The sequence below is a fragment of the Allosphingosinicella sp. genome, from assembly GCF_046295735.1.
Lineage (GTDB): Bacteria > Pseudomonadota > Alphaproteobacteria > Sphingomonadales > Sphingomonadaceae > Allosphingosinicella.
On sequence record NZ_JBKBMQ010000015.1, the window covers coordinates 1 to 53,618 of the forward strand.

Genomic DNA, 53,618 nt, shown 5'->3' on the forward strand with positions numbered 1-53,618 from the left:
CTACTAAACAAAATAAAATCGGCTTCGTCTATCATCAAATGGGTTCTTTCGAGTTCGGTTCGGACGCAGAATTCCAACGGGAACTGAAAAAAGTCGCTTCGGGCGGAAACCCACCTAATCACGGCAAACCGCGAGGTGGCAGAGGTAATAGACGATCCCACCTCTCAGTAGATAATAAAGAAAATATATATATAGTGTTTAGACTGGATCCGAAATGGAACTGGAGATTTTCTCGTGACGTGCCGGCGTTTAGTCTATTCGAGGACAAGTGCAGGCCGAACGACGAGGAATACTACGGAAGCCCTGTCGCCCTAACGAAGTCCGGGGAGATATTCACACCCCCTTCCGGAGACAAGCCGCTTGGCGAAGATGAAGTTTCGAGGATCGCCTACTTCACCGCTCTCGGCAAGAAAGCTTACCACGACCCCGCGAGGAAGGGTCCGGACCGCTTCAACATCCACGTCAATCTCGTGGAGGATCCCGGCGACGACGGATTGGACAAGTACATCCCGCTCATCATTGATCCCGATGTGGGTCATCCGGGCGGTTCCGGGCCGCCGTGAGGCGCGCCGGCTTGGCGCGCCAGCTCAGCGCGCCCCACTTATCTCTCGATCGAAGACACAGCGTGACTGAACCGAAGGGGGCCCCGCTCGCCGCGATCGTCGCTTATGCGCGGGCGGGGGCGCTGGACCATGCCTGGCGGCAATTCCTCCTCGCCGGGCATGGCCAGCGCCTGGACGATCCGGCCGCGCTCGCGGTCAAGGGGCGGCTGCTGAAGGACAGGGCCGTGCGCGCCGGGGGCGCGGAGCGACGGCGCCTCTATCTGGAGGCGGCGCGCGCCTATCGCGCCTCGGCGGCGGTGCGGCCGGCGAGCTACCCGCTGATCAACGCCGCCACCCTCTCCTTCCTGGCCGAAGACCGGCAGGCCGCGGCGGACATCGCGCGGGAAGTGCTGGCGCAGATCGAACGCAGCCCCGACGAGCCGGAGACGCCTTATTGGCGCGGCGCCACCCGCGCCGAGGCCCTGCTCCTCCTTGGGCGCGACGGCGAGGCGAAGGCCGCCCTCGGCGATGCGATCGCGGCCGCGCCCCGGGCCTGGGAGGATCATGCGGCGACCCTGAGGCAGTTCGCGCTGCTGCTGGCCGCGCGCGGCGAGGCGGCGGACTGGCTCGACCCGCTGCGCTCGCCGCGCTCCATCCACTTCGCCGGACATATGTCTTTTCACGGCGACCGCGACCGCCCGGAGCTGGAGCGCGCCGTCGCCGAGGCGCTGGAGGAGGAGCGCGCCGGCTTCGCGTTCGGCGCGCTCGCCGCCGGCGCCGATCTGCTGGTGGCGGAGCCCGTGCTCGCCCGCGGCGCCGAGCTTCACGTCGTCCTTCCCTGCGGCGCCGAGGCGTTCGCCGCCTGGTCGGTGGATCCATGGGGACCCGAATGGCGCCGCCGGTTCGACGCCGCCATGGCCGCGGCCGAGACGGTGCGCATCGTGCGCCCCGTCGGCGGCCGCCCGGGTCCGCGCATGATCGCCCTCGCCGATGAGATCGCGATGGGAGCGGCGGCGATGAACGCCCGGCGGCTGGCGAGCGAAGCGGTGCAACTGCTCGTGCGACCACCGGACGAAACTGCTCGTGGCGACGGCGACGCCTGGCGCGGATCGGGCCGCCGCCGCCGGCTGATCGCCGCCGCGCGCGAGGAGGTGACGCCGGGAACGCCGTCCGAAGCGCCCACGGAAAGCACGGGCGGCGACCCGATGGCCATCCGCGCCTTCGGCCTCGACCCGATCGACGACGGCTTCGCTGCGCGGCTGGACGGGCTCGCCCGACGCCTCGATGCCGTGCCCGGACTGCGGTTCGCGCCGCATCTCGACGGCGACCGCGTGCTTGCGGGCTTCGCCGATCCCGCCGCTGCGGCCGAGGCGGCCGCGCGTCTTCAGGCTGCTTGCGACGACGGAACGGCGTTGCGGATCGGAGGACATTACGGTCTGGCGGAGACGGTCCACGACCCTTTTTCGGATCGGCGCCGGCTGGTCGGCGCCGCGCCGCAGATCGCCGCCGCCGCCGCCGCCTCGACCCCGCCCGGTTCCACCTGCGTCACCGACGATTTCGCCGCCGCGCTCGCCTGCGCCGGCAGCGAGGGCATGGAGACCGGCTTCGTCGGCGAACTCGAGGCGGCGGACGGTGGACCGCCGATCGCGCTCCATGCGCTGTCTGCGCGCCTATAGGATCAATTCCTCCAGCCGGTGCGGCGCCACCAGCTTCAACACGCCCGGCTCGCGGATCACGATCCCCCGCCGCTCCAGCATGCTGATCGCGCGCGACGCGGTCTCCCGGGTGGTGGAGGCGCGCACCGCCAGTTCCGACACGACCGGCGGCGGCTTCATCGCGCCGCCCGGCGCGTCGCAGGCAAGACGCAGCAGCTCCGCGAACACGCGGCCGTTCGCGCTTAACGCGGCGCGCTCGTAGATGCGGGTGGTGGTGCGCCGCAGCCGCTTCAGCAATAGGCGGGTGAGCGCGATGCCGATCGCACTGTGCCGTTCGGCGAAGCGCACCAGCTCCGCGCCGCGCAGGGTGAACATCTCCACCCGATCGACCGCCACCACCTCCGCTTCGTCGGGTGCGGGGTCGAGCGGCCCCAGATGGCCGAACAGGTCGCCCGGCCCGAATTCGTAGAGCAGGACGAGCTGGCCGTCGGCGCCGTAGAGAAGCGCCTGCGCCCGCCCGAGGATCAGGACGAAGGCCGCGCCTGTCGCATCGCGCTGGGAGAGGATCACCGCGCGCGGCGCGACGGCGATCAGGCGGCCGGCGGCGGCGATCTCCGCGGCCACGTCGTCGGCACAGCCGAAGACTCCGGACAGGAACGCCCTGACCTCCGCCGCCTCCATGCCCGCCTCACGCGACACATCCCCTCTCCTTCACCCGACGAAGCCAGACCGTGGCCGCTTTGGCAAGGCCTCTCGCCCTTCACACTTTTCGGTTCATTCCGGCCACGCCATCGCGCATGTTGAGAGCGAAGCGTCGGGGGAGACCGGGGTTGGAGGAAGCGGGACGCAACATCCGCCGCGTGCTGGTGGTGGGCGGCGGATCGGCGGGCTGGATGACGGCGGCGGCGCTCGGCAATGCGCTGCGCGGCCGCTGCGAGATCGCGGTCGTGGAGTCGGACGAGATCGGCATCGTCGGCGTCGGCGAGGCGACCATCCCGCCGATCAAGCTCTTCAACCAGCAGCTCGGCATCGACGAGAACGAGTTTCTCCGCGCGACCCAGGGGAGCTTCAAGCTCGGCATCCAGTTCGTCGACTGGGCGCGGCGCGGCCATGTCTATTTCCACCCGTTCGGCGCCTTCGGGGCCGAGTTCGATTCCGTGCCGCTGCACCAATATTGGCTGCGCGAGCGGAGCCGCGGCGACACCTCGTCGCTGGACGAATTGTCCATGGCCTGGGCGGCGGCGGCGCGCGGACGCTTCGACCGCCCGCTGCCCGACCGGCGGATGATCCAGTCGACTTACGACTATGCCTATCATTTCGACGCCGGCCTCTACGGTCAGTATCTGCGCCGCTATGCCGAAGCCAAAGGCGTTGTCCGGCACGAAGGCCGGATCGTCGATCATGCGCTCGACGGGGAGACGGGCCGGGTGGAGTCCGTGCTCCTCGCCGACGGACGCAGGCTGGAGGCGGACCTGTTCGTCGATTGCTCGGGCTTTCGCGGCCTGCTGATCGGCGGCGCGGTGGGGAGCGCCTACGAGGAATGGACGCGCTGGCTGCCCTGCGACCGGGCGATGGCGGTGCCCTGCGCGCATGGCGGGGACTTCACGCCCTACACGCGCTCGACCGCCCGGTCGGCCGGATGGCAGTGGCGCATCCCCCTCCAGCACCGGATCGGCAATGGCTACGTCTACTCGTCCGCCCACATCTCCGACGACGACGCCGCCGACGCCCTGCTGAGGGCGCTGGACGGACCCGCGCTCGCCGATCCGCGTCCGCTGCGCTTCACCACAGGACGACGCCGCGAATTCTGGAAGAAGAACGTGGTCGCGATCGGCCTCGCCTCCGGCTTCATGGAACCGCTGGAATCGACCAGCCTGCATCTCGTCCAGTCCGGGATCAGCCGCCTGCTCGCGCTGTGGCCGGACCGGGACTTCGACCCGCTCGGCCCCGCCGAATATAACCGGCTGACCGGCGAGGAATATGAGCGGATCCGCGATTTCCTGATCCTCCATTACCATCTCACCGAGCGCGACGATTCCCCGCTCTGGCGCGCGTGCGCCGCCATGTCGGTGCCCGACAGCCTGCGCTACAAGATCGATCATTTCCGCAGCCGCGGCCGGCTCGTCTCGTCGGGCTTCGAGCTGTTCCAGAATCCGAGCTGGCTCGCGGTCCATATCGGCCAGCTCAACTTCCCCGAACGCTACGACCCGCTGATCGACGAGCGCACCCATGTCGATGCGCCGCGCATGCTGGCCGGCATCCGCCGCATCGCCGCCGAGGCGGCCGAGGCGATGCCCACGCACCGCGACTATATCGATCGCCACTGCAAGGCGCCGCCGCCGTGACGGGAGCCCCGATCCGCGACATCGTCATCGTCGGCGGCGGAACCGCCGGCTGGATGACGGCCGCTGCCTTCGCCCGTTTCCTGGAGAGCGGCTACCGCATCCGCCTTGTCGAATCGGACGAGATCGGCATCGTCGGCGTCGGCGAGGCGACCATCCCCGCCATCCGCCTGTTCAACCAGGCGCTCGGCCTCGACGAGGACGCCTTCGTCCGCGCGACCCAAGGCAGCTTCAAGCTGGGCATCGAATTTGTCGACTGGTTGCGCCCCGGCCACCGCTACATCCATGCTTTCGGTCCGGTCGGCCGCGACCTCGGGCTGCTGCCCTTCCACCAATATTGGCTGCGCGCCCGGGCGCTCGGCATCGCCCGGCCATTCGGCGACTATTCCTTCAACCATGTCGCGGCGGCGGCGAACCGCTTCGCCCGCACCGCCCGCGCGCCGCTCCAGCCGCCGCCTTACGCCTTCCATTTCGACGCCGCGCTCTACGCCCGGCACCTGCGCGGCTATGCCGAAGCGCGGGGCGTGGAGCGGATCGAAGGGCGGATCCGCGACGTCCGCCTCGACGGGGAGAGCGGCCATGTCGCCGCCGTCCTCCTCGAAAGCGGCGCCGAGGTCGGGGGCGAACTGTTCATCGACTGCTCGGGCTTTCGCGGGCTTCTCATCGAACAGGCGCTCGGCACCGGCTATCAGGACTGGACCCGCTGGCTTCCCTGCGACCGCGCGCTCGCCGTCCCTTGCGAAGCCGCCGGCCCGCTCACCCCCTACACCCGCTCGACCGCGCGCACGGCGGGATGGCAGTGGCGCATCCCGCTCCAGCACCGCACAGGCAACGGCTATGTCTATTGCAGCCGCCATGTGAGCGACGACGAGGCGGCCGCCACCCTCCTTGCCCATCTCGATGGCAAGCCGCTCGCCGACCCTCGGCCGCTGCGCTTCGTCACCGGGCGTCGCAACGCCTTCTGGAACCGCAACGTGGTCGCGGTCGGCCTCGCCTCCGGCTTCATGGAGCCGCTGGAATCGACCAGCATCCACCTCATCCAGTCGGCGGTGATGCGGCTGCTCGCCTTCCTGCCGGGGGACGGCTACGGCCCGCGCCAGATCGCCGAATATAACCGTCAGACGATCGTCGAATATGAGCGGATCCGCGACTTCATCATCCTCCACTACCACGCCAATGCGCGCGACCTACCCTTCTGGCGCGAATGCCGGGAGATGGAGATACCCGACACGCTCCGCCACAAGATGGACCTGTTCCGCGAGCGCGGCCAGGTCTTCCGCCAGGACGACGAGCTGTTCACCGAGACCGGCTGGCAGCAGGTGCTGATCGGTCAGGACGTGACGCCGGAAAGCTGGCATCCTCTCGCCGGGCAGCTGAGCGAGGCGGAGCTTGCCGGCTTCATGCGCATGGTCGAGGATCTGATGGCGCGCGCCGCCGCCGAGCTGCCTCGCCACGAGGAGTTCATCGCCCGCCACTGCCGCGCCGGCTGAGCCGCGCGCCGGGCCTCAGCGGGTCAGCACCCGGTAGCTCCAAGGCCCCATCCTGAAACGGGTGGCGCCGTCGACCCGGACCTCCTCCCCGCTGTCGAAATCGCGATAGTCGCCGTGGTGCAGCCCCTCTTCGAAGCCCACCTCCACTACATCGGCCGACATGTTGAAGACGGCGAACAGGCGGCTCCCTTCCTGCTGCCGGACGAAGGAGAAGACCTTGCCGCCGCCGTCATTGTCGATGCCGATCATCCGGGCGCCCCATGGCGCGTTGTGCAGGGCCGGGGTCGCCTTGCGGAGCGCGATCAGCCGCCGGTAGAATTCGCCGTTGGGATGGTCGCGCCACGCGATCGGGTCGCGCTCGAAGAATTCCAGCCTTTTCTCGTTGCCCGCTTCCTGGCCGTTGTAGATGAGCGGGATCCCCTCTCCCACGAAGGACAGGACCATCGCGTTGCGCAGCGCGTCGCCGAACACCTCGAACTCGGTGCCGTGCCAGGCATTCTGGTCGTGGTTCGACACGTACATCATCCGCATCGCGCCGGCCGGCCAGGCGCTTTCATGCTCCGAATAGAAGCCGAACAGCGCCCCCACGTCCGCCTCCCCCTTGGCGATCCGCGCCATCGCATTGTACCAGTCCCAGCCGTAGCTCGCGTCGAACGCGGCATAATGGACGTCGCGCTGCCCGAATTCGGCCAGCATGAAGACCGGCTTGATGGCGTCGAGATCCCGCCGCAGCTGCTCCCAGAAATCGAGCGGCACATAGCCGGCCACGTCGGCGCGGAAGCCGTCGACGCCGACCTCGCGCACCCACCACATCATCGCATCGGCCATGTAGCGACGTAGGCCGGTCTGCGAGAAATCGAAGTCGATGATGTCGGTCCAGTCCCACCAGGGCGTCGAGCGGAAATTGCCGCGCCAGTCCCGCTCGTACCAATGCGGATGCGTGGTCGCGAGCGGATTGTCCCAGGCGCTGTGATTGGCGACCCAGTCGAGGATCACGCGCATGCCCAGCGCATGAGCGGCATCGACGAAGGACTTGAGATCGGCGAGCGTCCCGAACTCCGGATTGACGCCATAATAGTCGCGCACCGAATAGGGGCTGCCGAGCGTCCCCTTCCGGTTGAGCTCGCCGATCGGATGGACCGGCATCAGCCACAATATGTCGACGCCCAAGGCCTTCAGCCGCGGCAGCTGCGCCTCGGCGGCGCGGAAGGTGCCTTCCGGCGTGAACTGGCGCGTGTTGATCTGGTAGAGGACCGCGTCGCGCGCCCAGTCCGGATGGCGCACGCCGCTCATGTCGCGGGGCGCGTAGGGATCGGTCTCGGCCGCCGCCGGCGCGGCCACGCCGAGCAGCAGCGCCAGCACCGCCGCGATCAGCGCGCGCAGCATCACGTCACCGGCTGGGCGATCGGCACCCGCGCCGGGTCCGCGCCGGGGCCGGCATGGGGTTCGCGCACCCGCAGCATGGCGAGCGCGGCGAGCGCCATCACGCCGGCGGCGAAGGCCATCGTCCAGATCGGCTCGTCTGGGAAGAAGCGTTTCATGATCGATCCCATGACGGTGGCGACCAGAAGCTGCGGGACGACGATGAAGACGTTGAACAGGCCCATATAGATGCCGAGCTTGCGCTGCGGCAGGTTGGACGCGAGGATTGCATAGGGCATGGCGAGGATCGACGCCCAGGCGATGCCGATCCCGACTTCGCTCAGCAGCAGATGCCTGGGATCGGTCATCAGGAAGAAGCTCGCATAGCCCGCCGCGCCGCACAGCAGGCAGAAGATGTGGGTGTGGACCCGCCCGATCCTGCCGGCGAGGAACGGCAGCAGCGTCAGCGCCGCGATCGCCGCGACGCCGTTATAGGTGGTGAAGAGCACCCCCACCCAGTTCGCGCCTTCCTGATAGCCCGGGCTCGCCGCGTCCGGCGCGCCGTAGAAGTATTGGGTGACCACGGGCGTGGTGTTGATCCACATGATGAACAGCGCCGACCAGCTGAAGAATTGCGCGACAGCGAGCCGCTTCATCAGCTCCGGCATTCCGGAGAAATCGCCGACGATGTTCGACAGCATGTTGGACGAATTGCCGCGTCGCGCGAGGCGGATGGCGACGATGCTGGCAAGGCCGTAGGCGACCAGCAGCGCGCCGAGCAGGTAGACCTCCTGCTCCAGCGCGAGCGGACCTACCGACAGCAGGACGAGGAGGCCGAGCGCGATCCAGGTGAAGCTCGATCCGAAGCTGCGCGCGGCGAGCAGACGGATGACATGGTCCTGCTCCTCCGCCCGGACGCCTTCGAATTCGGCCATCTGCTCGGGGCTGAACTCGCGGGTGGTGAGCACCGTCCACATCACCGCCAGGAACAGCGCCGCGCCGCCGAACCAGAAGGCCCACAGCACCGTGTCCGGAATCGCGCCCGGCGGCGCCTCGTTCGACACGCCCCACTGCTCGAGCGCCCAAGGGAAGATCGAGCCCACCACCGCCCCCGCGCCGATGAAGGCGGTCTGCACCGCATAGCCGGCATTGTGCTGGTCCTTGTCCAGCATGTCGCCGACGAAGGCGCGGAACGGCTCCATCGAGATGTTGAGCGAGGCGTCGAGCACCCACAGCATCAGCGCCGCGACTAGCAACACCGGCGCGAGCGGCATCACGAACAAAGACAGGGCCGCAAGGATGGCGCCGGCGAGGAAATAGGGCCGCCTGCGGCCGAGCCGCCCCAGCCAGGTGCGGTCCGACATATGGCCGATGATCGGCTGGACGAGGAGGCCGGTGAGCGGCGCCGCCACCCACAGGGCCGGGAGCCGATCGATCTCCGCCCCGAGCGACTGGAAGATGCGGCTCATGTTGGCATTCTGGAGCGCGAAGCCGATCTGGATGCCGAAGAATCCGAACGAGAGGTTCCAGAGCCCCCAGAAGCTCATCCTCGGTTTCCTGGACGCCATTCTCAATCTCCGCGCGCGCCCCGCCCGATCGCGGCGAGACCCGGAAAGCGAGGAGGGGCGGCTCCGCCCGGGAGCCGCCCCTGCCCCTTCATTCGCCGCCCCGCCTCACCGGAACCGGTAGCTGACGCCCAGCAGGTAGCGGCGACCGTAACTTTGGTGATCGATCACCCGCCGCCTGTCGTCGTCTGCGAAGGTCACGAACGGCTCGTCGGTGATGTTGTTGACCTGGCCGAGGATGGTGAGGCCCTGCAGCATCGAACCCTGCTGGAATTCGTAGCTGACCTGCGCGTCGATCACCGTCTCCGCAGCGGCCCGGCGACGTTCGTTGCCGCCGCCGAACCCGCGCAGCTCTCCGATGAAGGACGAGCGGTGACGCGCGCTGCCGCGGATCGAGAAGCCCGCCCGCTCGAAATAAGCGGTGAGGTTGCCGACCCATTTGGAATAGCCCGGCAGATCCTCGGGGGGCGCGTCGGGCTGCGGGCTCACATTGGTGTCGGTGTAGGACACGCTGCCGGTGAGGCCGAAGCCGTCGAGCCAAGTGGTGAACACGCGAAACGGTAGGGTGCCGGACAGTTCGGCGCCCTTCATCGTGCCGCCATCGCCGTTGGCCGGCACGGTGAGGAAGCCTTGGAACTGGAAGGGCTGCAACGTCACCCCCGACGGAACCGGGAAACCGGTAAAATCATAGGGTTGGACCTGCTCGTAAATGTAGCTCTTCAAGTCCTTGTAGAAGAGCGAGAGCGCCAGATAGCCCTCGCCGCCGAAATATTTTTCAAGCGACACGTCGACCGCATCCGCCACCCACGGCCGCAGCCGGGGATTGCCGCCGCTGCCGCTGAAAGGCAGGCCGCCGGTCACAGCCAGCTGCTGGTTGAAGCCGAAATTGGACGAAGCGCGCATCTCGTCGAGGCGCGGCCGCGCCATCTGCCGCGCGGCGCCGAGGCGCGCCACCCAGCCGCCCGGAATGCGCAGCGACAGGTTCAGGCTCGGCAGAACCTTCGTATATTCGTCGCCGCCGCGCACGTCCGCCGCCAGCACCGCCGGCGCGCCGCTGGACGCGGTGCCGGCCGAGCTTTGATCGGTGAAGACGACCTGCGCGCCGACATTGCCGGTGAGCTGGGTCGCGCCGATGTCGGCGGAGATGTTCAGCATGGTCCAGAAGGTCATCACGTCTTCCGACACGCTCCAGCCCTTGGTGGACACGTCGGAGTTGGGGTTGCGCACCAGATTGTAGATGCCGCTGTTGAGCAAGGTGAGCGGATCGTAGCTCACCATCGGGCCGAGGCCGAGGAAGGCGAGATTGGTCGGCTGCAGCAGCGCGTTTTGCGGAATGGGAACGCTGGTCGTGCCGTCCGTATTGCCGCGCAGGCCCAGGAAGAATTCGTTGGGCGTCAGCTGCTTGTCGCGGGTCGTGTAGTTGAAGCCGAGCTCGACGCTGCGGAACGGCCCGCCGAGTTCGCGCTCGATGCTGGCGCGCAGGGCGACCAGTTCGTCGCGCACCGAGCGCTCGTTATAATAGCCGTCCTGACCGCCCAGGATGCGGCCACCCGGCCCGTCGATGTCGCCGCCCCAGCCTTGCGGGCTGGTGAGGCGGATGAGGTTCGGATCGGCATAGTTGAGGCTGGGGCGGAAGACGGCGCCGCGCGGCGTCATCGTGAAGCCCATATTGTCGGTCGCACCGAGATTGCCGCGGCCGGTGCCCGCATAGGTTTCGAGGATCAGATCCTCGCGGTCGACGCGCGAGAAGCTGATGTCGCCGGTGGCGGTCCAGCCCTCCGCGCTGTAGCGGCCGTTCCAGCCGACCGAGTAGATGTCCGCGTCGCGGCGGTTGGCGTCGTTGCGCACCACGCCCTTGACGCCGTTAAAGGTGCCCGCGGTGACGAGACCGTCCTGGGCGGTGAAGCCGGGCTGGAGCTGCGCCGCGCTCCAGAACAGCGGAAGCTCGATGCCGCGCAGGATCTGCTCGTCCTCGAACTTCGAATAATAGCCGTCGATCACCATCGTGAAGGCGGGCGCGGCTTGCCATTCGAGCGTGCCGACGACGCCGGTGCGCACCAGCCGGTTCGACACGACATAGGGTTTGGAGCCGCCGATCACGGCCGGACCGTTGGCGGCGACATCGGGATAGCCCCAGGCGTTGAAGCGCTCGATCTGGGTCGGCGAGTCGAGCCGGGCGACGCCGATCGACACGCCGATCGTGTCGTTGGCGAACTGGTCCACCCAGGTCGCGCTGACGCGATAGCCGCGGTCTTTCGACCCGGCGTTGAGTTTGCCGAGATCGACATATTCGCCGCGCGCGTTCACCGACAGCACCTGGCGTCCGTAAGCGAGCGGCCGGATGGTGCGCAGGTCCACCGTGCCCGACAGGCCCTGGCCGATCAGGCTGGCATTGGGCGTCTTGTAGACCAGCACCTGGTTCAGCACTTCGGACGGATATTGGTCGAACTCGACGCCGCGATTGTCGCCGGTCGTCACCTGCTCGCGGCCGTTCAGCAAAGTGGTGGAGAAATCGGGCGCGAAGCCGCGGATCGAGATCACCTGGGCGCGGCCGTCGAGGCGCTGCGCGGTGAGGCCGGGAAGCCGGGCGATCGACTCGGCGATGCTGTTGTCGGGAAGCTTGCCGATATCCTCGGCCGACACCGACTCGACGATGAGGTCGGAGGTCTGCTTCTGCCGGGCGGCGCTCGCCAGCGCGGCGCGGAAGCCGGTGACGACGATCGAGCCTTCGGCTTCGGTCTCGGCTCCAGGTTGTCCCTCCTGGCCGGCGGGAACCTGGGTTTCGGCATAAGCCGGCGCGGCGGCGCCGAGCGCGAGCGCCGCGACGGCGGCGCCGCCGAGCAGCGAAGCGCGGCGCGACTCGAAGAAATGGATCATGTTCGTCCTCCCCATCAGCAGCCGCAAGAACCCAGGTTCCGCGGGGCCCTTCAGCCTTTTCCCGGGTTTCCCGGCGGTCGCCGAGCGGCGGCAACCCCTTTAAAACCCGCTTCAATTTTCGAAAGGATGGCCGGCGCGAACAGCCCCGCCCTGTCCTCCCCTCCTCCGCCGCGGTTCTCCCGCGGTCTGCGTGTTTCGCAAAATAATGCAAACGTGCTGCAAAATTGCAAGAGGAAAGTGACAGAAGCCACGCGCTGCGCCTTCCAGCCAGCGAGACCCAGCCTTTAGACTGTAGCGGAAATCGCGGAAATCCGCGGCTTCCGCGGCAGGACTTGACGCCGAGAGCCGCTGCTGCAAACTATTGCAAAAAAGAAGAAGGCATGTCCGGCGACTCGCCGGCGCCCGGCGAAGGGGAGTTGAAGCCATGAAACGCACGCGCTTGCCCGGCGTCCTGCTTGCGCTGGCCCTCGCCGGCTGCGCCCCGGCCGCGGCCATCGCCGCCGACCGCCCCGCCTTCCGCGACCGCCCGCCCGAAGACGAGTTCATCTATTTCGTGCTTCCCGACCGGTTCGAGAACGGCGATCCGGCGAACGACAGGGGGGGATTGCGGGGCGGCCGGCTCGACCATGGGTTCGATCCCACCCACAAGGGCTTCTATCATGGCGGCGATCTCAAGGGGCTGACCGCGCGGCTGGACTATATCCAGGGCCTGGGCGCCACCGCCATCTGGCTCGGCCCCATCTACCAGAACAAGCCGGTCCAGGGGCCGCCGGGTGGAGAATCCGCCGGTTATCACGGCTATTGGATCACCGATTTCCTGAACGTCGATCCGCATTTCGGCACCCGCGCCGAGCTCAAGGCTTTCGTCGACGCGGCCCATGCGCGCGGCATGAAGGTCTATCTCGACATCATCACCAACCACACGGCGGACGTGATCCGCTATCGCGAATGTCCACCCTTCCAGTGCCCCTATCGGAGCCACGCCGATTTTCCCTATTCGACTCAGGGCGGCCCCGATGGCCCGCGCATCAACGAGGGCTTTCGCGGCATCGCGCCGCCCCACCAGACGGAGGAGAATTTCGCGCGCCTCACCCGGCCCGATTTCGCCTACACGCCATTCGTGCCGGAGGCGGAGCGGAACGTGAAGAATCCGGCCTGGCTGAACGATCCCATCTACTATCACAATCGCGGCGAGACGACCTTCCAGGGCGAGAACAGCCTGTTCGGCGACTTTGCGGGCCTCGACGATCTGTTCACCGAGCACCCCCGCGTCGTTCAGGGCATGATCGAGATTTTCGGGTCCTGGATCGACGATTTCGGGATCGACGGCTTCCGCATCGACACCGCCCGGCACGTCAATCCCGAATTCTGGCAGGCCTTCGTTCCTGCCATGCTGGAGCGCGCCCGCGCCCGCGGCATTCCGAACTTCCACATCTTCGGCGAAGTGTTCGATCCCGATCCCGGCGCGCTCGCCACCTTCACCCGCGTGGACGGTTTTCCCACGGTGCTCGATTTCGCCTTCCAGTCGGCCGTCACAGACGTGGTGGCGCGGGGCGCGCCCACATCGCGCCTCGCTCGGCTGTTCCAGATGGACGTCCTCTACGAAGGCGGCGCGGATACCGCGCTCCGGTCGCCCACCTTCCTCGGCAATCACGACATGGGGAGGTTCGCTTTCTTCATCCGCGAACGCCATCCCGGGGCCAGCGACGAGGAGGTGCTGAAGCGGGTGCTGCTCGGCCACGCGATGATGATGTTCGGCCGCGGCGTCCCGACGATCTATTATGGCGACGAGCAGGGGTTCGTCGGCGACGGCGGCGACCAGGACGCGCGCGAGAACATGTTCCCGAGCCGGGTCGCGAGCTACAACGACAACCGGCTGGTCGGCACCGGCGCCACCACCGCCGTCGCGAACTTCGACACCGCGCATCCGATCTACCGGGCGCTGGCGGGAATGGCCCGCATCCGCGCCGCCGATCCGGCGCTTCGCCGCGGCCGCCAGCAGGTGCTGAACTATGGCGAGGAGCCGGGCCTGTTCGCCATCGCCCGCCACGCGCCGGACGGGCGCGGCCAGACGCTGATCGTCTTCAACACCGCCGATGCGCCGCTCGATGCCAATGTCTGGATCGATCCGGCGCTCGCCCGGTTCAAAAGCGTCCACGGCAGCTGCGCCCCCGCGCCGGCGGCGCCCGGCAGCTACCGAGTCCGGCTGGCGCCGCTCGAATACATCGTCTGCCGTTCCCTTCCCGCGGAGTAGGTCTTTGACCCAGTATCAGCCCATCGCCGCCGCCGCGGCCGCCACCGAATGGTGGCGCGGCGCCGTCATCTACCAGATCTATCCGCGCAGCTTCGCGGATTCCAACGGCGACGGGATCGGCGACCTGCCGGGCATCACCGCGCGGCTCGACCATGTCGCCTCGCTGGGAGTCGACGCGATCTGGCTGTCGCCCTTCTTCACCTCGCCGATGAAGGATTTCGGCTACGACATCGCCGATTATTGCGACGTCGATCCGATCTTCGGCACGCTTACCGACTTCGACCGGCTGCTGGACCGCGCCCATGCGCTGGGGCTGAAGGTCATCATCGACCAGGTCTATTCGCACACGTCGGACCGCCATGCCTGGTTCCAGGAAAGCCGCTCGAGCCGCGGCAATGCGAAGGCCGACTGGTACGTCTGGGCCGATCCGAAGCCGGACGGCTCACCGCCCAGCAACTGGCAGTCGGTCTTTCACGGGCCGAGCTGGACCTGGGACGGCCGGCGCGGCCAATATTACCTCCACAACTTCCTGCCCTCGCAGCCCGATCTCAACATCCACAATCCGGACGTTCAGGAGGCGATCCTAGACACGGCGCGCTTCTGGCTGGACCGCGGCGTCGACGGCTTTCGTCTCGATGCGATCAATTTCTCGATGCACGACCCGTCGCTGCGCGACAATCCGCCGGTCGCGCCCGGCGCCGGCCCGCGCCGCCGGCCCTTCGATTACCAGCACCATTATTACAACCAGTCGCACCCCGACATTCCGACTTTCCTCGCCCGCATCCGCCGCCTGCTCGACAGCCATGGCGGCCGCTTCACCGTCGCCGAAGTGGGCGGCGAACAGGCGGACCGCGAGATGAAGCTGTTCACCGAGGGGTTCGACCGGCTGAACAGCGCCTACGGCTTCAACTTCCTCTATGCCGACGCGCTGTCGCCGGAACTGGTACGCCACACCATCGATCTGTGGCCGGGCGCGCCCGGCGAAGGCTGGCCGAGCTGGGCCTTTTCCAACCATGACGCGCCGCGCCACGTGTCGCGCTGGGCCGCGCCGGCCGAGCGCAAGGCCTGCGCCGCGCTGTCGATGCTGCTGCTGATGGCGCTGCGCGGCAACGTCTTCCTCTACCAGGGCGAAGAGCTCGGCCTCCCTCAGGCGGACGTGCCGTTCGAGCTGCTCCAGGATCCCGAGGCGATCGCCAACTGGCCGAACACCCATGGTCGCGACGGCGCGCGCACGCCGATCCCCTGGGCGGCGGACGCGCCCCATGCGGGCTTCTCGCCGGCGCGGCCCTGGCTTCCGGTCGACCCCGAACATGTGCCGCTCGCCGTCGACCGCCAGGAGGAGGACCCGGACTCGACGCTCAACCTCACCCGCCGGCTGGTGGCGCTTCGGCGGCGGGAAGAAGCGCTGCGCTGCGGCATCATCCGCCCGCTCGACCTGGCCGCTCCGCTCCTCGCCTTCGAACGCGGCGACGGGCCAGACCGGCTGCTGTGCCTCTTCAACCTCGGCCGCGCGCCCGCGGACTGGCGCCTGCCGGAGGGCTGGACCGTGATCGAGGCGGTGGGCGGCGAGGCGACCGGCGGGTCGGTGCCGCCGCTCGCGGGCCTCATCGCCCGGCGATCGGCATGACGGGGTCAGCCCCCGCAGGATTCCCGCACGATCAGGTCGGTCGGCAGCCGCTCCGACATCATCTCACCCTCGCCGCCCGTGTCGAGCAGCTTGGACACCAGCAGCCGACCCGCCCGGTCGGTATCCTGGCTGACGGTGGTGAGCGCCGGGCGGCTGTAGCGGGCGAAGGGCACATCATCGTAGCCGATCACCGAGACGTCGTCCGGGATCTTGCGTCCCGCCCGGATCAGCGAGCGCATGGCGCCGAGCGCGATGAGATCGCTCGCCGCCACCACGCCGTCGAAATCGAGGCCCCGGGCGATCAGCGCGTCCACCGCGGCTTCCGCCGACTCCACCGTGAAATGGGCGGGCACCATCAGCTCGCCGTCCTGCGGCAGGCCGGCCTGTTCCAGCCCCTCCAGATAGCCGCGCACCCGCTGCGCCACCTCCGGCGCCTCGGTGTCGCCGAGATAGACGATCCGGCGGCGGCCGAGCCGGGCCAGGTGCAGCGTCGCGCGGCGGCCGCCGGACAGATTGTCCGATCCGACCGAGCAATAAGCCTGGTCCGGCAACTGCGCGCCCCAGACGGCGAACCGCGCCTCGCTTTCGGCGAGCCGGTTGAACGCCTGATGAAGCGAGCTCTGCCCGAGGAAGATCGTGCCGTCGGCGCGGCTGGTGGTCATCGCCGCCGCCAGGTCCTCGTAACTGGTCGGCGCGAAATGGCTGACCAGAAGATCGCAGCCGCGATCGCGGGCGGCGTCGTTCACGCCGGAGAACAGCTCCAGGAAGAAGGGATCGTCCAGCTGCCCTTCCCGCCCCTGCGGCCGCGGGACGACCAAAGCAATCGTCGCCGCGGCGCCGATCGGCCCGGCCGGCATGTAGCGGCGAAAGGGATAGTCATGCTCGCGCGCGAGCTTCCAGATGAGCTGCTTGGTGCGGGCGTTGACCGACGGGCTGTCGTTCAATGCGCGCGAGGCGGTCGAGATCGAAACGCCCGCCAGCGCGGCGATGTCTTCCAGCCTTGTGTTGCGTCGCGCCATCTACTGCAAACTTTGCTGCAAAATTTTCTCGGGCGCTCTCATGCTACGCCGGCGCGCGGCTTGGCAAGCGCTGTTTCATAGGGAGTCGCTCATGCTGCCCCGTCTCATTATCCTCGCCGCCGCGATGCTCTTTTCCTTCGCTCCCGCCGCCGCCGCCGAGCCCGTGGCGCAGATCTCCTCGCCCGGCGGCGTGATCAGCCTCGCCGTCGAAATCGACAATGACGGGCGGCCGAGCTATTCGGTGCGACGCTTCGGCACCCTGCTCATCGCGCCGTCACGGCTCGGCTTCATGCTGCTCGACGCGCCCAAGCTGGAGCGCGGCTTCGTCCTCGCCTCGCAATCGAGCGCGAGCTTTGACGAGACGTGGGAGCAGCCCTGGGGCGAGCGGCGCTTCGTCCGCAACCGCCACAACGAGCTGCGCGTCCGCCTCAGCGAGCGGGCCGGTCTTCAGCGCAGCATGGACGTCGTGTTCCGCGTCTTCGACAACGGCGTCGGCTTCCGCTACGAATTTCCAGACCAGCCCAATCTTGCCGACGTCCAGATTCAGGACGAGCTGACCGAGTTCGCCATCGCCCAGCCCGGCACCGCCTGGTGGATCCCCGCCTTCGAGTGGAACCGGGAGGAATATCTCTACAACACCACCGCAATCACGGAGGTGGGCATCGCGCAGACGCCGATGACCGTCCGCACGGCGAACGGCGTCCACATCGCCTTCCACGAGGCGGCGCTGGTCGATTATTCCGGCATGAACCTCGCCTCGATGGGCCATGGCCGCTTTCGCGCGGCGCTGACGCCGGGCACCGACGGCGCCAAGGTGCGCCGCCGCGCGCCCTTCCCGACGCCTTGGCGAACGATGCAGATCGCCGACAGCGCCGGCGGGCTGGTGATGAACGACCTCATCCTCAACCTCAACGAGCCCAACCGGCTCGGCGACGTCTCCTGGGTGCAGCCGTTCAAATATGTGGGCGTGTGGTGGGAGATGCATCTCGACCTCAAGAGCTGGGCTTCGGGTCCGCGCCACGGCGCCACCAACGACAATATCCGGCGCCACATCGATTTCGCCGCCCGCCACGGCTTTCGCGGCGTGCTGGTGGAAGGATGGAACGTCGGCTGGGACGGCGACTGGTTCGGCACCGGCTTCGACTTCAACTTCACCCAGCCCTATCCCGGCGTCGATCTCGAGGGCCTGGCCGCTTATGCCCGATCAAAGGGCGTGCGGCTGGTCGGTCATCACGAAACCGGCGGCAACGCGGCCCATTACGAAGCGCAGATGGAGGACGCGTTCGATTATTACCGCCGGCTCGGCATCGATGCGGTGAAGACCGGCTATGTGGCCGACGCCGGCCAGGCGCGCATCCGCGACGAAGGCGGGACGGTTCGATTCGCCTGGCACGAGGGCCAGGAGATGGCGCGGCACCACCAGCGGGTGATCGACGCCGCCGCCCGCCGCCGCATCTCGATCAACGCGCACGAGCCGATCAAGGACACCGGCCTTCGCCGTACCTATCCCAACATCATCAGCCGCGAAGGCGCGCGGGGGATGGAGTTTTCCGCCTGGGGCGATCCGTCCAACCCGCCCGAGCACGAGTCGGTGCTGGTCTTCACCCGCATGCTGGCGGGGCCTATGGATTACACGCCCGGCATCTTCGGCATGCGCACGCGATCGCCGCAGGGCGTGCAGACGACTTGGGCGAAGCAGCTTGCCCTCTACGTCGTCATCTATTCGCCGATTCAGATGGTCGCCGACCTGCTCGACAATTATGAGGCCAATCCCGGCCCGTTCCAGTTCATCAAGGACGTGCCGGTCGATTGGGAGGAGTCGGTGGTGGTGAACGGCGAGATCGGCGACTTCGTCACCATCGCCCGCAAGGAGCGCGGCGGGGAAAACTGGTATCTGGGCGCGGTCACCGACGAGGAAGGGCGGGTCCTGTCCGCGCCATTGTCGTTCCTGACGCCGGGCCGCCGCTACCGGGCGCAAATCTACCGCGACGGCGATACTGCCCATTATCGCGACAATCCCGGCGATGTCGCGATCGAGGAGCGGATCGTGACCAGCGCCGACACGCTGACCCTCCGGCTCGCGCCGGGCGGCGGGCAGGCCATTCGCCTCGTCGCGATGGCGCCGGGGGAACGGGGCCGGCGGGCCCGGCATTGATCCTCTCATGACGGAAATCGTGGCCATCGACGTCGGCGGCACCAACGCCCGCTTCGCCATTGCCGAAGTGGCGGACGGCCGGGTCATGTCGCTCGGGCCGGAGACGACGCTCAAGACCGGGGAGCATGCGAGCTTCCAGACCGCCTGGGAAGTGTTCTGCGCCGGGCTCGGCCGCCCCGTGCCGGACGCGGTGGCGATCGCCTTTGCTGGACCGGTCGAAGGCGAGGTTCTGAAGCTCACCAACAACCCCTGGGTGATCCGTCCGACCCTGCTGCCCGAGAAACTGGGCATCGGCCGCTATCTCGTCATCAACGATTTCGGCGCGGTCGCCCATGCGGTGGGACAGCTTCCCTCCGGCCAGTTCAGCCATCTGTGCGGACCCGACCGGCCGCTGCCGGACGAGGGGGTGATCAGCGTGGTGGGGCCGGGCACCGGCCTCGGCGTCGCGCAGCTGCTGCTGGAGAACGGCCGCTATCACGTCCTCGCCACCGAAGGCGGCCATATGGATTTTGCGCCGCTCGACGCGCTCGAGGACCGAATCCTCGTCTACCTTCGCGAGCGCTACCGGCGCGTCTCGGCGGAGCGGGTGTGCGCGGGCATGGGCCTGGGCAACATCCTGGCGGCGCTTTCGGCGCTGGAAGGCAGGCCGGTCGCGGCGCGCGGCGACAAGGAATTGTGGACGGCGGCGCTCGCGGGGGAAGACAGCATGGCCGCGGCGGCCCTCGACCGTTATTTCCTGTCGCTCGGCGCGGTGGTCGGAGACCTGGCGCTGGCACATGGCGCTTCGGCGGTGGTGATCGCGGGCGGACTGGGGCAGCGCATCGCGCCCCATCTGCCCGGCTCCGGGTTCCACGGCCGCTTCGTCGCCAAGGGGCGATTCGAGCGGCGGATGAACGCGATGCCGGTCAAGCTGATCGCCCATCCGCAGCCCGGCCTCTACGGCGCGGCCGCCGCGTTTGCTCTGGCCTATCCCGACTGACGCCGGTCACGCCGCCATCGCCGGGCAGAGCGGCTCGCGGCACGCGAGGCCGTCCGATAGATCGCGGACGAACATCCGGCACGGCGCCGCGGCCTTACGGCCGACGCTGTAGCGGCGCACCACTTCGCCGGTCGCGCGGAAACCGAGCTTTTCGAGGACGCGCCCAGAGGCGGGGTTGTCGAGGAAGTGACCGGCGGTCAGCCGCTCCAGCCGCAATCCGTCCCGCGCCATGGCGATCACCGCCGAACCCGCCTCGGTGGCATAGCCGCGGCCCCAATGCGCGCGCGCGATCCAATAGCCGAGGTCGACCTCGCCATTGGCCATGCGCGCCAGGCCGATCACGCCCACCAGTTCCGGGGCGCGCGCGGTCCGGCGCAAGATCAGCAGGCTGGAATTGACGGGATCGACCGGCCGCTCCGCCACGAACGCCTCGGCGTCGGCCAGGCGATAGGGCCATGGCGCGGAGGCGAGGTTGCGGACGATCGTCTCGTCGGCGATGGCGCGGGCGAGCGCCGGGGCGTCTTCCGCCCAGCCCGGTCTCAACAGCAATCGATCTGTACGTGCGAACATGGCCGTCTTCCTCTTCGCTCCGGCCCCGGAGGAGCCGGCAGTGGGTCGAGGGAGACGTCAGGAGAGAGAGGAGGCGGTCCCTCTCCCTCGAATTTCCGGTTCTGTGTCGCTGAACCTGGGACCGCCCCTGCGGGACGATCCTTCCTCGATCGTCCCTATGCCTGTGCCGCTTGCTTAAACATGCAAATGGCACGCGCGCCGGTAAGCGCGATTACCGGCGTGCAGGTGCGGGTATAGGAACGGCGGGCGACCGGGCCGCGGCTGATCTCGGCAATGGCGGTGGCGAAAGCCATGACGGTCACCTTCCTTCGCCGCCGATGCTAACAGCAGCAGCGCCCATCATGCCAGCCCTTTTTTCAAGATGGGGTTAATGGGCCGTCATTCGGCCCGGTCGAGCCGCCACATGATGCTCTGTTCCAGCGGCGTCCAGAGGCCGGTGCGCACGCCGGCGGCGCGGAGGGCGCGGCCGGTCCATTCGTTGCAGGTTAGCAGCAGGCTGTAATGGCCGTTGGCTTCGTAGAACATGTCCCAGTCATTGTAGCCGCGGCCGAGCACGGGCATCGACGCCCCCGCCGCATCGCGCCGGAACGAGGCCTCGACGAACGCGACGAGCCGTCCGAACTCCTCCGGGCGGAGCCGCAGCGGTCGCTGGTGCGCGGCCGGTGCGGGCCGGTGGTCGTGCTCGACATGGAGCAGGGTCGGCCCCGCGCCGAAGCCGGCGGCGAGCGCGTTGTGAAGGGTGAGATCGCCCCAGGTCGGCGTGTTCAGATAGAACTCGCGGTTGCCGTAGCCGAACGCCGCATGATCGCCATAGCCGTAATGCGGATCGGCCAGATGCTCCGGCGGGATGGTCGCGCTCCAGTCCATCTGCTCGCTGACCTTGGGCATCAGGATCCAGGTGTGGACGCCGTTGGTGCGGATGAAGATCGTCACCCCCTCCTCCGGTTCGCGCCAGCCGGCATTGGCGGGGATCGCGCCGAGGATCGCGGCGGCGAGCAGATATACGAGCGGCAGCGACAGGAAGGTCGCGACCGCGAGCAGCAGCCCGCGCAGCCAACGCCTCGGCCGTCGCTTCGGCTTTTCGGGTTCCACGGCGTCCATCGCCTTGTGCTAGCGCGCGGGGCGGCCGACAACCAGAGCATGAGGACGCATCTCGAAGCGATCTTCCGCGCGGGCGTCGACGCCTGCCGGCCCGAGCCGCTGGTCGCCGCGGCGCTCCCGCCGCGCGCGCGCGGGCGGACGATCTGCCTCGCCATCGGCAAGGCCGCGCCGGCCATGGCGCGCGCGGTCGAGCGGGCGTGGGACGGGCCGCTCGAAGGGCTGGTGGTCGCGCCGCACGGAACGGCGGCGGGTTTGGACCGGCTGCCGCTCGTCGCGGCGGGCCATCCGGTTCCGGACGAGGCCAGCCTTGACGCGGCGACGCGGCTGCTCGCCCTCGCGCGCGGGGCGGGGCGGGACGACCTCCTCCTCTGCCTCCTGTCCGGCGGCGCCTCGGCGCTGGCCTGCCTGCCGGGCGAGGGATTGACGCTCGCGCAGAAGCAGCGGGTCACCCGCGACCTCCTCCGCTCCGGCGGGCCGGTGGCGGACATCAATTGCGTGCGCCGCCATCTGTCGCGGATCAAGGGCGGGCGCCTCGCCGCCGCCACCGCGCCGGCGAAGGTTCTGACCCTGGCGATCAGCGACGTGATCGGCGACCCGCCGGCCGACATCGGCTCCGGTCCGACGGTGGCCGATCCGACGACGCTGGCCGATGCGATGGACGTGCTTCGCCGCCATGGCGTCGATGCTCCCGATCGCGGCTGGTCGGAGACGATGAAGCGGGTCGGCGGCGACTATCGGGTCCTTGCCGGCAACCGCGACGCACTGCGGGCCGCGGCCGCGCAGGCCCGCCGCCTCGGCTACCGCCCGCAGATTCTCGGCGAGGTCGCCGGCGAGGCGCGGGAGGCGGGGCGCGCCCATGCTGCGCTCGCGCTCGCGGCGGCGCCCGGCACCGCGCTCATCTCCGGCGGCGAGCTGACGGTGACGGTGACCGGCCGCGGCGTGGGCGGTCCGAACCAGGAATATGCGCTCGCCGCCGCGATCGCGCTGGCCGGCCGCGAACATGTCGCCGGCCTTGCCGCCGACACGGACGGGATCGACGGGACGGGCGCCGCGGCCGGCGCCTTTTTCGGCAGCGGCGTGGCTGCGGAGGGGGCCGAGGCGGCGCTGGCCGACAATGACAGCGGCGCCTGGTTCGCCGCGCGCGGCGCGCTGTTCGTCACCGGCCCGACCGGGACCAACGTCAACGACTTGCGGATCCTCCTCACCGCCCGGTAGGAGCCGGTGCATGAGCGAATGGACGATCGGCATCATCGGCGGCTCCGGCCTCTACGCACTCGACGCGCTGGAGGAGGCGCAGTGGATCGCCGTCGACACACCGTGGGGACCGCCTTCTGACGAGCTGCTTGTGGGTCGGATCGAAGGCGTGAAGTTCGTCTTCCTGCCGCGCCACGGCCGCGGCCACCGCATTCCGCCGAGCCGGGTCAATGCCCGCGCCAACATCGACGCGCTGAAGCGCGCGGGATGCACCGATCTTCTCGCCATTTCGGCGATCGGATCGCTGCGCGAGGAACTGGCGCCCGGCCGGTTCGTCGCCATCGACCAGTTCGTCGACCGCACCTTCGCGCGCGAGAAAAGCTTTTTCGGCGAGGGGCTGGTCGCCCATGTTTCGATGGCCGATCCCGTCTGCCCGCGCCTCGCCGCGCTCGCCGCCGATGCGGCCGACAGGGCGGGTGCGGAGGTGACGCGCGGCGGCACCTATCTCGCCATGGAAGGTCCGCAATTCTCGACCCGCGCGGAGAGCGCGCTCTACCGGAGCTGGGGCTGCGACGTGATCGGCATGACCGCCATGCCGGAGGCAAAACTCGCCCGCGAGGCGGAGCTTCCCTACGCCCTGCTCGGCATGGTCACCGATTATGATTGCTGGCGGGAAGGCGAGGCGGTGGAGGTCGGCCAGATCCTCGCCCAGCTCCAGGCCAATGCCGACACCGCCCGGCGGACGGTGGTCGAGCTTGCCCGCCGCCTGCCGGCCGAGCGCCCGCCCTCCCCCATCGACACCAATCTCGACGTCGCGCTGATCACTCCGCCGGACGCGCGGGACCCGGCGCTGACCGCGCGGCTCGATGCCGTCTGCCGCCGGGTGTTCGGCCAAAGCTGAGGTTCAGGAAAAGCCGCGGGGCTGACCCGCTTCGGCACAGGCCGAAACGGCCGCTTGATGCGCGGGAACGCTCCGAGTCAAAGAACGCTTGCCCCGTCGACACAGCGGACAAAGGAGGCGTCATGATCCGGCAGCAGCGACAGGACTGGAAAGGAAGGCCGCTGTTCTACGCCGCGCTGGCGGCGATGCTGCTGCCCGCCGCGCCGGCGCCGCTGCCCGCGCAGGACCGGCCGTCCGCGTCGCCGGCGCGTGCCGCCCCCTCCTCCACCGCTTCCCGCATCGACGCGCGGACGGGCCACCCCGCCCGCCCGGCGGAGGTGATGCGGGTTCAGGTGCGCAGCGAACTGGCGATCGACCGCTGGCTGCGTCCGGGCGAATATGCCTGGAACGACGACGGCGTCCCGCCCGGCAAGACGGTGATCGTGGTGAACATCCGCGCGCGGGTGATGTCGGTTTATCGCGGCGGCATCGAGATCGGCCGGTCGAGCATTCTCTACGGCGCGGACGACAAGCCGACGCCGACCGGCACCTTCCCGATCCTGGAGAAGAAGCGGGACCATGTGTCCAACCTCTACAATGCGCCGATGCCGCACATGCTGCGCCTGACCTGGGACGGCATCGCGATCCACGGATCGCCCGAAGTGGCGGACGATGCCGCCACCCGCGGCTGCGTCGGCCTTCCCCGCGAGTTCGCGGCGCTCCTGTTCGGAGTGACGAAGGTCGGCGACGAGGTCGTGATCTGGAGCGGCCTGCCGAACGCCTGAGCCGCTCCCTTCGGCCGCGTCAGAGATCGACGCAGCTGGCGATGTTTTCGAGCTTGCGAATTCGCTCCTTGAGGTCGGCCATCTCGATCATGTCCATGGCGGGGCCGCGGCCCTCGGACTGACGGCGTCCGGCCAGTTCCATCTTCTTGAGGTCGAGCCAGCCCTGCCAGCCCTTGAGACCGGCGAAGACGGCGATCGACAGCGCGATCACTCCGAAGCTCGCCAGCGTCATCATCGTCAAAGGTTCGCTCATCTTCTCCTCCTTCCCCGGCGGCCCCGCTCAGCGCAGCCGCTCGATCTCCGCCGCGGTGCGGGCCGCAGGATCGGTCGCGATCCGCTCCAGCACCGCCAGCCTCTCGTGCAACTCGTCGATCTCACGGAGCCGGCGTGTCTCGTCGAGGCCGCGCGCGGCCGCCTCCTCCCGCGCCGCCAGCCGCTTTTCGCGCCGCGACCTCAGCAGGCTTTGCGCGAACCAGAGCAGCAGCGCTCCGAACATCATCCCCATTATGAATGCGGGTTCCGGCTCCATCATCTTGATCCCTGATCCTTTGGTCCCGGGGCCGCTCAGCGCAGCCGCTCGATCTCGTCGGCGAGCCGGCTGTTCTGGCTCAGCGTATAGGATTCGATCGTCTGCATCCGCTGGTCGAGCCGCCGGATGCGCTCCTTCGCCTCCCACGATGTCGAGCTGAGGTCGGACAGGTCATGCCGCCTCGCCGAACGGCCGGGCCGCGCGCCGCCGATGAAGGCGAGCACGAAATAAGCGATCACCGTCCAGGGCCAGCCGCCCGCCAGCGTTCCCACCACCAGCGCCACGCGCACGATCGTCGCGTCGATGCCGGTCGCTTCGGAGATCCCCGAGCAGACGCCGAGGAACTTTCCATTCTCCCGGTCCAGCGCGAATTTCCTGCCACGAAGCCTCATCATTTCCTCCTCGGCCTTATCTTTCTTTCTCGGTTCCGGTCAGGCGTCGCCGGTGCGGCGCCGCGCCTTCAGCGCCTCGAGCTCCGCTTCCACCTTTTCGGCGTTGCGCAGCTCGGCGATTTCCTCCTCCAGCGACTTGGGCGGGGCGCCGAGCGCCAGCGCGTCCGCTTCGCCTTCCGCGAAGTCCGCCCGGCGCTCCAGCACGTCGAAGCGGGAAAAGGCGTCCTCCACCTTCGGCCCGGCCAGCATCTCGCGCAGCCGGTAGCGGTTGTGGGCGCTTTCCATGCGGGTCATGATCGCGTTCTGCCGCGACCGCGCCTCGCGCAGCTTGTGCTGGAGCTTGGCAATGTCGGCCTCCGACGCGCGCAGCGATTCGTCGAGAACCTCGATCTCGACCTTCAGCTGATCGGCCATGTCCCCGGCCTTGCGCTTCTCGACCAAAGCCGCCTTGGCGAGGTCCTCGCGGTCCTTCGACAAAGCGAGTTCGGCCTTCTCTACCCAGCTGTCCTGCAGCCGCTCCAGCTTCGCGATCTGGCGCCGCATCTCCTTCTGATCGGCGATCACCCGGGCGGCCGAGGCGCGGACCTCGACCAGGGTCTCCTCCATCTCCATGATGATCATCCGGATCATCTTCGCCGGGTCTTCCGACTTGTCGAGCAGGTCGGTGACGTTGGCGGCGATGATGTCGCGGGTGCGAGAGAAGATACCCATCAGTACGGCTCCTTGAGGAATGACGCGGTAAGGCAGCGGCCGGGGATCAAGGGGGTGCGTCCCCCGGCCGCTGCCGGCGGATCAGGCGGTGGCCCGGTCCGTTGCCGCGGCTTCGGCGGCGGCCGCCGGTCCGCGGATGCCGTCGAAGGCATTGGCGGGGGCGACGGCGGCGCCGACGAAGGTGGTGGTGAGGATGAGGGCGCCCACCGCGGCGGCGGCGAGACGCTGGAATTCGATGCGATCGATGTTGAACATTGCCCTTGCTCCCTGAAATCCGTTGAACCTTCCGCCGCTGTCCGGCGGTATGCCCAAAGTTTTACAAGAGCCGTGCCAAACGCCGCCAAGCGCGGATTTCCGCCGAAAATTCGCTGATCGGGGCTTCAGAAGCAACAGCGGGCTTAGGGAACATGCGCCGCTTGTTGGCCAATTTCGCTATTCTTTGGGAGTAGCGGAATCGCCGTCCTTGGTCGGCGCATTGAAGTTGCCGCCGGTCTTCTTCTCGCCGAGCTGGCCGGTGCCGTGATATTCCATCCCGGTTTGCCCGCCATGTCCCATGAAGCCGCCGCCCGTTGCAGAGTCTTCCTTGCCGGCGTGGGGATTGGGATAGGCGCCGCCGCCGGACTGGCCGCCGCCGGAACGGCCGGCCTGATGCTCCGCTTCGGCTTCTTCGCGGGCGCTGGGCTTGGGATCGATGGTCATCGCGCTGTCCTCGGGCTTGTGCTCGGCACGTGAACCCGCCGGGATTGGACCCGGTTCCTTCGGCTCAGGCGAGGTCGCCCCTGCGTCGGCGGCGGCCGCTGTCGGGCCGCGTCACCTCGAGGATGCGCGCCCCGGCCATGAACACGGCGGCGGTGCAGGCGGCGAAGAGCAGCCAGCCCATCCAACCCGGGTAACTATCAAGATAGTGGCTGCCGCGATCGACGGCACCCAAGGCCAGAGCGTAGATGACGGCGAGAGCTTCCCACCTGGTCTTGATGACGAACAAACGTGCGATACGCCGGAACATGGTTTTCAAACAGGCAAGAAACGCGCCAGCGACGCGCTTTCAGGGCCTGCGAAGGTTAACGCGCAACCATTTGTAAACCATACCGACAGTTGCGCCCGCAATGCGACGGGTCGCGGCCTCGGGGGCTTGCCAGCGGCTGCGGGCACGTCTAGCTGCGGCCGCTGTCTTAATCTCGATCAAGGTTTTGCGGATGAGCGACCCTCAGGATCTTCGGGATCGGGCGGCAGGCTATCGCCGGCTCGCCGCGGAGGCGCGCGATCCGGACACCCGCGATTCACTGCTCGCGCTTGCTGCGGACTTCGAGACGGAGGCGGCCCGGCTGGAGGGACCTACCCCGCAGCCACCTGCCGTGGCCTGAGGCTCAGGCGACCAGCCTCACCTGGGTCCCGTCGAACGCCTGCGACTTGCTGTCCTTGTCGCAGATGTTGCGCACCTTGCTGTTGCCGCTGAAGGTGAGGCGGCGCGCGACGAGCTGCATGCATTCGGTCGTCATGCTGGTATTGCCGTTGAAGGTGAGGTGGGCGCGCGGGAAGTACATCCCGCCCTCCAGCTTCGATCCCGACGTGCCGTTGATCGTCATCGTGTTGAGCGCGGGCGCGCGCGGATCCTGGTAGAAGAGGACGCCGCCCCACGTGCCGCTGGCAGGCGCGGCGAGATCCATCACCGCCTGGCCGTGGATGCTGAGCCCCGCGGGCGAGCGGTTGGTGTTGGTGTTGGTGAAGATGATCGTGACGCCCTTGCCGATCACATTCGCCTGCGCGCCTAGGTTCAGGCTGTTCGGATTGTTGCCGTTTCCGCCGTTGATATAATAGACGCCCGGCTTCAGCGTGACCGGTCCGTTGATGTCGAGGCCGTTGAAGCAGACCGCCCCGTCGGCGGTGGCGGGTCCGATCTCCTCGCGCGTGCTGCTGGGGTTGATCTTGCGCTCCGCCTGGCAGTTGCTCGGCGACGGCAGCGGCAGGTCGGCGAAGGGGTTCGGCTGCTTCGGCGAATAAGGAAGCAAAGTCGTCGGCTGGACGTAGGAATTGCTCGCCGGCACGCCGCCGACCGCCATCAGCGGAGTCGCCGCGACGCTCGAACTGCCCGCCGCCGAAATGGCCGCGGTCGACCGGCTGTTGGTGGCGACGCCGCAGCCGAGATCGACGGTGGTGTTGCCGGTGAAGGTCACGCCGGTCTCGGTCGAATCCTCCAGCGCGATCATGCAGAACTTGCCGGTGACGGTCACCGCCGCCGTCGCTTCCACCCGAACGACCGGCGTCGTCGGCAGGAAATAGGCCATGAAACCGGTCGGCCGCTCGGAGGCGAGGACCACGCGAACGGCCTGCGGGTTGTTGGCGAACGGCCCTTCCTCCGGCGCGTTCTGGATCGACTGTTCGGACAGGGCGAGAGCGTTGTTGTAGGCAAGGTCGCGCTCGGCGGCGGCTTTGGCCGGCGCGCCCTGCACCCGGGCATGGGCGCCGGCCAGCGCGGCGCTGTCGGCCGCCCGCTGCAGCTGCCGCTTCCACAGGCTGAGCTGGACCGTATCGACGGCGAGGCCGGCCGAACCGATCAGCAGCGGCATCGAAAAGGCGCCGATCATCAGCGCGTTGCCGGTCTCGTTCCGCCAGATCGTGCGGAGGCGCCTCATCAGCGTCATCTTCCTCTCCTTGCGCGGGACAACAGGTCTCGGGTCCTGCCGGATAGGCGAAGCGGGGTTAGCGGTCCGTGGAGGGGAATGGTTAAGGAGCCGCCGGAAAAGGATTTTTCCAGCGCGGACGCGTGCGACTGCCGACCGGAAGCGGAACCGCCGACGCGGGCGGCGCTTTATGGGTGCGGGGGCGGCGACAGGGAGACGACATGGCCGACGACACCCCGCCCGCGCGCCAGAGCGGCGCCGACGGACCCACCGACATTCCCGCCCGAAGCTGGAAGGAGATCGCGCTCGCGACCTGGAAGGAGGCCGGCGAGGACAATCTCGAGCTGGTCGCCGCCGGCGTCGCCTTCTACGCCTTCCTCGCCTTCGTGCCGCTGCTCGCCGCCTTCGTGCTGAGCTATGGGCTGGTCGCCGATCCCGCGTCGGTCGTCGGCCATATGTCGACCCTCACCAACGTCATGCCGGAAAGCGCGGCCGAGATCATCGGCGAGCAGATGATGAACATGACGGAGACCGCCGGCGCCACCACCGGCTTCGCGCTGCTGCTCGCGATCGGCATCGCCCTATACGGCGCGATGCGCGGCGCGACGGCGATCATGACCGCGCTCAACATCGTCTACGATGCCGAGGAATCGCGTGGCATCGTGCAGCGTTACGCCATGGCGATCGCGATGACGCTGGGCGCCGTCATCTCGCTGCTGCTGGCGGTGCTCGCCATTTCGGCGCTGAACTTCGTGGAGGCGCTGCTTCCCGATCTCGGCGGCGTGGTTCACCTCCTGCTGCAGGTCGGCTTCGTCATCCTTGCCGCGGCGGCGGTGATCGCCCTGCTCGCCATGATCTACCGCTACGGACCGAACCGGCCGAACGCCAAATGGCGCTGGATCACGCCGGGATCGGTGATCGCCACCGTCGTCTGGCTGGCGGCCACTTTGGGCTTCGGCTTCTACGTGTCCAATTTCGGCAATTACAACGCCACCTACGGATCGCTCGGCGCGGTCGTCGTCTTCCTCACCTGGCTCTATCTCACCGCCTATATCATCCTGCTCGGCGGCGAGCTCAATTCCGAGCTGGAGGAGAAGGTCGGCGAAGAGGAAGTGCTCGAAGGCGGCGCGGCCCAGGCCGGTCCGCGGCCCAAGCAGCGCCTCGGCGGCACGGCACCGGCGGACGATGCCGCGCCGCGTCCACGGCGCGCGCTCGCCAATGATCAAGAGCAGGATCGCAGCTCCGGCATGGGCGCCGTGGTGGCGAAGATCGGCTTGTTCGCCCTCGTCGGCAAGCTGCTCGGCAGCGGCCGGGATCAGCGGAGCCGCCTCGCATGATCGGTGCCGTCATCTTCGACATGGACGGGACCCTCATCGACACCAACGATCTTCACGCCAAGGCCTGGCAGGAAGCGTTTCGCAAATTCGGCGTCGAGCTGGAATTCGAAGAGGTGCGGGCGCAGATCGGCAAGGGCGGCGACAATCTGATCCCGACCCTGCTGCCCGCCGAACTGGTGGAACGGTGCCGGCAGGAGATCGAAGACCATCGTTCCGAGCTGTTCCAGCGCGATTATCTGCCGCTCGCCGTGCCCTTCCCCGGCGTGCGTGCCCTGTTCGAACGGATCGTCGCCGATGGCCGCAAGGTGGTGCTCGCCTCCTCCGCCAAGGCGGCCGAGCTCGCTTATTACCGCAACCTGATCGGGGCGAGCGACCTCATCCACGCGGCGACGTCCAAGGATGATGTCGAAAGCTCAAAACCCTGCCCCGACATCTTCGAAGCCGCGCTCGGCAAGGTGGCTCCGCTCAAGGCCGACGAGGTGGTGGTGATCGGGGACAGCACCTGGGACGTGAAGGCGGCGGTGAAGATCGGCATACCGGTAATCGGCGTCCGCTGCGGCGGATTTCCCGAGGACGAGCTGCTGGAGGCCGGCGCTGCGGCGATCTATGACGGTCCGCAAGACCTTCTCGATCGCTACGAAAGCTGGATGGAATGACCGAGCCGCCCTTCACCTCCGCCGATTTCCACACCGTCATCCAGAAGCATATCGCGAACGCCGTCGCCTCGGCGATGGCGGACGCCAAACTCGGCTGGGACGAGATCGAGCCCTTCCTCGAGGCGGGTCGGCGGATCAGCCGCGCCGATTATGCGCGCGGCCCGAAGGTCCAGCTGCACGCCACCGCCGAGCGGGACGGCCTGCCGGTGGATGCCGACGAAGCCTATGTGGGCGTCACCATCGCCGACCAGCATGACGGCACGGCGTGGCTGTCGGAAACCTACTGGCTGTCGGACGTGGTGCTCGCGCGTCAGGACGCCGATCATGTCCGCGCATCGGTCCGCGCGCTGGAACGCACGATCGAAAAGCTCAACGCCTGGCTGGACGCCCGCCAGGGGGACGCCGTCTAGGCCTCCCGGCCCGCCGGGCGTTTCCGCCCCGCCTGTTCCTCGATCGATCCCGGCACGACCCATTGCGGTCCCCCGTCCGACGGCTGCGCCTGGCGCGCGCGCACCGCATCCTCCATCGCCTGCTCCGGCGTGTCGCGCCACGGCCCGATCAGAACCCGGGTCCGATATCTGAACTTGCGCACCTCGCCTCCTCCTCCCCCTGAAGTGACAGTCCGCCCGGCCGGTCAAGCATGTCGCGCCACGCCAAGAAATTTCCCGCTTCACGCGGGTTCGCCGCCTCGCTTAGGGTCGGCCGATGGGAGCGGCCGCGCGGGGGACGGGAGTGCGTATCGGGGACTATGTCGCGCGGGATTTCGGAACCTGGCCCGATCTCATCCGGTTGCAGGCCGAGGCGCGGCCGAACGCCACCGCGCTGGTCTGCGGCGACGGGCGACTCGATTATGCCGGCCTCGACGCGCGCGCCGACCGGATCGCGGCGGCGCTGCAGCGGGACGGGGTCGCTGCGGGAGCAGTCGCGGCAATCTGCGCGGCGAGTTCGATCGACTATGTCGCCGCCTTCGTCGGCATCCTGCGCACCGGTGCCGCGGCCTCGCCGCTGTCGCCTTCCGCCACGCCCGACCAGTTGCGCGCGATGCTCGCGGACAGCGGCGCGACTCACCTGTTCCTGGACGCGGAAACGGCGCCCTCGTTCGCGGGCACCGACGTTCGCCGCATCAGCCTCGGCGACCGCGCGGGAGGAGAAGCGATCGACGCCTGGATCGCGCCCGAAGGCGCGCGGCCGAGCCCGGTCGAGATCGCGCCGGACCAGCCGTTCAACATCATCTATTCGTCGGGCACGACCGGCACGCCCAAGGGCATCGTCCAGTCGCACCGGATGCGCTGGCCGCACGTCATTCCGGCCGATCCGCCGGGCTTCGGCCCGGATGCGGTGACGATCGTCTCGACACCGCTTTATTCGAACACCACCCTCGTCAGCCTGATTCCGACCCTGGCAGGCGGGGGCACGGCGGTGCTGATGCCGAAATTCGACGCACGCGGCTTCCTGGCGCTGTCGGAGCGGCACCGGGCGACCCACGCCATGCTGGTCCCGGTCCAGTACCGGCGCATCCTCGACCTTCCGGACTTCGACCGCTTCGACCTCGCGAGCTACCAGCTCAAATTCGCCACTTCCGCCCCCTTGCCGGCCGAGCTCAAGGCCGAGGTGCTGCGGCGATGGCCGGGTGGGCTGGTCGAATATTACGGCCTGACCGAAGGCGGCGGCACCTGCATGCTGGTGGCGCACCGCCATCCCGACAAGCTCCATACGGTCGGCCAGCCACTGCCCGGCCACGACATCCGCGTGATCGGCGAGGACGGGCGCACGCTGCCGCCCGGCGAGGTCGGGGAGGTGGTCGGCCGGTCGCGCTCGATCATGAACGGCTATCACAACCGCCCGGAGCAGACGGCCGAGGCCGAATATCGCGGCCCGGGAGGCGAGCGCTTCATCCGCACCGGCGATCTCGGCTTCTTCGACGCGGACGGCTTCCTGACGCTGATCGGCCGGCGCAAGGACATGATCATCTCGGGCGGGATCAACATCTATCCGGCCGACCTCGAAGCAGCGCTCGCGGCAAGTCCCGCGGTGCGGGAAGCGGCGGTGGTCGGGGTTCCGTCGCGCGACTGGGGCGAGACGCCGGTCGCCTTCGTGACGCTCGCGCCGGGCGCCGACGCCGATCCGGAAAGCTTGCGTGCCGCCGCCAACGGGCGGCTCGGCAAGATGCAGCGCATCGCGGCGGTGCGGATCATGGACGAGCTTCCGCGCAGCGCGATCGGCAAGGTCCTGAAGCGCGAGCTGCAGCAAATCTGGAAGGACGAGGCGCGGATATGAAGATTCTCGCCGATGTCCTTTCGCTGGAGCCGCTCGCCGACGGCCGCTTCCGGGCCGGAACGCCTCATGGCGAGGAACGGCGGATCTTCGGCGGCCAGCTGATCGCCCAGGCAGTGGTCGCCGCCGCCCGCACCACCGACAAAGCCCACTGCAACTCGCTCCACGCTTATTTCGTCGCCGCGGGCGACCTGAAGCGCCCGCTCATCCTAGACGTCGCGCGGGTTCGCGACGGCCGCAGCTTCGCCGCCCGGCAGGTCGAGGTGACGCAGGAGGACCGGCTGGTCTTTTCCGCCGCCCTTTCCTTCCATGGCGGCGATCCGGGACCCGCGCACCAGGTCGACATGCCGGACGTGCCCGCGCCCGAGACGCTGGAGGACCAGCGCGAGGTGCGCCGCCGCAACGCCGCGGCAAAGGGCGGGACCGGCAAGGCCTTTTCGGCAGAGCAGATGATCGACGCGCGCCCGGTCGAGCAGCCGGTCGGACGCGAGCGGGGCATCGAAGGCCGCCGCTGCCTCTGGTTCCGGTCCCGCGCGCCGCTCGGCGAGGACGCCGTCCTCCACCAGGCGGCGATCGCCTACGCCTCCGACATGGGGCTCGTCCATGTGGGCCTGCGCCCGCACATGGAGCTCGGCGACGGCGCCCCGCTCGACACGGCGAGCCTCGACCATGCCATCTGGTTCCACCGCCCCGCCCGGGCGGACCAATGGCTGCTCCATGTCGAGCGCAGCCCGATCGCGGCCGACGGGCGCGGCCTCTCCTTCGGCACCATCTACACGCGCGACGGCGAACTCGTCGCTTCGGTCGCGCAGGAGATATTGGTGCGCTGGAAGGCGGGCGGCTGAACAGCACGCCGTCGCCGCGCCTTACTCGAACAGCGTCCTCAGCTCCTTCTTCAGGATCTTGCCGTTGGCGTTGCGCGGCAGCATTTCGCTCGAGAAGAGGATCCGTACCGGCGTCTTGAAGATAGCGAGCCGCGCGCGCACCCAGGCCTTCAGTTCCTCCTCGCTAGACTCCGCGCCGGGCGCGAGGTGGACGACCGCCGCCGGCTCCTCGCCGAGCGTGCGGTGGGGGATGCCGACCAGAGCCGCGTCCGTGACCGCCGGATGGGCGTAGAGGACATTCTCGACCTCGGTCGAATAGATGTTCTCGCCGCCGCGGATGATCACGTCCTTGGCGCGGTCGGCGATGAAGCAGAAGCCTTCCTCGTCGATCCAGGCTAGGTCGCCGGTGCGCACCCAGCCGTCGATGAACGTTTCGGCGGTCGCGTCCGGCTTGTTCCAATAGCCCTTCCCGATCTGAGGCCCCCGCGCCCACAGCTCGCCCACCTCGCCGCGCGGCAGCTCGCGCCCGTCCTCGCCCGTCACCTTGAGGTCCGACACCGGCACCGGCGGGCCGCAACTTTCGGGGCGGTTGAGATAATCCTCGCCGACATGGCTGGTGACGGTGGCGGTGGTCTCCGTCATGCCCCAGCCATTGCCCGGCAGCGCGCCGAATTCCTGATAAATCCGCCGCACCAGCTCCGGCGCCGACGGCGCGCCGCCATAAGCGATGCTCTCGAGCGAGCAGAGATCGAAGCGGTGCCGCTCGGGATGCTCCAATATCTGCCAGGCGACGGTCGGCACGCCGCCGGTGACGTTGACCCGCTCCCGCTCGATGATCTCCATCGCCTTCACCGGGTCCCATTTCTTCATGTAGATGCTGGTGTGGCCGGCGGCCATCTGCACCATCATGCCGGCGCTGCAGGCGGTGGCGTGGAACAAAGGAATGACGGTAAGGCTCACCTTCGGCGCGGGAGCGGGCACCGGCTCGCCCCGGCGCAGGAAGGCGCGCGCGGTGCCGTATCCGACGGAGAGGATGTTGGTGAGGAAATTGCGGTGGGTGCCGAGCGCGCCCTTGGGATGGCCGGTGGTGCCGCTGGTGTAGAGGATGGTCGCCTCGTCGTCGGGATGGAGGTCCGCCGCCGGCAGGTCCGCGTCGGGCAATTGCGCCCAATCCTCGGCGCGTCCGATCAGCTCCTCCAGCCGCTCCGCGCCCTCCAATGCCTCTCCAGCGCGGCTTACGATCGCGCTTTCGAGAGCCGGCAGCGCCGGGCGGTGCGGGGCGATCCGCTCCCATCGTGACGCATCGGCGATCAGCAGCTTCGCGCCCGAATCCGAGAGGCCATATTCCAGCTCCGCGCCCGTCCACCAGGCGTTGAGCGGCACCAGGATGGCGCCGAGCGCGGTAACGGCGAAAAAGGTGACCGGCCATTCGGGAAGGTTCGCCATGGCGAGCGCCACCCGGTCGCCCTTGCCGATCCCCCGCCGCCGAAGCTCGACCGCGAGCGCCGCCATGGCGCGGAAGGCGGCGTCGTAGCTGATCCGCTCGCCTTCGTAGATCGTCATCAGCCGTGGCCCGTGGCCGCGGGCATGACGGGCAAGCGCGGCGAGCGTCGGCGGCGCGTTCTTCCACACGCGGGTCGGAATGCCGCGGATCACCGCCTCGTCCATCTCGAACCGTTGGCCCGGCGCGGTCAGCAGCGCCTCGGCTTCGGCCAGGCTCATCTTCGGCCAGCCCGGCGGGATCACGATCACGGCCTCGCCTTCATCTCGCGGGCGAGATGGACCCGCGCCCGCCAGAAGAACCAGGCCGGGATGAGGCCGAGCCAGGCGGCACCGAACAGCACCCAGCGCACGCTCTCCTCCCCCGCCATCGGCCGGACGCCGTCCGACAACATGCCGAAGAAGAGCGGCCCCAGGCCGAGGCCGATCAGATTCTGCGCGAACAGCATTACCGCCGTCGCCATCGCCCGCGCCTGCGGCGCCACCAGCCCCTGCACGCAGGCGAAGGTCGGGCCGTAATAGAAGTTGTTGAGCACCGCCGCGACGACGATCAGGACGAGGCCGAGCAGCCAGTCCTGCGACCAATAGCCGACGAACAGGATCGGCGCCGCCACCAGCATGCCGATCGCGGGCGCGGTCACGATGTGGCGCGGATCGCGCCCGCCGAAGCGGTCGGCGAGCTGGCCGCCGGCCCAGGTGCCGAGCATGGTCGCGACGCCGACGCCGATGCCGAGCCAGAGGCCGGTCTGGCCGGGCGAAAGGCCGTGGGTGCGAATGAAGAAGATGGTCGTCCACACCGTCTTGCCATAAGCGAGGAAGGCGACCAGCGACGCGGCGATGATGAGGTTCACCAGCGCCTTGGAGCGTCCGATCTCCGCGAGCGCGGCCTTGAGCCCCATCCGGTCGGGCGCGGCCGGGCTGGCGCCGGTGATCGGACCCGCGATCCGCCGCGGCTCCTTCAGGATGAACGGCAGCGCCAGCGCCAGCAGCACGCCGGGCGCCCCCGCCACGAAGAAGGCGACCCGCCAGCCATAGGCATCGGCGAGCAGCCCGCCCATCACCATGCCGACGAGGCCGCCGATCGGAATGCCGAGGCCATAGAAGGCGATGGCGGAGGAGCGCTTGGCGGGCGGCACGGTGTCGGAGATCAGCGAATGGGCGGCGGGCGTGCACCCCGCTTCGCCGACGCCGACGCCGACCCGGGCCAGCAGCAGCTGGACGAAATTCTGGGCCAGGCCGCAGACCGCCGTCATCGCCGACCAGAAAGCGAGCGAGACGGAAATGAGGCCGACCCGGCTCGTCTTCGGATTGTCGGCGTAGCGGGCGATCGGGATGCCGAGGAAGGTGTAGAACAAGGCGAAGGCGAGGCCGGTCATCAGCCCGATCTGCGTGTCGGACAGGCCGAGCTCCTGCTTGATCGGCTCGGCGAGGATGTTGACGATCTGCCGGTCGAGGAAATTCAGGATGTAGACCAGAAGCAGGATCCACAGGACGACGCGGGGCGGCGTGCCGACGATGGGTGCGCTGCGCGCGTCCGTGGCAGTGGCCATACGCTTACTCCTGGATGATGCTTCTTTGTCGAAGCTTCCAGATCGCGGGGTGGCGGTCAATCGTGCATCTGCTAAGCGGCGGCAGATGCGACAGGCCAGCGGCACGATCGAACTGAGGACGCACGGATGGGGCCTCCACGACTTCACCGGACAGGCGCGGAGCTGGACGGACGAACAGGGGATGACCGAAGGCCTCCTGACCCTGTTCTGCCGCCACACCTCCGCCTCGCTGCTGATCCAGGAGAATGCGGCGCCGGCGGCGCGACGCGACCTCGAACGCTGGTTCGACCGCATCGCGCCCGAGGGTGATTCCTACGAACATGACGAGGAAGGTCCCGACGACATGCCCGCGCACATCCGCGCCGCGATCACCCAGGTGCAGCTGTCGATCCCGCTGATCGGCGGGCGGCTCGCGCTCGGCACCTGGCAGGGCATCTTTCTGTTCGAGCATCGCCGCGCGCCGCACCGCCGCACGATCGCCCTTCATCTGCTGGGCGATTGACGATGGGCGTGGAGGAGGTGCGGTCCTGGCTGGCGCGGCACGCGCCGGACCTCCCGGTGATCGAGGTCGAGGCGAGCACCGCCACCGTGGTCGAGGCGGCGGCGGCGCTCGGGGTCGCGCCGGCGCGGATCGCGAAGACGCTGGCGCTGCGGGTGGACGGCGAGGTGCTGCTGATCGTCGCGCGCGGCGACGCGCGGCTCGACAACGCCAAGTGCAAGGCGGCGTTCGGCGGCCGGCCGCGCATGCTCGGACCCGAGGAGACGCTGGCGCTGACCGGTCATCCGGTGGGCGGCGTCTGCCCGTTCGCGCTGGCGCACCCCCTGCCCGTCTGGTGCGACCTGTCGCTGCGCGATTTCGACCTCGTCTATCCGGCGGCGGGATCGCTCAACAGCTCGGTGGAAGTCGCGCCGGAGCGGCTGGCCCAGCTCGTCGCCCGCGGCTGGGTGGACGCCTGCCGGCTGCCGGAACAAAATTGATGCCGGATCGATCCTAGCGCGCATGCCGATGGAGATGCCCCGCCGATGATCGCGACCGCCCTCCTCCTGCTCCAGGCCGCCGCACCGCCGGCCGACATCGAACTTCGCGCCCACGTTTTCGTCCGCGAGGGGCAGGTCGCCTCCCGCGGCGAAGCGCGGCTTCAGGTGCGCGCCGAACCCGACGGCGGCGGCACGGTCGAGACGCGCCGGCAGCCCGAAGCGCGCGGCCAGACGCGGCTGCGGCAGGCGACCATCGACGTCCATGCCGAAGCGCGCATCGCCGATCCGCGACAAAGCGGGGAGCAGCAGGAAACCGGCACCTCCGATCCACGTTGAGCGGGCATTCGTAACAGGGAGACAATGATGCGTTCGATCCACCTCGTCGCGGCCGCCGCCGCGCTCGCCGCGCTTACCGCCACACCGGCCGACGCCCAGCAGCGACGCAGCCAGCCGCAGCAGGGACCAACGATCGCGCAGCAGGTGCTGGCTTCGGGCGACCAGCCGGACGTGCTGCTCGACGTGCCCAACCTTTCGGTGGAGCAGCTGACCATCGGGGTCGAGAATCTGAACGTGAACCTCGCGCTCGACGCGCGGCTCGGCAACCTCCTGAAGCTCACCGCCGGCGCGGAAGCGAGCGTGCAGAGCGTCCAGATCGAACTGCGCGGCGTGCAGGCGCAGGCGACGCTGATCGTGCGGCTCGACAATGTCCGCGCCATCATCGAACGCACGCTGCAGACGGTCGACAACAATCCCCAGATCCTCCAAGGCCTGCTGTCCACCGTCGACAATACGGTGAGCACGGTGGGCGGCGTCGCCAACAACGCGGTCGGCACCGTCGGCAACGTCGCGGGCGGGCTGCTGCAGAACGGACAGGTGCTCGATCTCGCCCGCGCCGGCCTCACCGAAGTATCCCGCACCGCCGGCCAGGCGGGTCAGCTCACCCGCCGCGTCCGCGACCAGAGCGGCAACCTGCTCGAGGTCGTGACCGACAGCGCCAACCGCATCGTGTCGTCGCGCCGGATCGCGCAATGATCCGACCTCGGCCGCGCCCTCTCTCCCGCGGGGGAGAGGGCGCGGGCTAGAGCGGCCGGCCCTCGCGGCAGCGTTCGAGCTCGACCGGGTCGTGCGCGCACACGATCGTCACCTCCGCTGCATGGGTGAGGGAGAGACGGCGGAGCCGGTCCTGATTGGCGAAACGACGGCGGCGGTCGACCTCCATCATCGTCTGATAGGCGCGCAAGCCCGGCGTGCAGCGCCGCGCGCGGCTGCGCACCTCGCCGCGGTAGAAATAGGCGTCGCCGGCATGGAGGAACCAGCTGTCGCCCGAGCGGACGGCGATGCCGGCATGGCCCCACGTATGGCCGGGCATCGGCACCATGAGGATTTCGGGCGGCAGCCCGTCGAGGTCGCGCACCGAATCGAAGCCGAACCAGCGCTCGCCCGATCCCGCATAGCGGCGCCATTCGCGCACCTCGTCGAACTGGCGGGGGCGGTAGCGGTTGCGGGGCACGAAGCCGCGGCGCGGACCGGTCGCGGCGCTAAATTCGGCGTCCATCACATGGACGGTCGCCTGCGGGAAATCTTCCAGGCCGCCGGCATGGTCGAAATCGAGATGCGTCAGCAGGATGTGGCGCACGTCGGACGGCCGATGGCCCAGCGCCTCGATCTGGCGGACCGCCGTGTCCTCCTCGCGCAGCTTGATGTTGAGGAGATTGCGCATCGTGCGGGTGATCCGGGGATCGCCGCCATGCGGATCGCGCACGTCCTTCAGACCATAGCCGGTGTCGACGAGAACCAGCCCATGGGCGTCGGTTTCGATAAGGAGACAGTGGCAGACGAGATGGCCCGTCAGCCCGGGGCTCTTCCCGTCGAACAGGGCGCCGCCGAGCGGGCAGTCGGTGCCGCAATTGAGATGATGGATGCGCATGCCGGACGATCTCCTCGGGCCCACAAAGCGCCGGCCTTCGGGGAAGTTGCCTCGCACTTCGCTGGCGCGGGCGGGATGTGCTAAGCTGCCGCCGAACGGAGCGGGAGGCGGCGATGGCACGGGTGACGGGTGTCGGCGGGATCTTCTACAAGGTGGCCGATCCGAAGCGGACGAGCGCCTGGTACAAGGAGGTGCTGGGCCTCGGCGGAGAATGGGGCATTCACTTCCGCTGGACGAACGAGCCCGGCGAGGATCCGTACAGCCTCGTCTCCGCCTTCGGCGCCGAGACCGACTATTTCGCGCCGTCCGAGCTGCCGTTCATGATCAACCTGCGCGTCGACGATCTCGACGCTCTGGTCGCCGAGCTCGAAGCCAAGGGCATCGAGATCCTCGGCCGGCAGGAGGAGGAATATGGCAAGTTCGCCTGGATCATGGACTGCGACGGGGTGAAGCTGGAGCTGTGGCAGCAAGCCGGCCCCGCGCCCGCCTGACCGGGGCCTTGCCCGCCGGTCAGCGCCGCCAGAAGGCCATTTCCTGGAAGAAGCCGAGCCGGCTGCCGGACTTGAGCACCGTGCGGCGGAACAGCCGCGAGAAGAGCCGGATGATGATCACCACCCACAAGGCCTGCCAGAGCAGGGCCGCCGCGTGCATCCACAGCCCCTCCTGCTGGGCGGCGAGCGCGATCATCGCGAGCGGAGAGCTCAAGGGGAAGAGCGCCGCCGACCAGCCGAGCCAGCCGCCGCCGTCCGCGACGGCGAGGCTCGCGAGCAGGAACACGGCGACCTGCGCGAAGGTGATCGGCATGTTCAGCGTCTGGACCTCGCGCACGCTCGACGCCTGCCCGCCGATGCCCAGGAAGACGGCGCCCAGCAGCATGTAGTTGCTCGAGAAATACAGGAGGAGCAGCACGGCATAAGCCGGCCATCCGACCGCCGGCGCGACTTCCGCCTCGATCGCCTGGCGCAGCAGCTGCAGCCCCGCGAAAGCGGTCGCGCCCCAGACGAGCAGGCCGAGCAACGAGACCGCTAGCATCGCCATCAGCTTGCCGAGGAAGATGGAGTCGAGCGGGACCGCGGCGGCGAGCACCTCGATCACCTTGCTCGATTTTTCCTCGACCAGGTTCGACAGCAGCATGGTGCCGAGCATCAGCGTGATGAAGAAGATGACGAATTGTCCGCCGCGGGCGAGCGCCCGCCGGTTCCACTGGGCGGCGCCGGCCGCGCTTTCGGTCACCACCCGCTCGATCGCCGCCGGCTCGGGCGTGCCGCCGGCCCGTTCCAGCGCCGCCGTTCGCCGCGCCTCCTCGACGATCAGGCCGATCCTGGCGTTGAGCTCGGCGCCGAGCGGACCGCCGGGCGCGGTCAGCACCGGCCGCTCCAGCGTGCCGCCCAGCACGGCCGAATAGCCGCCTTCGGCATCGTCCAGCAGCCGCCGCGCCTGAAGCCCCCCTTCCCCTTCCGGAGCCACGACGCGCAGCCGCGGCACCCCATGCTCGCCCACCGCTGTGGCCAGCCGTTTGCGCGCGGCGAGGATCGCCGCCGCCGACGCTTCGTCGGCAATCACCGCGACCGGCGGGTTGCGCGCTTCCATGTCGGAGCCGCGGGTCACCTGCCCCATCAACAGCCCGAAGCCGATGGCGAGCACCGGGGCGAGCAGGAACAGGATGAAGCTTTTCGTCCAGACCGTCGCCACGAAATCGCGCCGGGCGATGACGCGCGCCGCTTCCACCACCCGGCTCATGCCGCCACCTCCGTTTCGGCCGCGCCAGGCGCGCCCATTTCCCGTGCCGCGGCCTCGCCGGCGATGGCGACGAAGGCGTCGTGCAGGCCGGGCCGCTCGATCGACAGTTCTTCGATTCCCGCGCCGCCGTCGATCAGCGCCTTGAGCAGCGGCTCGACGCCCGAGCGCGGCAGCTCGAACTCCCACACGCCCGAGGGCAGCCGCCGCGCCTCCTGCGGCAGAGCGGCGCGCCATGGCCCCTCTTCCGCGCGGGTGCGCAGCCGCACCTGCGGCCGCAGCCGGTCCCGTGCTTCGGCGACCAAGCCCTCGAAGCGCAGCCGCCCGCCCGCGATGATCGCGATGCGCTCGCACAGCCGCTCGGCATGGGCGATGATGTGAGTGGAAAAGATGATGGTGGCGCCGTCCGCCGCCTGCTCGCGGATCAACTGCTCGAGCCGGCCCTGGTTGATCGCGTCGAGACCTGAGAAAGGTTCGTCAAGCACGATCAGCCGGGGCCGATGCACGATGGTGCCGAACAGCTGGATGGTCTGTGCCATGCCTTTCGACAAGTTGCGGATCGGCTTGTCGACCCAGTCGCCGAGGCCGTGCGCCTCCAGCATCTCGCCGGCCCGGCTTCGCCCTTCCTTCAGCGGCAGCCCGCGCAGGGCGCCCATGAAGGCGATCGCCTCGCGCGCCGTCATCGTCGGATAGAGGCCGCGCTCCTCGGGCAGATAGCCGACGATCTTGGCCGCATCGAGCGGGTCGTCGCAGCCGAGCAGGCGGCGGCTGCCGCCGTCGGGATCGATGATGCCGAGCAGCATCCTGAGCGTGGTCGTCTTGCCGGCGCCGTTCGGGCCGAGAATGCCGTAGATGCTGCCTTCCGGCACCGCCAGGTCGATCCCCCGCACCGCATCCTTGTCCCCGAAGGTCTTGAAAAGCCCGTGGGCCTCAATAGCTAATCCGGCCTGCACGCGGCGAAGTCCCCCTGTCGATCCGCATGTGGTAACGGGACGAAATGCGCGAAGGCAAGCCTAAGCTGCGAGAGATGCTGGAGAAGAAGGCGGCGGAGCTGGGCTTCGCGGCCATCGGCATCGCGCGCGCGGACGCGGCGCCGCTCACTGCCGAACGCCTGCGCCGGTGGATCGCGGACGGCTGCCACGGCGACATGATCTGGATGGAGGACACGGCAGAGCGGCGCGGCAGCCCGCGGGCGCTGTGGCCGGAGGTCCGCTCGGTCATTTCGCTGGGCATGAGCTACGCGCCCGCCGCCGATCCGCTGGCGCTGGCGGCGCGCCCGGACGTGGGGCGGATCTCGGTCTATGCGCAGGGCGCCGATTATCACGACGTCGTGAAGAAGGCGCTGAAGGCGCTGGCACGCTGGCTGGTCGAGGAAGCGGGCTGCGAGCTCAAGGTGTTCGTCGACACGGCGCCGGTGATGGAAAAGCCGCTGGCCGAGGCGGCGGGACTCGGCTGGCAGGGCAAGCACACCAATCTGGTGAGCCGCCGCGACGGAAGCTGGCTGTTCCTGGGCGCCGTCTACACGACGCTCGACCTCGGCGAGGAGTTGACGGCGGACGGGCCGCACCGCGTCCATTGCGGAAGCTGCACCGCCTGTCTCGACGCCTGCCCGACCGGCGCCTTCCCGGCCCCGTTCCGGCTCGATGCGCGACGCTGCATCTCCTACCTCACCATCGAACATAAAGGTCCGATCCCGCACGAATTCCGCGAGGCGATCGGCAACCGCATCTACGGCTGCGACGATTGCCTCGCCGTCTGCCCCTGGAACCGGTTCGCCGATACGGCGCGAGCCCACCGCGCCTTCCTCCCCCGCGCGGAGCTGACGGTGCCGAGCCTCAAGGGTCTTCTGGAACTGGACGATGCGACGTTCCGGCAGGTGTTCGCCGGCTCCCCCATCAAGCGGATCGGACGGGGCCGCATGGTGCGCAACGCGGCGATTGCGGCGGGGAACAGCGGCAGGCCGGACCTGCTGCCCGCCGTGGAGCGGCTGCGGGACGACGAGGATCCGGTGGTCGCGGAAGCCGCCGCCTGGGCGGCGGACCGGCTCCGGACCGCCTCAGCGTCGGCCTAAAGCGGCGACGCAGCTCGCGCGGTCGACGTCCCGTCCGTCGGGCAGGCGCGCGTCGACATAGGTGACGATCGCCTCGCCTCCACCGGCGGGCGGGTAGAGATAGGCGTCGAGCACGCACACGGCGCTTCCGAACTGGAGCTTGCGCGCATTGCCTTCGCGCACGTCGAGGTCCGGGTCGCCGAACTGACGCGTGAGGGCGGCGGCGTTGCGCCCCATCACCGCCTCCAGACCGGCCATGCTGTAGGTCGGCCGCGCCGGAGTCACCGCTCCGCCCGGCCCGGGCGTGGTGGCGACCTGCGGGACGCAGCCCGCGAGCAGCAGCGCTCCGCCCCCCGCCACCGCCAGCTTCAAATCCCCCTTCATGGCTTTCCCCGATGATACAGATGGGTGGCGACGGCCGCGCTCAGCACCGGCGCCAGCAGGTTCAGGAACGGAATCATGAAAAGCCAGGTGGCGGCCAGCCCGAGCAGCGCCCGCCTCAGCCGAGACGCCCCAAGCCAGCGACGAAGCGCATCCCCCTCGAGATGCCGGACCGCCACCATCTCGCCGAGGTCGCGGCCGAGCGCCAGCGCGTTGATCGCGAAGAACAGCAGCACCGGGCCGATGCCGGTCACCAGCAACAGCAGGTAGAATGGCACCGCCAGGAGATTCCAGAGCAGCAGCCGCCCGGCCGAGCGCGCGCCGATCGCGATCCCGGCGAGGGTCGACGGGCTGCGGCCCCGGGCGGCGGCGTCCGGATAATGACGGCGCTCCACCGCCTCCACCACTTCGTCGGCGAAGATGCCGAGCACGCCGATCGCCACCGCCGGGAAGAGCAGCCACAAAGCGATTGCCGCGAACAGCAAAGCGGCCAGCGTTCCCGCCCCGGCGCCGATCACGCACTCTCCGGAGAGAGGTCCCCAGCCGCAGGGGTTGGTACCCGTCAGCAGCCAGCCGACGAGACTCGCCGCGGCGATGAACAGGACGATGGTGAGCAGCAGCGACTTCACCAGCACGCGGCGCACCGCGGGATCGCCGAGCTGGGCGAAAGCGAGGGAGAAGGCGGCGAACATCGCCCGCTGCTTCGCCCGACGTGCCGGTCGGGTCAAGCCGGCGCCGTTGACCCCCGCCGCGCGCGAAGGCAAAGGCGGCGCATCCTTACCTTCTCACGAAAGCCAAGCCACGTGTCCCAGCCCCGTCTCGACGTCCTCGCCATCGGCAACGCCATTGTCGACGTGATCGCCCAAGCCGACGATGCCTTCCTCGCCGAACAGGGCCTCGACAAGGGGTCGATGACCCTGATCGACGCCGGCCAGGCGCAGCGCCTCTATCAGGCGATGGCGGCGGGCCGCGAGGTGAGCGGCGGATCGGCGGCCAACACCGCCGCCGGCGTCGCCGCGCTGGGCGGCCGCGCCGGCTTCATCGGCCAGGTCGCGGACGACCAGCTCGGCGAAGTGTTCAGCCACGATATCCGCGCGACGGGTGTCGAATTCGATACGCCGGTCATCGACAATGGCGTGCCGACCGCCCGTTGTCTGGTGCTGGTGACGTCCGATGCCCAGCGCACGATGGGCACCTTCCTCGGCGCCGCCCAGCACCTCCCGGCCGGGGCGCTGGACCCGAAGCAAATCGAGGATGCGGCGATCCTCTACCTCGAAGGCTATCTGTGGGATCCCGAAACCCCGCGCGCGGCCATGGAGCAGGCGATCGGCATCGCCCGCGCGGCGGGACGCAAGGTCGCCTTCACCTTGTCGGACAGCTTCTGCATTTCGCGCCACCGCGAAGGTTTCCTGGCGCTGATCGACGGCGGCTATATCGACATCCTGTTCGCCAACGAAGCCGAGATCCGCGAGCTGGCGGGTGAGGAGGACCTCGATGCCGCCATCGCCGCGGTCGAGGGCAAGGTCCCCGTGCTGGTGGTGACGCGCAGCGAGAAGGGCGCGATCGGCCTGGCCGGCGGCACGCGGGCGGAAGTCGCAGCCGAGCCGGTCGAGAAAGTGGTCGACACGACCGGCGCCGGCGACCTGTTCGCGGCCGGCTTCCTCACCGGCCACGCCCAGGGCCGCGGCCTCGAGGAATCGCTCCGCATGGGCGCGATCGCCGCCGCGGAAGTCATCTCCCATTACGGCGCGCGCCCCGAGGCAGACCTCAAGGCGCTCGTAGCCAGCCGGCTCGGCTGAGAGCCAAGAGCGTTCGGCGCCTGCAGGGCGCCGAACGCCTCTTGATCAGGCCCGCTCGTCGAGGCCGGGGATGCTCGGCTCGATGTCGTGCAGCTCCGGCTCGTGAACCTCGACCAGGCCGCGGCCGAGATGGCTCATCCGGTAGCCGTAGAGGAAGTAGATGAGCAGGCCGATCGCGGTCCAGATCGGCAGCACCATCATCGCCTCGCCGGGCAGGTTCAGGAACAGGAACAAGGTGCCCCCGACGGTGAGCGGCCCGACCAGCCACAGCGCCGGCACCCGGAACTTGCGCGGCCGCTGCGGATCCCGGCGACGCAGCAGCATCACCGCGATCGCGACCATGAAGAAGGCGTAGAGCGTGCCGGCATTGGCGATGTCGGCCAGCTGGCCGACCGGCAGGAAGGCCGCCGCGAAGGCCACGACCACGCCGGTGATGGCGGTCACCACATAAGGCGTCTTCCACTTGGGGTGGACCTTGGACAGGCCTTCGGGAAGCAGGCCGTCGCGCGACATCACGAAGAAGATGCGGGTCTGGCCGAACAGCAGGATCAGGATCACCGACGGCAGCGCCAGGAAGGCGGCGATGCCGAGCGCGTTGCCGATGCCGGAGAAGCCGATGTTCCGGAGGACATGGGCGAGCGCCTCGTTCGAGCAGACCAGCATCTCGCGATATTCGGGCAGCGCGCACTGCCGCGCCAGTTCCTCAGAACCGGCCGGGAAGGGAACGCCGTTCGGACCCATGATCGGCTGACCGCCGATCGTCCCGATCGCGCCGGCCGCCACCAGCACGTAGAAGATCGTGCAGATGGCGAGCGAGCCGATGAGGCCGATGGGCACGTTGCGTTGCGGATTCTTCGTCTCCTCGGCCGCGGTCGAGACCGCGTCGAAGCCGACATAAGCGAAGAAGATGGTCGCCGCCGCGCCGACCGCGCCGATGCCCGAACCGAAGCCGCCGAACATGCCCGCGGGCAGGAATGGATTGAAGTTCGCCGCCTCGATGGCGGGAAGGGTGAGCGCGATGAAGGTGGTGAGCGCGGCGATCTTGATCGCCACCAGCACCGCGTTGACGCGCGCGCTTTCCGACGTGCCGATCATCAGCAGCCAGGTGATGAGCAGGGCGATGACCATTGCCGGGAGGTTGATGAAACCGCCCGGCGCGCCGCCGAGCGCCACCGGCCCGGCGCTGAGGAAAGGCGGCAGGGTGATGCCGAAAAATTCCCTCAGGATCGTGCCGTTGAAATAGCCGGACCAGCCCACCGACACCGCCGACGCCGCGATCGCATATTCGAGCACCAGCGCCCAGCCGACCGTCCAGGCGAGCAGCTCGCCCATCACCGAATAGGTGTAGGTGTAGGCCGAACCGGCGACCGGCACCATCGCCGCGATCTCGGCATAACAGAGCGCCGCCACCACGCAGACCGCGCCGGCGATGACGAAGGCGAGCATGAGGCCGGGGCCGGCCTTCTGCGCGCCGGCGGCGGTCAGGACGAAGATGCCCGTGCCGATGATGCAGCCGATGCCGAACAAGGTCAGCTGCAGCGCGCCCAGCGAGCGGTGCAGGCTCTTCTTCTCGGCGGTCGCGAGGATTGCGTCGAGCGGTTTGACGCGCCAGCCATTCGCCATCTGGAAAATCCTTGGAAAAGAGTAGGCTGCCGGTCCTCTGGGCACGGCAGCAGCTTCTACTCTCCTCCTCCGGCGCGCGAACTCCGTCAAGAGGGATTCTCCGAGGAACCTCAGGCGGCGTTCGCCACCGCCGACCGACGGGGCGCCTCAGACCAGGCCGGGGACCAAGCTGGTGATGAGGATCAACAGGACGGCAAGCGGGCAGAGCCAAGCGACCAGGAAGCGCCAGACCGGAAGCAGGCCGCCGGGCGACAGGCCGGTCTCCGGATCGACCAGCCGCTTGTCGGCGATCCAGCCGATGAAGATGGCGGTGAGCAGGCCCGCCAGCGGAAGCAAGGCGCGGCTGGTGAAGCGGTCGATGGCGTCGAACCAGTTCGCATCTTCGAAGCCCGGCAGGAAGCCGAGGGGCCGATGATGCTCCCAGACGTTGAAGGAGAGGACCGAGAGCAGGCCGACGAGGAAGAAACCGATCCCGAGCGTCAGCGCCGCCGCCGGGCGGCTCAAGCCGAAGCGTTCGGAGAACCAGGCGACCGAGACCTCCAGCAGCGACACCGACGAGGTGAGCGCCGCGAAGAAGGCGAGGACGAAGAAGAGGAAGGCGATGAGCGCGCCCGCCGGCATCGCGTGGAACGCGGTCGGCAGCGTCTGGAACATCAGGGTCGGGCCGGCGGCGGGATCGAGCCCGACCGCGAACACGATCGGGAAGATGGCGAAGCCGGCGATGATCGCGACCGAGGTGTCGGCGAAGGCGATCGTGCCGCTCGTCTTGCCGAGATGGGTGTCGCGCCCCGCATAGGCGCCGTAGGTGATCATGATCGCCGAGCCGAGGCTCAGCGAGAAGAAGGCCTGCCCGAGCGCGGCGTTCAGCACCTGCGGCTCCAGCGCGCGGCTGAAATCGGGCGTGAACAGGAAGGTGAAGGCGGCGCCGAGATCGCCGGTGATGCTGCCGTAGATGGTGATGCCGACCAGCAGGATGAAGAAAGCCGGCATCAGCCAGGTCGCCGCCGCTTCGATCCCCTTGTTCACTCCGCGCGCCACCACGAAGATGGTGATGACGGCGAAGATGGCGTGCATGGCGAGCAGCCGCCACGGATCGGCGAACAAGGTCGGCATCATGCCCTGGATGTCCTCGACCGTGCCGTCGGCGAAGGCGCCGGCGAGTGGGCGGCCGGAGAACAGCGCGCCGAAGAAGTCCGCCGCCGTCTGGCCGACGAAGTAGAGCACCCAGCCCGCCACCACCGAATAGAAGGTGAGCACCATGAAGGCCGCCAGCATGCCGACCCAGGCGAGCGCGGCCCAGCCGGTCGATGCCCGCGATTCCCGTGCCAGCGCCTCGGTGCTGCCGACCGCATTCTGCTGCCCGTGGCGGCCGATCACGGTTTCGGAAAGAAGGAGCGGCAGGCCGATCAGCGCCACGAACAGGATGTAGATGAGGACGAAGGCGCCGCCGCCATTCGCGCCCGCCTCGGTGGGAAAGCGCCAGAGATTGCCGAGGCCGACTGCCGATCCGACCGCCGCGAGGATAAAGCCCGCGCGCGAGGACCAATGGGCATGTTGGGGGGCGGAACCGGCAACGGCCATCTTCTACTCTCCTGACGCTACGTCTTGTTGGTTTTTCCGGGTCCTAAACGTTAGCGAGGCGAAATCATAGGGCCGAGCGGGCCACCGCCGAAGATGTGGACGTGAAGATGCGGCACCTCCTGCCCGCTGTCCGGCCCGACATTGGCGAGCAGGCGGTAGCCGGGCGCGACCAGGCCTTCCGCCCGCGCCACGTGGCCGACCGCGCGGACGAAGCCGGCGATCTCCTCTTCGCTCGCGCGTTCGGAGAAATCGTCCCAGCTGACATAGGCGCCTTTGGGAATGACGAGGATGTGGGTGGCGGCCTGCGGATTGATGTCGTGGAAGGCGAGCGCGTGCGCGTCCTCATAGACTTTGCGCGCCGGAATCTCGCCGCGCAGGATACGCGCGAAAATGTTGCTGTCGTCATAGGGTCTGGTCGCGTCGATCGGCATCGGCTCCTCCTCGTTCGGCGTTCGCCACCGGATAGAGGCTGATCCATGCGGGGTGCAACGTGCTTGACCCGTGCACCTGCCGCGCTACGAGTCGCCCCATGAGCGACGAGACGCCCGACAGCCTGATTCCCTATGACGAAATCGTGCAGGAAGCGCTGCGCGCCGTCGTCGGCCGGGTGCTGGGCGAGGTCGAGGCGAGCGGCCGCCTGCCCGGCGAGCATCATTTCTACATCACCTTCAAGACCGCCGCGGCGGGGGTCGACATCCCGCGCCACCTGTCGGACCGCTTCCCCGACGAGATGACGATCGTCATCCAGAACCGCTTCTGGGACCTCAAGGTCCAGGATCAGGGCTTCGAGGTCGGCCTGTCCTTCAACCAGGCGCCGGCGCGGCTGTTCATCCCCTTTTCGGCGATCACGGGATTCGTCGACCCGGCCGTCAATTTCGCGCTGCAGTTCCAGGCACAGGTCGACGAAGCGGGTCCGCAATCCCATGAGGAAGCGGAGAACGACCATCCGGCCGCCGAGCCGATCGAGGACGGATCGAACGTCGTCTCCGTCGACTTCAGCCGCAAGAAATAACCCCCTCTAGACATCCAGATGCCTGAGCACGGCCGGGAGCAGAGCCTCGGCCGCGCGTTCGGCCGCGCCCTCGTTCGTCCCAAACGCGCCGTCCAGCGCCAGCCGCGCGAAGCCGTGCACCATCGACCAGCAGGCGATGGAGGGCGCCACGGCGATGTCCCCCTGCCGCGCGATCGCCTCCTCCCCCCTCACCGCCTTGTCGATCACGGCAAAGGCGCGCGCCGCCGCCGCGCCGTAATCCGCATCCTCCCGGTCGATCAGGGCGTAGCGCCACATCAGATCGAACTTCGCGGGATGAGCCAGGGCGAAGCCGACATAGGCCATGCCCTGGGCGCGGATGCGCGCGGTCCGGTCGCCGTCCCGGTCGGCGGCGGCCAGCGCGTCGCCGAAGCGGCGGAAGGCGTCGGCGGCAAGGGCGGTCAGCAGCCCGCGCGCATCCCCGAAATGATACGCCGGCGCCGCCGGTGAGACGCCCGCGCGCCGCGCGGTCTCGCGCAGGCTGAAGCGATCCAGGCCGCGTTCGCCGATTACTTCCTCCGCCGCCGCTATCACCGCCGCCCGCAGGTCGCCATGATGGTAGCCCCGCGCTTTCTTGACACTGTTCAGATCATGGTTCATAGAGAATCTATGCACTGTTAAGATTGGGGCCGCAACCGATGATCGATCCCGCTTCTGCATTCTCGGCCGGTGGCGCTCTCGCCATGCTGGGCTGGCTCGGCCTCGTCATCGGGCTGTTCCTGCCGCGCGTTCGCGACTGGTCGCAGATGGCGGCGACCGCGCTGATCCCGGCCCTGCTCGGCATCGCCTACGTCCTCCTGATCGCCCAGGGATGGGGTGCGGCTGAAGGCGGGGGCTACGGCTCGATCGCGGAAGTGCGCGCTCTGTTCGCCGACGACGCCGCCCTGGCCGCCGGCTGGCTCCATTATCTCGCCTTCGATCTGTTCGTCGGCGCCTGGATTGCCCGCCAGGGCCTCGAGGCCGGTGTGCCGCGCCTGCTCCTCCTCCCCTGCTTCGCCCTCACCTTCCTGTTCGGTCCGGCGGGGCTGCTCCTCTTCCTTCCGCTCCGCCTCGCTTTCCGCCGTCGGGAGATCGCCGCATGACCGCGCTCACTTTTCCCGCCCCTCGCCTCCGCCTCCCTCTCCTGGCGGAGCTGGTCGAACGGCAGCGCGCGCTCACCCTGTTCGGCCTCGCGCTCCTCCTCATCGCCGTGCCGGCGATCGCCCTTCAGGCGGTGGACGGTCGAACGCTGGCGAGCGGCGTCAATGTGTGGGTAAAGCCCGCCAAGTTCCTGGTCTCCGTGGGGGTGTTCGCGCTCACCTCCGCCTGGTTCTTCGGCTATGTCCGGCCGGAGCGGCGGAGCGCGCCGCTGCCGCGCGCCGCGGTGGCCGTCGCGATCGTCGCGGGTACGTTCGAGATCGCCTATATCGTCTTCCAGGCGGCGCAGGGGCTCGATTCCCACTTCAACGAGACCAGCCCTTTCCACGCGGTCATGTACGGGCTGATGGGCCTCTTCGCGGTGCTGCTGGTGTCGACCGTGCTGCCGCTCGCCTGGGAGATCGCGCGCCGTCCCGCCGCCGGGCTCCGGCCCGACTTCGTGGCGGCGGTGGTCGCCGGCCTCGTCCTCACCTTCCTGCTCGGCGGCGGGCTGGGCGGATATATGAGCGCCCAGGCCGGTCATTCCGTCGGTGCCCAAGGAGCGGGCCTTCCCGTCTTCGGATGGAACCGGATGGGCGGGGACCTGCGGGTCGCCCACTTCCTCGGCATCCATGCCGAACAGGCGCTCCCGATCCTCGCCGCGCTCATCGGCGGCTTCGCCGCCCGCACCCGCTGGTGGCTGCTGGGCGCCGGAAGCGCGGCCTATGTCGCGGTGACGCTCGGTGTGTTCTGGCAGGCCGTGGCCGGCCGGCCCTTGCTGCCGCTCTGACTAGAAAAGGCGGCCGCCGTCGGGCACGGGCAGGCTCGGCCCGATCAGGACCACCTTGCCGTCCGCGTCGGGGAAGCCGAGCGTCAGTACCTCGGACATGAACGGCCCGATCTGCCGCGGCGGAAAGTTCACCACCGCCGCCACTTGCCGCCCGACCAGATCCTCCAGGGCATAATGTTCGGTGATCTGCGCGCTGGAGCGTCTGACGCCGATCACCGGACCGAAATCGATGCGCAGCTTGAACGCGGGTTTGCGCGCCTCCGGGAACGGCAGAGCCTCGACGATCGTGCCGACGCGAATGTCGACCGCGAGAAACTGGTCGAAGCCGATCGGATCGGCGGGCGGCGCCTCGGCATCGTGGAGCTTGTGGGTCATGGCCGCCCTCTCCCGCGCTTGCGCGGCGAAGGCAAGAGCGGGCATCGTGCCGTTCTGATGGACGATCTTGTGCACCGCTCCTTCCCGCCGGTCGTGCGGCCCGACAGCCGGCTGCTGATCCTGGGCAGCCTGCCCGGAGTCCGCTCGCTGGCCCAAGGCCGCTATTATGCGCATCCCCGGAACCAGTTCTGGCGGCTGGCGGGCGCCGTCGCCGAGCGGGAGGACTTACCGGCGCTCGGCTACGAAGCCCGGCTCGACGCGCTGCTCGATGCCGGCATCGGCCTGTGGGACACGGTCGGCGCGGCGCGGCGGCAAGGCAGTCTCGACACCGCGATCCGGCTGGAGGCGGCGAACGACCTCGCCGCTCTGATCGCCGCCTTGCCCCGCCTGCGCGCGATCGGATTCAACGGCGGCACGTCGTCCCGGATCGGCCGCGTGGCGCTCGGCGGGACTTCCGACGGCATCGCTTTGGTCGACCTGCCGTCGAGCAGCCCCGCTTACACCCTGCCGTTCGACGAAAAGCGCGCCCGCTGGATGGCGCTGGCGGCTTTTCTCTAGCGGCCGCGGCGGGCGTTCACCTCGGCCTGGCTGACGTCGCTGGCGAAGCATTTCGGAGAGGCGCCGCCCGGCCGGCTGTAGGCGCTCCGACCGCCGCAGCGGCTGCCGTTGCGCGCCGTGCTGTAGGGGCATGGGCAGCTGCCCGAATAGTTGCGGATCGACTCCCGGATGATCTCCTGCCGGATCTCCGCGTCGCTCTTGCGGGCATCGGCCGGGCTGGAGAGCGCGGCGACCGACGCCAGCGCCGCGAACAGGATGCCGGCTGGACGCGCGGCCGCGATGGTGAGCTTCATGACATTTCCCCCTGGACATCCGGCCGCACAGCCGGCCGGCGGGGAAAAGGCTAGAAGCGCGGGAAGTCAGCGAGTTAGCGCGACTTCCTCCGAAACGGAGCGAATGCCGGAACGTCCCGTGAACCGCTGCGGGAATTCGATCCGTTTCGGACCGAACGCGGCGTTCAGGTCAAAGCGGCGTAGATCATCGTGCGCAGCTGCCGCCGCACCTGGTAGGTGGAGGACGGCATCAGCTGGGTCATGAAGACCATGTGGATACGCTCCACCGGATCGACGAAGAAGAAGGTTGAAAAGAGGCCGCCCCAGTAGAAATCCCCCGCCGAACCCGGCAGCATCGCCCTGGCGGGATCGAGGTTGACGCCGAAGCCCAGGCCGAAGCCCTGGCCCGCATAAGCCGCTTCGGAGAACATCGATCGGCTGAGTTCGGTCAGATCGGCGCCGCCCGGCAGATGGTTGCGGGTCATCAGCTCCAGCGTCTTGCGGCCGATCAGGCGGGTGCCCTCCAGCTCGCCGCCGCCCAGCAGCATCCTGCAGAAGCGATGATAATCGGCCGCGGTCGACACGAGCCCGCCGCCTCCGGACACGAAGA

At 68.8% G+C, this 53,618-nt stretch carries 59 protein-coding genes (1 of these 59 running past the window's edge); 28 read left to right on the plus strand and 31 right to left on the minus strand.

Annotated elements, in window-relative coordinates; translation table 11 throughout:
* The coding region (locus ACK4K7_RS13595; protein ID WP_431866803.1) for a nucleotide synthetase at positions 1-563 on the plus strand (563 nt) is incomplete at its 5' end.
* A gap of 62 nt (positions 564-625) precedes the next feature.
* Entirely contained in the window at positions 626-2,218 is a 1,593-nt protein-coding gene (locus ACK4K7_RS13600; RefSeq protein ID WP_431866804.1) for a tetratricopeptide repeat-containing protein, read from the plus strand.
* Here the strand turns inward: ACK4K7_RS13600 and ACK4K7_RS13605 are convergent.
* On the minus strand, positions 2,213-2,896 hold the full coding sequence (locus ACK4K7_RS13605) for a Crp/Fnr family transcriptional regulator (protein WP_431866806.1): 684 nt from the start codon (positions 2,894-2,896) through the stop codon (positions 2,213-2,215). The genes ACK4K7_RS13600 and ACK4K7_RS13605 overlap by 6 nt on opposite strands.
* A 98-nt stretch (positions 2,897-2,994) precedes the next feature.
* On the opposite strand from ACK4K7_RS13605, the gene ACK4K7_RS13610 reads away from it, so the two are divergent.
* Positions 2,995-4,542 carry a tryptophan halogenase family protein gene (locus ACK4K7_RS13610; protein ID WP_431866808.1) on the plus strand — a complete coding sequence of 516 codons (1,548 nt, stop codon included), beginning with the start codon at positions 2,995-2,997 and terminating at the stop codon, positions 4,540-4,542.
* On the plus strand, positions 4,539-6,029 hold the full coding sequence (locus ACK4K7_RS13615; protein WP_431866810.1) for a tryptophan halogenase family protein: 1,491 nt from the start codon (positions 4,539-4,541) through the stop codon (positions 6,027-6,029). Before ACK4K7_RS13610 ends, ACK4K7_RS13615 begins: the two co-directional genes overlap by 4 nt.
* A 15-nt stretch (positions 6,030-6,044) precedes the next feature.
* Here ACK4K7_RS13615 and ACK4K7_RS13620 read toward each other — a convergent pair whose 3' ends face one another.
* From ACK4K7_RS13620 to ACK4K7_RS13630, 3 genes are all read right to left on the minus strand, one after another.
* Positions 6,045-7,415, minus strand: a complete 1,371-nt coding sequence (locus ACK4K7_RS13620; protein ID WP_431866944.1) for an alpha-amylase family glycosyl hydrolase — start codon at positions 7,413-7,415, stop codon at positions 6,045-6,047.
* Positions 7,415-8,938, minus strand: a complete 1,524-nt coding sequence (locus ACK4K7_RS13625) for an MFS transporter (RefSeq protein WP_431866811.1) — start codon at positions 8,936-8,938, stop codon at positions 7,415-7,417. Before ACK4K7_RS13625 ends, ACK4K7_RS13620 begins: the two co-directional genes overlap by 1 nt.
* A 126-nt stretch (positions 8,939-9,064) precedes the next feature.
* Entirely contained in the window at positions 9,065-11,833 is a 2,769-nt protein-coding gene (locus tag ACK4K7_RS13630; protein WP_431866813.1) for a TonB-dependent receptor, read from the minus strand.
* 424 nt (positions 11,834-12,257) lie between these two features.
* Between ACK4K7_RS13630 and ACK4K7_RS13635 the strand changes: the two genes are divergently transcribed.
* Complete coding sequence (locus ACK4K7_RS13635) at positions 12,258-14,087, plus strand: alpha-amylase family glycosyl hydrolase (RefSeq protein WP_431866815.1); 1,830 nt, start codon at positions 12,258-12,260, stop codon at positions 14,085-14,087.
* Positions 14,088-14,091: 4 nt separating this feature from the next.
* A complete protein-coding gene (locus ACK4K7_RS13640) occupies positions 14,092-15,714 on the plus strand; it encodes an alpha-amylase family glycosyl hydrolase (protein WP_431866817.1) in 1,623 nt (540 codons plus the stop codon).
* 5 nt (positions 15,715-15,719) lie between these two features.
* Here ACK4K7_RS13640 and ACK4K7_RS13645 read toward each other — a convergent pair whose 3' ends face one another.
* Complete coding sequence (locus ACK4K7_RS13645; protein ID WP_431866818.1) at positions 15,720-16,733, minus strand: LacI family DNA-binding transcriptional regulator; 1,014 nt, start codon at positions 16,731-16,733, stop codon at positions 15,720-15,722.
* 91 nt (positions 16,734-16,824) lie between these two features.
* Between ACK4K7_RS13645 and ACK4K7_RS13650 the strand changes: the two genes are divergently transcribed.
* Together ACK4K7_RS13650 and ACK4K7_RS13655 are read left to right on the plus strand one after the other, a co-directional pair.
* The gene (locus ACK4K7_RS13650; protein ID WP_431866820.1) at positions 16,825-18,888 is read left to right on the plus strand and encodes a glycoside hydrolase family 97 protein; all 2,064 of its coding nucleotides are present in this window, start codon (positions 16,825-16,827) and stop codon (positions 18,886-18,888) included.
* 7 nt (positions 18,889-18,895) lie between these two features.
* The gene (locus ACK4K7_RS13655) at positions 18,896-19,867 is read left to right on the plus strand and encodes a glucokinase (RefSeq protein ID WP_431866822.1); all 972 of its coding nucleotides are present in this window, start codon (positions 18,896-18,898) and stop codon (positions 19,865-19,867) included.
* Between the two features lie 6 nt (positions 19,868-19,873).
* On the opposite strand, the gene ACK4K7_RS13660 is transcribed toward ACK4K7_RS13655, so the two are convergent.
* The 3 genes from ACK4K7_RS13660 to ACK4K7_RS13670 all read right to left on the minus strand — a co-directional run bounded on the left by ACK4K7_RS13660 (position 19,874) and on the right by ACK4K7_RS13670 (position 21,538).
* Positions 19,874-20,437, minus strand: a complete 564-nt coding sequence (locus tag ACK4K7_RS13660; protein WP_431866823.1) for a GNAT family N-acetyltransferase — start codon at positions 20,435-20,437, stop codon at positions 19,874-19,876.
* 155 nt (positions 20,438-20,592) lie between these two features.
* Complete coding sequence (locus ACK4K7_RS13665; RefSeq protein ID WP_431866824.1) at positions 20,593-20,730, minus strand: hypothetical protein; 138 nt, start codon at positions 20,728-20,730, stop codon at positions 20,593-20,595.
* 85 nt (positions 20,731-20,815) lie between these two features.
* Entirely contained in the window at positions 20,816-21,538 is a 723-nt protein-coding gene (locus tag ACK4K7_RS13670) for a TIGR02117 family protein (RefSeq protein WP_431866825.1), read from the minus strand.
* 39 nt (positions 21,539-21,577) lie between these two features.
* On the opposite strand from ACK4K7_RS13670, the gene ACK4K7_RS13675 reads away from it, so the two are divergent.
* The 3 genes from ACK4K7_RS13675 (at position 21,578) to ACK4K7_RS13685 (ending at position 24,397) form a co-directional block, all read left to right on the plus strand.
* A complete protein-coding gene (locus tag ACK4K7_RS13675) occupies positions 21,578-22,753 on the plus strand; it encodes a glycerate kinase type-2 family protein (RefSeq protein ID WP_431866826.1) in 1,176 nt (391 codons plus the stop codon).
* Between the two features lie 10 nt (positions 22,754-22,763).
* Positions 22,764-23,633 (plus strand): S-methyl-5'-thioadenosine phosphorylase, encoded by an 870-nt coding sequence (locus ACK4K7_RS13680; RefSeq protein WP_431866828.1) that lies wholly within the window; start codon positions 22,764-22,766, stop codon positions 23,631-23,633.
* Between the two features lie 122 nt (positions 23,634-23,755).
* Positions 23,756-24,397, plus strand: a complete 642-nt coding sequence (locus tag ACK4K7_RS13685; protein WP_431866830.1) for a L,D-transpeptidase family protein — start codon at positions 23,756-23,758, stop codon at positions 24,395-24,397.
* A gap of 19 nt (positions 24,398-24,416) precedes the next feature.
* On the opposite strand, the gene ACK4K7_RS13690 is transcribed toward ACK4K7_RS13685, so the two are convergent.
* The 7 genes from ACK4K7_RS13690 to ACK4K7_RS13720 form a co-directional block, all read right to left on the minus strand.
* A complete protein-coding gene (locus ACK4K7_RS13690; protein WP_431866831.1) occupies positions 24,417-24,650 on the minus strand; it encodes a hypothetical protein in 234 nt (77 codons plus the stop codon).
* A gap of 27 nt (positions 24,651-24,677) precedes the next feature.
* Positions 24,678-24,896: a hypothetical protein gene (locus ACK4K7_RS13695; RefSeq protein WP_431866951.1), complete on the minus strand. Its 219-nt coding sequence runs from the start codon at positions 24,894-24,896 to the stop codon at positions 24,678-24,680.
* A gap of 65 nt (positions 24,897-24,961) precedes the next feature.
* On the minus strand, positions 24,962-25,321 hold the full coding sequence (locus ACK4K7_RS13700) for a PspC domain-containing protein (protein WP_431866832.1): 360 nt from the start codon (positions 25,319-25,321) through the stop codon (positions 24,962-24,964).
* Between the two features lie 36 nt (positions 25,322-25,357).
* Positions 25,358-26,029: a phage shock protein PspA gene (pspA, locus tag ACK4K7_RS13705; protein WP_431866834.1), complete on the minus strand. Its 672-nt coding sequence runs from the start codon at positions 26,027-26,029 to the stop codon at positions 25,358-25,360.
* Positions 26,030-26,110: 81 nt separating this feature from the next.
* A complete protein-coding gene (locus ACK4K7_RS13710) occupies positions 26,111-26,284 on the minus strand; it encodes a hypothetical protein (RefSeq protein ID WP_431866836.1) in 174 nt (57 codons plus the stop codon).
* 177 nt (positions 26,285-26,461) lie between these two features.
* Positions 26,462-26,728, minus strand: a complete 267-nt coding sequence (locus ACK4K7_RS13715) for a hypothetical protein (RefSeq protein WP_431866837.1) — start codon at positions 26,726-26,728, stop codon at positions 26,462-26,464.
* A 64-nt stretch (positions 26,729-26,792) separates the two neighbouring features.
* Positions 26,793-27,035 carry a hypothetical protein gene (locus tag ACK4K7_RS13720; protein WP_431866839.1) on the minus strand — a complete coding sequence of 81 codons (243 nt, stop codon included), beginning with the start codon at positions 27,033-27,035 and terminating at the stop codon, positions 26,793-26,795.
* A 190-nt stretch (positions 27,036-27,225) separates the two neighbouring features.
* On the opposite strand from ACK4K7_RS13720, the gene ACK4K7_RS13725 reads away from it, so the two are divergent.
* Positions 27,226-27,393 carry a hypothetical protein gene (locus tag ACK4K7_RS13725; RefSeq protein ID WP_431866841.1) on the plus strand — a complete coding sequence of 56 codons (168 nt, stop codon included), beginning with the start codon at positions 27,226-27,228 and terminating at the stop codon, positions 27,391-27,393.
* A gap of 3 nt (positions 27,394-27,396) precedes the next feature.
* On the opposite strand, the gene ACK4K7_RS13730 is transcribed toward ACK4K7_RS13725, so the two are convergent.
* Positions 27,397-28,671 carry a pilus assembly protein TadG-related protein gene (locus ACK4K7_RS13730; protein ID WP_431866842.1) on the minus strand — a complete coding sequence of 425 codons (1,275 nt, stop codon included), beginning with the start codon at positions 28,669-28,671 and terminating at the stop codon, positions 27,397-27,399.
* A 200-nt stretch (positions 28,672-28,871) separates the two neighbouring features.
* Between ACK4K7_RS13730 and ACK4K7_RS13735 the strand changes: the two genes are divergently transcribed.
* From ACK4K7_RS13735 to ACK4K7_RS13745, 3 genes are read left to right on the plus strand one after another with little or no spacing between them, the layout of a single operon-like run.
* Positions 28,872-29,987 carry a YihY/virulence factor BrkB family protein gene (locus ACK4K7_RS13735; RefSeq protein ID WP_431866844.1) on the plus strand — a complete coding sequence of 372 codons (1,116 nt, stop codon included), beginning with the start codon at positions 28,872-28,874 and terminating at the stop codon, positions 29,985-29,987.
* Positions 29,984-30,643 (plus strand): HAD family hydrolase, encoded by a 660-nt coding sequence (locus ACK4K7_RS13740; protein ID WP_431866845.1) that lies wholly within the window; start codon positions 29,984-29,986, stop codon positions 30,641-30,643. Before ACK4K7_RS13735 ends, ACK4K7_RS13740 begins: the two co-directional genes overlap by 4 nt.
* Positions 30,640-31,053, plus strand: coding sequence for a hypothetical protein (locus tag ACK4K7_RS13745; protein ID WP_431866846.1), 414 nt, complete (start codon positions 30,640-30,642; stop codon positions 31,051-31,053). Before ACK4K7_RS13740 ends, ACK4K7_RS13745 begins: the two co-directional genes overlap by 4 nt.
* On the opposite strand, the gene ACK4K7_RS13750 is transcribed toward ACK4K7_RS13745, so the two are convergent.
* Positions 31,050-31,235 (minus strand): hypothetical protein, encoded by a 186-nt coding sequence (locus ACK4K7_RS13750; protein ID WP_431866848.1) that lies wholly within the window; start codon positions 31,233-31,235, stop codon positions 31,050-31,052. The two genes, ACK4K7_RS13745 and ACK4K7_RS13750, sit on opposite strands and share 4 nt — an antisense overlap.
* 140 nt (positions 31,236-31,375) lie before the next feature.
* Between ACK4K7_RS13750 and ACK4K7_RS13755 the strand changes: the two genes are divergently transcribed.
* Both ACK4K7_RS13755 and ACK4K7_RS13760 read left to right on the plus strand, forming a co-directional pair.
* Positions 31,376-32,920 (plus strand): class I adenylate-forming enzyme family protein, encoded by a 1,545-nt coding sequence (locus ACK4K7_RS13755; RefSeq protein ID WP_431866850.1) that lies wholly within the window; start codon positions 31,376-31,378, stop codon positions 32,918-32,920.
* Positions 32,917-33,762, plus strand: a complete 846-nt coding sequence (locus tag ACK4K7_RS13760; RefSeq protein WP_431866852.1) for an acyl-CoA thioesterase — start codon at positions 32,917-32,919, stop codon at positions 33,760-33,762. The genes ACK4K7_RS13755 and ACK4K7_RS13760 overlap by 4 nt, the downstream gene beginning before the upstream one ends.
* A 21-nt stretch (positions 33,763-33,783) precedes the next feature.
* On the opposite strand, the gene ACK4K7_RS13765 is transcribed toward ACK4K7_RS13760, so the two are convergent.
* Together ACK4K7_RS13765 and ACK4K7_RS13770 are read right to left on the minus strand one after the other, a co-directional pair.
* Positions 33,784-35,463, minus strand: a complete 1,680-nt coding sequence (locus tag ACK4K7_RS13765) for a class I adenylate-forming enzyme family protein (RefSeq protein WP_431866945.1) — start codon at positions 35,461-35,463, stop codon at positions 33,784-33,786.
* Positions 35,464-35,489: 26 nt separating this feature from the next.
* Positions 35,490-36,791, minus strand: coding sequence for a spinster family MFS transporter (locus ACK4K7_RS13770; protein WP_431866853.1), 1,302 nt, complete (start codon positions 36,789-36,791; stop codon positions 35,490-35,492).
* A gap of 85 nt (positions 36,792-36,876) precedes the next feature.
* Between ACK4K7_RS13770 and ACK4K7_RS13775 the strand changes: the two genes are divergently transcribed.
* Genes ACK4K7_RS13775 through ACK4K7_RS13790 form a run of 4 tightly spaced genes read left to right on the plus strand, consistent with a single transcriptional unit; the run spans position 36,877 to position 38,801 of the window.
* Positions 36,877-37,293 (plus strand): secondary thiamine-phosphate synthase enzyme YjbQ, encoded by a 417-nt coding sequence (locus ACK4K7_RS13775; protein ID WP_431866854.1) that lies wholly within the window; start codon positions 36,877-36,879, stop codon positions 37,291-37,293.
* 2 nt (positions 37,294-37,295) lie between these two features.
* Positions 37,296-37,769 (plus strand): YbaK/EbsC family protein, encoded by a 474-nt coding sequence (locus ACK4K7_RS13780; protein WP_431866946.1) that lies wholly within the window; start codon positions 37,296-37,298, stop codon positions 37,767-37,769.
* 45 nt (positions 37,770-37,814) lie between these two features.
* The gene (locus tag ACK4K7_RS13785) at positions 37,815-38,105 is read left to right on the plus strand and encodes a hypothetical protein (protein WP_431866856.1); all 291 of its coding nucleotides are present in this window, start codon (positions 37,815-37,817) and stop codon (positions 38,103-38,105) included.
* A 24-nt stretch (positions 38,106-38,129) separates the two neighbouring features.
* Positions 38,130-38,801: a hypothetical protein gene (locus ACK4K7_RS13790; RefSeq protein WP_431866857.1), complete on the plus strand. Its 672-nt coding sequence runs from the start codon at positions 38,130-38,132 to the stop codon at positions 38,799-38,801.
* Between the two features lie 46 nt (positions 38,802-38,847).
* Here ACK4K7_RS13790 and ACK4K7_RS13795 read toward each other — a convergent pair whose 3' ends face one another.
* Positions 38,848-39,696 carry an MBL fold metallo-hydrolase gene (locus ACK4K7_RS13795; protein WP_431866858.1) on the minus strand — a complete coding sequence of 283 codons (849 nt, stop codon included), beginning with the start codon at positions 39,694-39,696 and terminating at the stop codon, positions 38,848-38,850.
* A gap of 113 nt (positions 39,697-39,809) precedes the next feature.
* On the opposite strand from ACK4K7_RS13795, the gene ACK4K7_RS13800 reads away from it, so the two are divergent.
* Entirely contained in the window at positions 39,810-40,187 is a 378-nt protein-coding gene (locus ACK4K7_RS13800; RefSeq protein ID WP_431866859.1) for a VOC family protein, read from the plus strand.
* Between the two features lie 19 nt (positions 40,188-40,206).
* Here ACK4K7_RS13800 and ACK4K7_RS13805 read toward each other — a convergent pair whose 3' ends face one another.
* Positions 40,207-41,436, minus strand: coding sequence for an ABC transporter permease (locus ACK4K7_RS13805; protein WP_431866860.1), 1,230 nt, complete (start codon positions 41,434-41,436; stop codon positions 40,207-40,209).
* The gene (locus ACK4K7_RS13810; protein WP_431866862.1) at positions 41,433-42,386 is read right to left on the minus strand and encodes an ABC transporter ATP-binding protein; all 954 of its coding nucleotides are present in this window, start codon (positions 42,384-42,386) and stop codon (positions 41,433-41,435) included. Before ACK4K7_RS13810 ends, ACK4K7_RS13805 begins: the two co-directional genes overlap by 4 nt.
* A 74-nt stretch (positions 42,387-42,460) precedes the next feature.
* On the opposite strand from ACK4K7_RS13810, the gene queG reads away from it, so the two are divergent.
* Positions 42,461-43,504, plus strand: a complete 1,044-nt coding sequence (gene queG, locus ACK4K7_RS13815) for a tRNA epoxyqueuosine(34) reductase QueG (protein WP_431866865.1) — start codon at positions 42,461-42,463, stop codon at positions 43,502-43,504.
* Here queG and ACK4K7_RS13820 read toward each other — a convergent pair.
* A complete protein-coding gene (locus ACK4K7_RS13820; RefSeq protein ID WP_431866866.1) occupies positions 43,490-43,867 on the minus strand; it encodes a hypothetical protein in 378 nt (125 codons plus the stop codon). The two genes, queG and ACK4K7_RS13820, sit on opposite strands and share 15 nt — an antisense overlap.
* Positions 43,864-44,592, minus strand: a complete 729-nt coding sequence (locus ACK4K7_RS13825) for an EI24 domain-containing protein (RefSeq protein ID WP_431866868.1) — start codon at positions 44,590-44,592, stop codon at positions 43,864-43,866. Before ACK4K7_RS13825 ends, ACK4K7_RS13820 begins: the two co-directional genes overlap by 4 nt.
* Positions 44,593-44,667: 75 nt before the next feature.
* Here ACK4K7_RS13825 and ACK4K7_RS13830 point away from each other — a divergent pair, with 75 nt between their 5' ends.
* Positions 44,668-45,663, plus strand: coding sequence for an adenosine kinase (locus tag ACK4K7_RS13830; RefSeq protein ID WP_431866869.1), 996 nt, complete (start codon positions 44,668-44,670; stop codon positions 45,661-45,663).
* 45 nt (positions 45,664-45,708) lie between these two features.
* Here the strand turns inward: ACK4K7_RS13830 and ACK4K7_RS13835 are convergent, their stop codons facing one another.
* The 3 genes from ACK4K7_RS13835 to ACK4K7_RS13845 form a co-directional block, all read right to left on the minus strand.
* Positions 45,709-47,286, minus strand: coding sequence for an amino acid permease (locus tag ACK4K7_RS13835; RefSeq protein ID WP_431866870.1), 1,578 nt, complete (start codon positions 47,284-47,286; stop codon positions 45,709-45,711).
* Between the two features lie 147 nt (positions 47,287-47,433).
* A complete protein-coding gene (locus tag ACK4K7_RS13840; protein ID WP_431866872.1) occupies positions 47,434-48,867 on the minus strand; it encodes a sodium-dependent transporter in 1,434 nt (477 codons plus the stop codon).
* A 50-nt stretch (positions 48,868-48,917) separates the two neighbouring features.
* Positions 48,918-49,298, minus strand: a complete 381-nt coding sequence (locus ACK4K7_RS13845; RefSeq protein ID WP_431866873.1) for a histidine triad nucleotide-binding protein — start codon at positions 49,296-49,298, stop codon at positions 48,918-48,920.
* Between the two features lie 98 nt (positions 49,299-49,396).
* On the opposite strand from ACK4K7_RS13845, the gene ACK4K7_RS13850 reads away from it, so the two are divergent.
* Positions 49,397-49,879, plus strand: coding sequence for an SspB family protein (locus ACK4K7_RS13850; protein ID WP_431866874.1), 483 nt, complete (start codon positions 49,397-49,399; stop codon positions 49,877-49,879).
* A 6-nt stretch (positions 49,880-49,885) separates the two neighbouring features.
* Here the strand turns inward: ACK4K7_RS13850 and ACK4K7_RS13855 are convergent, their stop codons facing one another.
* Positions 49,886-50,497, minus strand: a complete 612-nt coding sequence (locus tag ACK4K7_RS13855) for a TetR/AcrR family transcriptional regulator (RefSeq protein ID WP_431866876.1) — start codon at positions 50,495-50,497, stop codon at positions 49,886-49,888.
* Between the two features lie 38 nt (positions 50,498-50,535).
* On the opposite strand from ACK4K7_RS13855, the gene ACK4K7_RS13860 reads away from it, so the two are divergent.
* Together ACK4K7_RS13860 and ACK4K7_RS13865 are read left to right on the plus strand one after the other, a co-directional pair.
* The gene (locus ACK4K7_RS13860) at positions 50,536-50,979 is read left to right on the plus strand and encodes an ABA4-like family protein (protein WP_431866877.1); all 444 of its coding nucleotides are present in this window, start codon (positions 50,536-50,538) and stop codon (positions 50,977-50,979) included.
* Complete coding sequence (locus tag ACK4K7_RS13865) at positions 50,976-51,803, plus strand: hypothetical protein (RefSeq protein WP_431866879.1); 828 nt, start codon at positions 50,976-50,978, stop codon at positions 51,801-51,803. Before ACK4K7_RS13860 ends, ACK4K7_RS13865 begins: the two co-directional genes overlap by 4 nt.
* Here ACK4K7_RS13865 and ACK4K7_RS13870 read toward each other — a convergent pair whose 3' ends face one another.
* Complete coding sequence (locus ACK4K7_RS13870) at positions 51,804-52,178, minus strand: tRNA-binding protein (RefSeq protein WP_431866948.1); 375 nt, start codon at positions 52,176-52,178, stop codon at positions 51,804-51,806.
* 57 nt (positions 52,179-52,235) lie between these two features.
* Here ACK4K7_RS13870 and ACK4K7_RS13875 point away from each other — a divergent pair, with 57 nt between their 5' ends.
* Positions 52,236-52,736: a DNA-deoxyinosine glycosylase gene (locus ACK4K7_RS13875; RefSeq protein ID WP_431866880.1), complete on the plus strand. Its 501-nt coding sequence runs from the start codon at positions 52,236-52,238 to the stop codon at positions 52,734-52,736.
* Here the strand turns inward: ACK4K7_RS13875 and ACK4K7_RS13880 are convergent.
* Complete coding sequence (locus ACK4K7_RS13880) at positions 52,733-53,029, minus strand: hypothetical protein (RefSeq protein ID WP_431866881.1); 297 nt, start codon at positions 53,027-53,029, stop codon at positions 52,733-52,735. The two genes, ACK4K7_RS13875 and ACK4K7_RS13880, sit on opposite strands and share 4 nt — an antisense overlap.
* Positions 53,030-53,193: 164 nt before the next feature.
* On the minus strand, positions 53,194-53,618 hold the final stretch of the coding sequence (locus ACK4K7_RS13885) for a serine hydrolase domain-containing protein (RefSeq protein ID WP_431866882.1). The gene runs 799 nt beyond the window's last position; the window shows 425 of its 1,224 coding nt (coding positions 800-1,224); its start codon lies off the right edge, out of view; its stop codon occupies positions 53,194-53,196.

Excerpts from the sequence above, each read along its gene's own strand:
- ACK4K7_RS13610 (WP_431866808.1), top strand. The coding sequence starts at position 2,995 with ATGTTGAGAGCGAAGCGTCGGGGGAGACCGGGGTTGGAGGAAGCGGGA.
- ACK4K7_RS13620 (WP_431866944.1), bottom strand. The coding sequence starts at position 7,415 with ATGCTGCGCGCGCTGATCGCGGCGGTGCTGGCGCTGCTGCTCGGCGTG.
- ACK4K7_RS13625 (WP_431866811.1), bottom strand. The coding sequence starts at position 8,938 with ATGAGCTTCTGGGGGCTCTGGAACCTCTCGTTCGGATTCTTCGGCATC.
- ACK4K7_RS13630 (WP_431866813.1), bottom strand. The coding sequence starts at position 11,833 with ATGATCCATTTCTTCGAGTCGCGCCGCGCTTCGCTGCTCGGCGGCGCC.
- ACK4K7_RS13635 (WP_431866815.1), top strand. The coding sequence starts at position 12,258 with ATGAAACGCACGCGCTTGCCCGGCGTCCTGCTTGCGCTGGCCCTCGCC.
- ACK4K7_RS13645 (WP_431866818.1), bottom strand. The coding sequence starts at position 16,733 with ATGGCGCGACGCAACACAAGGCTGGAAGACATCGCCGCGCTGGCGGGC.
- ACK4K7_RS13650 (WP_431866820.1), top strand. The coding sequence starts at position 16,825 with ATGCTGCCCCGTCTCATTATCCTCGCCGCCGCGATGCTCTTTTCCTTC.
- ACK4K7_RS13655 (WP_431866822.1), top strand. The coding sequence starts at position 18,896 with ATGACGGAAATCGTGGCCATCGACGTCGGCGGCACCAACGCCCGCTTC.
- ACK4K7_RS13660 (WP_431866823.1), bottom strand. The coding sequence starts at position 20,437 with ATGTTCGCACGTACAGATCGATTGCTGTTGAGACCGGGCTGGGCGGAA.
- ACK4K7_RS13665 (WP_431866824.1), bottom strand. The coding sequence starts at position 20,730 with ATGGCTTTCGCCACCGCCATTGCCGAGATCAGCCGCGGCCCGGTCGCC.
- ACK4K7_RS13670 (WP_431866825.1), bottom strand. The coding sequence starts at position 21,538 with ATGGACGCCGTGGAACCCGAAAAGCCGAAGCGACGGCCGAGGCGTTGG.
- ACK4K7_RS13675 (WP_431866826.1), top strand. The coding sequence starts at position 21,578 with ATGAGGACGCATCTCGAAGCGATCTTCCGCGCGGGCGTCGACGCCTGC.
- ACK4K7_RS13680 (WP_431866828.1), top strand. The coding sequence starts at position 22,764 with ATGAGCGAATGGACGATCGGCATCATCGGCGGCTCCGGCCTCTACGCA.
- ACK4K7_RS13685 (WP_431866830.1), top strand. The coding sequence starts at position 23,756 with ATGATCCGGCAGCAGCGACAGGACTGGAAAGGAAGGCCGCTGTTCTAC.
- ACK4K7_RS13690 (WP_431866831.1), bottom strand. The coding sequence starts at position 24,650 with ATGAGCGAACCTTTGACGATGATGACGCTGGCGAGCTTCGGAGTGATC.
- ACK4K7_RS13695 (WP_431866951.1), bottom strand. The coding sequence starts at position 24,896 with ATGATGTTCGGAGCGCTGCTGCTCTGGTTCGCGCAAAGCCTGCTGAGG.
- ACK4K7_RS13700 (WP_431866832.1), bottom strand. The coding sequence starts at position 25,321 with ATGATGAGGCTTCGTGGCAGGAAATTCGCGCTGGACCGGGAGAATGGA.
- pspA (WP_431866834.1), bottom strand. The coding sequence starts at position 26,029 with ATGGGTATCTTCTCTCGCACCCGCGACATCATCGCCGCCAACGTCACC.
- ACK4K7_RS13710 (WP_431866836.1), bottom strand. The coding sequence starts at position 26,284 with ATGTTCAACATCGATCGCATCGAATTCCAGCGTCTCGCCGCCGCCGCG.
- ACK4K7_RS13715 (WP_431866837.1), bottom strand. The coding sequence starts at position 26,728 with ATGACCATCGATCCCAAGCCCAGCGCCCGCGAAGAAGCCGAAGCGGAG.
- ACK4K7_RS13720 (WP_431866839.1), bottom strand. The coding sequence starts at position 27,035 with ATGTTCCGGCGTATCGCACGTTTGTTCGTCATCAAGACCAGGTGGGAA.
- ACK4K7_RS13725 (WP_431866841.1), top strand. The coding sequence starts at position 27,226 with ATGAGCGACCCTCAGGATCTTCGGGATCGGGCGGCAGGCTATCGCCGG.
- ACK4K7_RS13730 (WP_431866842.1), bottom strand. The coding sequence starts at position 28,671 with ATGACGCTGATGAGGCGCCTCCGCACGATCTGGCGGAACGAGACCGGC.
- ACK4K7_RS13735 (WP_431866844.1), top strand. The coding sequence starts at position 28,872 with ATGGCCGACGACACCCCGCCCGCGCGCCAGAGCGGCGCCGACGGACCC.
- ACK4K7_RS13740 (WP_431866845.1), top strand. The coding sequence starts at position 29,984 with ATGATCGGTGCCGTCATCTTCGACATGGACGGGACCCTCATCGACACC.
- ACK4K7_RS13745 (WP_431866846.1), top strand. The coding sequence starts at position 30,640 with ATGACCGAGCCGCCCTTCACCTCCGCCGATTTCCACACCGTCATCCAG.
- ACK4K7_RS13760 (WP_431866852.1), top strand. The coding sequence starts at position 32,917 with ATGAAGATTCTCGCCGATGTCCTTTCGCTGGAGCCGCTCGCCGACGGC.
- ACK4K7_RS13765 (WP_431866945.1), bottom strand. The coding sequence starts at position 35,463 with ATGAGCCTGGCCGAAGCCGAGGCGCTGCTGACCGCGCCGGGCCAACGG.
- ACK4K7_RS13770 (WP_431866853.1), bottom strand. The coding sequence starts at position 36,791 with ATGGCCACTGCCACGGACGCGCGCAGCGCACCCATCGTCGGCACGCCG.
- ACK4K7_RS13775 (WP_431866854.1), top strand. The coding sequence starts at position 36,877 with ATGCGACAGGCCAGCGGCACGATCGAACTGAGGACGCACGGATGGGGC.
- ACK4K7_RS13780 (WP_431866946.1), top strand. The coding sequence starts at position 37,296 with ATGGGCGTGGAGGAGGTGCGGTCCTGGCTGGCGCGGCACGCGCCGGAC.
- ACK4K7_RS13785 (WP_431866856.1), top strand. The coding sequence starts at position 37,815 with ATGATCGCGACCGCCCTCCTCCTGCTCCAGGCCGCCGCACCGCCGGCC.
- ACK4K7_RS13790 (WP_431866857.1), top strand. The coding sequence starts at position 38,130 with ATGATGCGTTCGATCCACCTCGTCGCGGCCGCCGCCGCGCTCGCCGCG.
- ACK4K7_RS13795 (WP_431866858.1), bottom strand. The coding sequence starts at position 39,696 with ATGCGCATCCATCATCTCAATTGCGGCACCGACTGCCCGCTCGGCGGC.
- ACK4K7_RS13800 (WP_431866859.1), top strand. The coding sequence starts at position 39,810 with ATGGCACGGGTGACGGGTGTCGGCGGGATCTTCTACAAGGTGGCCGAT.
- ACK4K7_RS13805 (WP_431866860.1), bottom strand. The coding sequence starts at position 41,436 with ATGAGCCGGGTGGTGGAAGCGGCGCGCGTCATCGCCCGGCGCGATTTC.
- queG (WP_431866865.1), top strand. The coding sequence starts at position 42,461 with ATGCTGGAGAAGAAGGCGGCGGAGCTGGGCTTCGCGGCCATCGGCATC.
- ACK4K7_RS13820 (WP_431866866.1), bottom strand. The coding sequence starts at position 43,867 with ATGAAGGGGGATTTGAAGCTGGCGGTGGCGGGGGGCGGAGCGCTGCTG.
- ACK4K7_RS13835 (WP_431866870.1), bottom strand. The coding sequence starts at position 47,286 with ATGGCGAATGGCTGGCGCGTCAAACCGCTCGACGCAATCCTCGCGACC.
- ACK4K7_RS13840 (WP_431866872.1), bottom strand. The coding sequence starts at position 48,867 with ATGGCCGTTGCCGGTTCCGCCCCCCAACATGCCCATTGGTCCTCGCGC.
- ACK4K7_RS13845 (WP_431866873.1), bottom strand. The coding sequence starts at position 49,298 with ATGCCGATCGACGCGACCAGACCCTATGACGACAGCAACATTTTCGCG.
- ACK4K7_RS13850 (WP_431866874.1), top strand. The coding sequence starts at position 49,397 with ATGAGCGACGAGACGCCCGACAGCCTGATTCCCTATGACGAAATCGTG.
- ACK4K7_RS13855 (WP_431866876.1), bottom strand. The coding sequence starts at position 50,497 with ATGAACCATGATCTGAACAGTGTCAAGAAAGCGCGGGGCTACCATCAT.
- ACK4K7_RS13860 (WP_431866877.1), top strand. The coding sequence starts at position 50,536 with ATGATCGATCCCGCTTCTGCATTCTCGGCCGGTGGCGCTCTCGCCATG.
- ACK4K7_RS13865 (WP_431866879.1), top strand. The coding sequence starts at position 50,976 with ATGACCGCGCTCACTTTTCCCGCCCCTCGCCTCCGCCTCCCTCTCCTG.
- ACK4K7_RS13870 (WP_431866948.1), bottom strand. The coding sequence starts at position 52,178 with ATGACCCACAAGCTCCACGATGCCGAGGCGCCGCCCGCCGATCCGATC.
- ACK4K7_RS13875 (WP_431866880.1), top strand. The coding sequence starts at position 52,236 with ATGGACGATCTTGTGCACCGCTCCTTCCCGCCGGTCGTGCGGCCCGAC.
- ACK4K7_RS13880 (WP_431866881.1), bottom strand. The coding sequence starts at position 53,029 with ATGAAGCTCACCATCGCGGCCGCGCGTCCAGCCGGCATCCTGTTCGCG.